The sequence below is a fragment of the Demequina sp. genome (assembly GCF_016278765.1).
Taxonomy (GTDB): domain Bacteria; phylum Actinomycetota; class Actinomycetes; order Actinomycetales; family Demequinaceae; genus Demequina.
The window spans coordinates 1-56,792 of record NZ_JADQBE010000023.1; the positions used below are offsets into that span (position 1 = coordinate 1).

53 protein-coding genes and 1 pseudogene (1 of these 54 running past the window's edge) are annotated in these 56,792 nt (G+C 66.1%); 31 read left to right on the forward strand and 23 right to left on the reverse strand.

Annotation, left to right across the window (positions count from 1 at the left end):
• Window positions 1-49: 49 nt before the first annotated feature.
• From QZZ29_RS04595 to QZZ29_RS04610, 4 genes are all read right to left on the reverse strand, one after another.
• Window positions 50-1,438: a class II 3-deoxy-7-phosphoheptulonate synthase gene (locus QZZ29_RS04595; protein ID WP_291381746.1), complete on the reverse strand. Its 1,389-nt coding sequence runs from the start codon at window positions 1,436-1,438 to the stop codon at window positions 50-52.
• A complete protein-coding gene (locus QZZ29_RS04600) occupies window positions 1,435-2,634 on the reverse strand; it encodes a pyrophosphate--fructose-6-phosphate 1-phosphotransferase (RefSeq protein ID WP_291381748.1) in 1,200 nt (399 codons plus the stop codon). The genes QZZ29_RS04595 and QZZ29_RS04600 overlap by 4 nt, the downstream gene beginning before the upstream one ends.
• A gap of 99 nt (window positions 2,635-2,733) precedes the next feature.
• Window positions 2,734-3,444 carry a lysophospholipid acyltransferase family protein gene (locus QZZ29_RS04605; RefSeq protein ID WP_291381749.1) on the reverse strand — a complete coding sequence of 237 codons (711 nt, stop codon included), beginning with the start codon at window positions 3,442-3,444 and terminating at the stop codon, window positions 2,734-2,736.
• A 19-nt stretch (window positions 3,445-3,463) separates the two neighbouring features.
• Window positions 3,464-4,438, reverse strand: coding sequence for an ROK family glucokinase (locus QZZ29_RS04610; RefSeq protein ID WP_291381750.1), 975 nt, complete (start codon window positions 4,436-4,438; stop codon window positions 3,464-3,466).
• Between the two features lie 82 nt (window positions 4,439-4,520).
• Between QZZ29_RS04610 and QZZ29_RS04615 the strand changes: the two genes are divergently transcribed.
• Window positions 4,521-6,308, forward strand: a complete 1,788-nt coding sequence (locus QZZ29_RS04615) for an AMP-dependent synthetase/ligase (RefSeq protein ID WP_291381751.1) — start codon at window positions 4,521-4,523, stop codon at window positions 6,306-6,308.
• Here QZZ29_RS04615 and QZZ29_RS04620 read toward each other — a convergent pair.
• Window positions 6,305-6,496 carry a hypothetical protein gene (locus QZZ29_RS04620; protein WP_291381752.1) on the reverse strand — a complete coding sequence of 64 codons (192 nt, stop codon included), beginning with the start codon at window positions 6,494-6,496 and terminating at the stop codon, window positions 6,305-6,307. The genes QZZ29_RS04615 and QZZ29_RS04620 overlap by 4 nt on opposite strands.
• 85 nt (window positions 6,497-6,581) lie before the next feature.
• On the opposite strand from QZZ29_RS04620, the gene QZZ29_RS04625 reads away from it, so the two are divergent.
• Complete coding sequence (locus QZZ29_RS04625; RefSeq protein WP_291381753.1) at window positions 6,582-8,297, forward strand: DEDD exonuclease domain-containing protein; 1,716 nt, start codon at window positions 6,582-6,584, stop codon at window positions 8,295-8,297.
• Between the two features lie 15 nt (window positions 8,298-8,312).
• Here QZZ29_RS04625 and trpD read toward each other — a convergent pair whose 3' ends face one another.
• Both trpD and QZZ29_RS04635 read right to left on the reverse strand, forming a co-directional pair.
• Entirely contained in the window at window positions 8,313-9,353 is a 1,041-nt protein-coding gene (gene trpD / locus QZZ29_RS04630; RefSeq protein WP_291381754.1) for an anthranilate phosphoribosyltransferase, read from the reverse strand.
• 39 nt (window positions 9,354-9,392) lie between these two features.
• Window positions 9,393-9,824: a hypothetical protein gene (locus QZZ29_RS04635; protein WP_291381755.1), complete on the reverse strand. Its 432-nt coding sequence runs from the start codon at window positions 9,822-9,824 to the stop codon at window positions 9,393-9,395.
• A 111-nt stretch (window positions 9,825-9,935) separates the two neighbouring features.
• On the opposite strand from QZZ29_RS04635, the gene QZZ29_RS04640 reads away from it, so the two are divergent.
• The 7 genes from QZZ29_RS04640 (at window position 9,936) to QZZ29_RS04670 (ending at window position 17,361) form a co-directional block, all read left to right on the forward strand.
• Window positions 9,936-10,568 (forward strand): heme-copper oxidase subunit III, encoded by a 633-nt coding sequence (locus QZZ29_RS04640; protein WP_291381756.1) that lies wholly within the window; start codon window positions 9,936-9,938, stop codon window positions 10,566-10,568.
• 10 nt (window positions 10,569-10,578) lie between these two features.
• Window positions 10,579-11,361 (forward strand): c-type cytochrome, encoded by a 783-nt coding sequence (locus tag QZZ29_RS04645; protein ID WP_291381757.1) that lies wholly within the window; start codon window positions 10,579-10,581, stop codon window positions 11,359-11,361.
• The gene (locus tag QZZ29_RS04650) at window positions 11,358-12,383 is read left to right on the forward strand and encodes a Rieske 2Fe-2S domain-containing protein (protein ID WP_291381758.1); all 1,026 of its coding nucleotides are present in this window, start codon (window positions 11,358-11,360) and stop codon (window positions 12,381-12,383) included. The genes QZZ29_RS04645 and QZZ29_RS04650 overlap by 4 nt, the downstream gene beginning before the upstream one ends.
• Window positions 12,380-14,068: a cytochrome bc complex cytochrome b subunit gene (locus tag QZZ29_RS04655; RefSeq protein ID WP_291381759.1), complete on the forward strand. Its 1,689-nt coding sequence runs from the start codon at window positions 12,380-12,382 to the stop codon at window positions 14,066-14,068. The genes QZZ29_RS04650 and QZZ29_RS04655 overlap by 4 nt, the downstream gene beginning before the upstream one ends.
• A 212-nt stretch (window positions 14,069-14,280) precedes the next feature.
• Window positions 14,281-14,898, forward strand: a complete 618-nt coding sequence (locus QZZ29_RS04660) for a superoxide dismutase (protein WP_291381760.1) — start codon at window positions 14,281-14,283, stop codon at window positions 14,896-14,898.
• Window positions 14,899-15,423: 525 nt separating this feature from the next.
• Window positions 15,424-15,651 carry a hypothetical protein gene (locus tag QZZ29_RS04665; RefSeq protein ID WP_291381761.1) on the forward strand — a complete coding sequence of 76 codons (228 nt, stop codon included), beginning with the start codon at window positions 15,424-15,426 and terminating at the stop codon, window positions 15,649-15,651.
• Between the two features lie 468 nt (window positions 15,652-16,119).
• The gene (locus QZZ29_RS04670; RefSeq protein WP_291381762.1) at window positions 16,120-17,361 is read left to right on the forward strand and encodes an alkaline phosphatase PhoX; all 1,242 of its coding nucleotides are present in this window, start codon (window positions 16,120-16,122) and stop codon (window positions 17,359-17,361) included.
• A 70-nt stretch (window positions 17,362-17,431) separates the two neighbouring features.
• Here the strand turns inward: QZZ29_RS04670 and QZZ29_RS04675 are convergent, their stop codons facing one another.
• Entirely contained in the window at window positions 17,432-17,857 is a 426-nt protein-coding gene (locus QZZ29_RS04675; protein ID WP_291381763.1) for a pyridoxamine 5'-phosphate oxidase family protein, read from the reverse strand.
• A 295-nt stretch (window positions 17,858-18,152) separates the two neighbouring features.
• Here QZZ29_RS04675 and QZZ29_RS04680 point away from each other — a divergent pair.
• The 3 genes and pseudogenes from QZZ29_RS04680 to QZZ29_RS04690 all read left to right on the forward strand — a co-directional run bounded on the left by QZZ29_RS04680 (window position 18,153) and on the right by QZZ29_RS04690 (window position 21,406).
• Window positions 18,153-19,754 (forward strand): annotated as a pseudogene (locus QZZ29_RS04680) (hypothetical protein).
• Window positions 19,755-19,813: 59 nt separating this feature from the next.
• Window positions 19,814-20,797 carry a quinone oxidoreductase gene (locus QZZ29_RS04685; protein WP_291381764.1) on the forward strand — a complete coding sequence of 328 codons (984 nt, stop codon included), beginning with the start codon at window positions 19,814-19,816 and terminating at the stop codon, window positions 20,795-20,797.
• Window positions 20,798-20,947: 150 nt separating this feature from the next.
• Window positions 20,948-21,406: a hypothetical protein gene (locus QZZ29_RS04690; protein ID WP_291381765.1), complete on the forward strand. Its 459-nt coding sequence runs from the start codon at window positions 20,948-20,950 to the stop codon at window positions 21,404-21,406.
• Window positions 21,407-21,450: 44 nt separating this feature from the next.
• Here the strand turns inward: QZZ29_RS04690 and QZZ29_RS04695 are convergent, their stop codons facing one another.
• From QZZ29_RS04695 to coxB, 7 genes are all read right to left on the reverse strand, one after another.
• Complete coding sequence (locus QZZ29_RS04695) at window positions 21,451-22,665, reverse strand: MFS transporter (RefSeq protein ID WP_291381766.1); 1,215 nt, start codon at window positions 22,663-22,665, stop codon at window positions 21,451-21,453.
• Window positions 22,666-22,793: 128 nt separating this feature from the next.
• On the reverse strand, window positions 22,794-24,011 hold the full coding sequence (locus QZZ29_RS04700; RefSeq protein WP_291381767.1) for an ABC transporter permease: 1,218 nt from the start codon (window positions 24,009-24,011) through the stop codon (window positions 22,794-22,796).
• Window positions 24,008-24,145, reverse strand: coding sequence for a hypothetical protein (locus QZZ29_RS04705; RefSeq protein WP_291381768.1), 138 nt, complete (start codon window positions 24,143-24,145; stop codon window positions 24,008-24,010). Before QZZ29_RS04705 ends, QZZ29_RS04700 begins: the two co-directional genes overlap by 4 nt.
• A gap of 96 nt (window positions 24,146-24,241) precedes the next feature.
• A complete protein-coding gene (locus QZZ29_RS04710) occupies window positions 24,242-24,727 on the reverse strand; it encodes an ATP-binding cassette domain-containing protein (protein WP_291381769.1) in 486 nt (161 codons plus the stop codon).
• A 134-nt stretch (window positions 24,728-24,861) separates the two neighbouring features.
• The gene (locus tag QZZ29_RS04715) at window positions 24,862-25,263 is read right to left on the reverse strand and encodes a cytochrome c oxidase subunit 4 (protein WP_291381770.1); all 402 of its coding nucleotides are present in this window, start codon (window positions 25,261-25,263) and stop codon (window positions 24,862-24,864) included.
• A 10-nt stretch (window positions 25,264-25,273) separates the two neighbouring features.
• Window positions 25,274-26,983 carry a cytochrome c oxidase subunit I gene (ctaD, locus tag QZZ29_RS04720; RefSeq protein ID WP_291381771.1) on the reverse strand — a complete coding sequence of 570 codons (1,710 nt, stop codon included), beginning with the start codon at window positions 26,981-26,983 and terminating at the stop codon, window positions 25,274-25,276.
• Window positions 26,984-26,985: 2 nt separating this feature from the next.
• Window positions 26,986-27,849: a cytochrome c oxidase subunit II gene (gene coxB / locus QZZ29_RS04725; protein ID WP_291381772.1), complete on the reverse strand. Its 864-nt coding sequence runs from the start codon at window positions 27,847-27,849 to the stop codon at window positions 26,986-26,988.
• 32 nt (window positions 27,850-27,881) lie between these two features.
• Between coxB and QZZ29_RS04730 the strand changes: the two genes are divergently transcribed.
• Window positions 27,882-29,018, forward strand: a complete 1,137-nt coding sequence (locus QZZ29_RS04730; RefSeq protein WP_291381773.1) for an aminotransferase class V-fold PLP-dependent enzyme — start codon at window positions 27,882-27,884, stop codon at window positions 29,016-29,018.
• Window positions 29,015-29,263 (forward strand): sulfurtransferase TusA family protein, encoded by a 249-nt coding sequence (locus QZZ29_RS04735; protein WP_291381774.1) that lies wholly within the window; start codon window positions 29,015-29,017, stop codon window positions 29,261-29,263. The genes QZZ29_RS04730 and QZZ29_RS04735 overlap by 4 nt, the downstream gene beginning before the upstream one ends.
• 5 nt (window positions 29,264-29,268) lie before the next feature.
• On the opposite strand, the gene erpA is transcribed toward QZZ29_RS04735, so the two are convergent.
• Together erpA and QZZ29_RS04745 are read right to left on the reverse strand one after the other, a co-directional pair.
• Window positions 29,269-29,622 (reverse strand): iron-sulfur cluster insertion protein ErpA, encoded by a 354-nt coding sequence (gene erpA, locus QZZ29_RS04740; protein WP_291381776.1) that lies wholly within the window; start codon window positions 29,620-29,622, stop codon window positions 29,269-29,271.
• A gap of 94 nt (window positions 29,623-29,716) precedes the next feature.
• Window positions 29,717-30,766 (reverse strand): glycerate kinase, encoded by a 1,050-nt coding sequence (locus QZZ29_RS04745; protein ID WP_291381777.1) that lies wholly within the window; start codon window positions 30,764-30,766, stop codon window positions 29,717-29,719.
• A 73-nt stretch (window positions 30,767-30,839) separates the two neighbouring features.
• Here QZZ29_RS04745 and nadA point away from each other — a divergent pair, with 73 nt between their 5' ends.
• From nadA to amrS, 6 genes are all read left to right on the forward strand, one after another.
• Window positions 30,840-32,045: a quinolinate synthase NadA gene (nadA, locus tag QZZ29_RS04750; RefSeq protein ID WP_291381778.1), complete on the forward strand. Its 1,206-nt coding sequence runs from the start codon at window positions 30,840-30,842 to the stop codon at window positions 32,043-32,045.
• A 40-nt stretch (window positions 32,046-32,085) separates the two neighbouring features.
• Window positions 32,086-32,649 (forward strand): DUF3043 domain-containing protein, encoded by a 564-nt coding sequence (locus QZZ29_RS04755; protein ID WP_291381780.1) that lies wholly within the window; start codon window positions 32,086-32,088, stop codon window positions 32,647-32,649.
• An 85-nt stretch (window positions 32,650-32,734) separates the two neighbouring features.
• Window positions 32,735-33,751 (forward strand): aldo/keto reductase family protein, encoded by a 1,017-nt coding sequence (locus tag QZZ29_RS04760; RefSeq protein WP_291381782.1) that lies wholly within the window; start codon window positions 32,735-32,737, stop codon window positions 33,749-33,751.
• 209 nt (window positions 33,752-33,960) lie between these two features.
• Entirely contained in the window at window positions 33,961-34,758 is a 798-nt protein-coding gene (gene amrB / locus QZZ29_RS04765; protein ID WP_291381784.1) for an AmmeMemoRadiSam system protein B, read from the forward strand.
• Complete coding sequence (gene amrA, locus QZZ29_RS04770; protein ID WP_291381786.1) at window positions 34,751-35,374, forward strand: AmmeMemoRadiSam system protein A; 624 nt, start codon at window positions 34,751-34,753, stop codon at window positions 35,372-35,374. Before amrB ends, amrA begins: the two co-directional genes overlap by 8 nt.
• Window positions 35,371-36,495, forward strand: a complete 1,125-nt coding sequence (gene amrS / locus QZZ29_RS04775; RefSeq protein WP_291381788.1) for an AmmeMemoRadiSam system radical SAM enzyme — start codon at window positions 35,371-35,373, stop codon at window positions 36,493-36,495. The genes amrA and amrS overlap by 4 nt, the downstream gene beginning before the upstream one ends.
• A 26-nt stretch (window positions 36,496-36,521) precedes the next feature.
• On the opposite strand, the gene QZZ29_RS04780 is transcribed toward amrS, so the two are convergent.
• Window positions 36,522-37,538 (reverse strand): quinone-dependent dihydroorotate dehydrogenase, encoded by a 1,017-nt coding sequence (locus QZZ29_RS04780; RefSeq protein WP_291381790.1) that lies wholly within the window; start codon window positions 37,536-37,538, stop codon window positions 36,522-36,524.
• A gap of 31 nt (window positions 37,539-37,569) precedes the next feature.
• Here QZZ29_RS04780 and QZZ29_RS04785 point away from each other — a divergent pair, with 31 nt between their 5' ends.
• Entirely contained in the window at window positions 37,570-39,024 is a 1,455-nt protein-coding gene (locus tag QZZ29_RS04785; RefSeq protein ID WP_291381791.1) for a leucyl aminopeptidase, read from the forward strand.
• Between the two features lie 50 nt (window positions 39,025-39,074).
• Here the strand turns inward: QZZ29_RS04785 and QZZ29_RS04790 are convergent, their stop codons facing one another.
• Window positions 39,075-39,410, reverse strand: coding sequence for an oxidoreductase (locus QZZ29_RS04790; RefSeq protein ID WP_291381794.1), 336 nt, complete (start codon window positions 39,408-39,410; stop codon window positions 39,075-39,077).
• A gap of 94 nt (window positions 39,411-39,504) precedes the next feature.
• On the opposite strand from QZZ29_RS04790, the gene lpdA reads away from it, so the two are divergent.
• Genes lpdA through QZZ29_RS04805 form a run of 3 tightly spaced genes read left to right on the forward strand, consistent with a single transcriptional unit; the run spans window position 39,505 to window position 43,638 of the window.
• Window positions 39,505-40,890 carry a dihydrolipoyl dehydrogenase gene (gene lpdA / locus QZZ29_RS04795; RefSeq protein WP_291381796.1) on the forward strand — a complete coding sequence of 462 codons (1,386 nt, stop codon included), beginning with the start codon at window positions 39,505-39,507 and terminating at the stop codon, window positions 40,888-40,890.
• 18 nt (window positions 40,891-40,908) lie between these two features.
• Window positions 40,909-42,741 (forward strand): 2-oxoglutarate dehydrogenase, E2 component, dihydrolipoamide succinyltransferase, encoded by a 1,833-nt coding sequence (gene sucB / locus QZZ29_RS04800; RefSeq protein ID WP_291381797.1) that lies wholly within the window; start codon window positions 40,909-40,911, stop codon window positions 42,739-42,741.
• Window positions 42,742-42,744: 3 nt separating this feature from the next.
• The gene (locus QZZ29_RS04805) at window positions 42,745-43,638 is read left to right on the forward strand and encodes a TIGR01777 family oxidoreductase (protein WP_291381799.1); all 894 of its coding nucleotides are present in this window, start codon (window positions 42,745-42,747) and stop codon (window positions 43,636-43,638) included.
• Between the two features lie 21 nt (window positions 43,639-43,659).
• Here the strand turns inward: QZZ29_RS04805 and QZZ29_RS04810 are convergent, their stop codons facing one another.
• Window positions 43,660-44,862 (reverse strand): hypothetical protein, encoded by a 1,203-nt coding sequence (locus QZZ29_RS04810; RefSeq protein ID WP_291381801.1) that lies wholly within the window; start codon window positions 44,860-44,862, stop codon window positions 43,660-43,662.
• A gap of 69 nt (window positions 44,863-44,931) precedes the next feature.
• The gene (locus QZZ29_RS04815; protein WP_291381802.1) at window positions 44,932-47,106 is read right to left on the reverse strand and encodes an MMPL family transporter; all 2,175 of its coding nucleotides are present in this window, start codon (window positions 47,104-47,106) and stop codon (window positions 44,932-44,934) included.
• Window positions 47,107-47,158: 52 nt separating this feature from the next.
• On the opposite strand from QZZ29_RS04815, the gene lipB reads away from it, so the two are divergent.
• The 4 genes from lipB (at window position 47,159) to glnA (ending at window position 51,277) form a co-directional block, all read left to right on the forward strand.
• Window positions 47,159-47,860 carry a lipoyl(octanoyl) transferase LipB gene (gene lipB / locus QZZ29_RS04820; protein ID WP_291381803.1) on the forward strand — a complete coding sequence of 234 codons (702 nt, stop codon included), beginning with the start codon at window positions 47,159-47,161 and terminating at the stop codon, window positions 47,858-47,860.
• Window positions 47,857-48,858, forward strand: a complete 1,002-nt coding sequence (gene lipA, locus QZZ29_RS04825) for a lipoyl synthase (RefSeq protein WP_291381804.1) — start codon at window positions 47,857-47,859, stop codon at window positions 48,856-48,858. The genes lipB and lipA overlap by 4 nt, the downstream gene beginning before the upstream one ends.
• Window positions 48,859-48,936: 78 nt before the next feature.
• Entirely contained in the window at window positions 48,937-49,665 is a 729-nt protein-coding gene (locus QZZ29_RS04830) for a DUF4191 family protein (protein ID WP_291381806.1), read from the forward strand.
• Between the two features lie 178 nt (window positions 49,666-49,843).
• A complete protein-coding gene (glnA, locus tag QZZ29_RS04835; RefSeq protein ID WP_291381807.1) occupies window positions 49,844-51,277 on the forward strand; it encodes a type I glutamate--ammonia ligase in 1,434 nt (477 codons plus the stop codon).
• 154 nt (window positions 51,278-51,431) lie between these two features.
• Here glnA and QZZ29_RS04840 read toward each other — a convergent pair whose 3' ends face one another.
• Window positions 51,432-52,220 (reverse strand): SDR family NAD(P)-dependent oxidoreductase, encoded by a 789-nt coding sequence (locus tag QZZ29_RS04840; protein WP_291381809.1) that lies wholly within the window; start codon window positions 52,218-52,220, stop codon window positions 51,432-51,434.
• A 119-nt stretch (window positions 52,221-52,339) separates the two neighbouring features.
• Here QZZ29_RS04840 and QZZ29_RS04845 point away from each other — a divergent pair, with 119 nt between their 5' ends.
• Window positions 52,340-53,674, forward strand: a complete 1,335-nt coding sequence (locus tag QZZ29_RS04845) for an NAD(P)/FAD-dependent oxidoreductase (protein WP_291381811.1) — start codon at window positions 52,340-52,342, stop codon at window positions 53,672-53,674.
• Window positions 53,675-53,721: 47 nt separating this feature from the next.
• Here QZZ29_RS04845 and ribA read toward each other — a convergent pair whose 3' ends face one another.
• On the reverse strand, window positions 53,722-54,426 hold the full coding sequence (ribA, locus tag QZZ29_RS04850; RefSeq protein ID WP_291381813.1) for a GTP cyclohydrolase II: 705 nt from the start codon (window positions 54,424-54,426) through the stop codon (window positions 53,722-53,724).
• 186 nt (window positions 54,427-54,612) lie between these two features.
• Between ribA and QZZ29_RS04855 the strand changes: the two genes are divergently transcribed.
• Complete coding sequence (locus tag QZZ29_RS04855; protein WP_366479057.1) at window positions 54,613-55,647, forward strand: LacI family DNA-binding transcriptional regulator; 1,035 nt, start codon at window positions 54,613-54,615, stop codon at window positions 55,645-55,647.
• A gap of 384 nt (window positions 55,648-56,031) precedes the next feature.
• Window positions 56,032-56,792, forward strand: the 5' portion of a protein-coding gene (locus QZZ29_RS04860; RefSeq protein WP_366479059.1) for an extracellular solute-binding protein. The gene runs 481 nt beyond the window's last position; the window shows 761 of its 1,242 coding nt (coding positions 1-761); its start codon is at window positions 56,032-56,034; its stop codon lies off the right edge, out of view.

Here is a 56,792-nt window from a genome sequence, read left to right on the forward strand (position 1 = left end):
CATGTGCCCAGCATCAAGCCAAAACCCCGCTCAACATTGGAGACACGCCCTAGTCGTCGACCGGAAACTGCTCGAGCGGCGGCTGATTGCGCTCCGACAACAACTCGGACACCAGGAACGCCATCTCGAGTGACTGCTCGTGATTGAGCCGAGGGTCCACCTTGGTCTCGTAGCGTCGGGCCAGCCCCTCGTCGTCGATCTCGGCGGTTCCGCCCATGACCTCGGTGACGTCGTCGCCCGTGAGTTCCACGTGCAGCCCGCCGGGAACGGTGTCGAGCGCGCGATGCACCTCGAAGAAGCCCTTGACCTCGTCGAGGATCGTCTCGAACCGGCGGGTCTTGAAGCCTGACTCCGAGGTGAAAGTGTTGCCGTGCATCGGGTCGGTGAGCCACGTGACGCTCGCACCCGCATCACGCACCCCCGCCACAATTCCCGGCAGCACGTCGCGCACCCGGTCCGCCCCCATGCGCGCCACAAACGTGATGCGACCTGGGATGTTGTCGGGGTTGAGCCGCTCGGCAAGCGCCACGGCATCGGCCGCCGTGCTCCTGGGGCCCAGCTTGACGCCGATGGGGTTGTGAATCTTGGACATGAACTCGACGTGCGCTCCACCCAACTCGCGCGTACGTTCGCCGATCCACAGGAAGTGGGCCGAGCAGTCGTACGCCAGTCCGGAGCGTGAGTCGATGCGCGTGAGAGCCCGCTCATAGTCCAGCAGCAATGCCTCGTGACTGGAGAAGAACTCCACCGTCTTGAGTGCCTCAAAGTCGCCGCCGGCGGCCTCCATGAAGCGCACGGCCCGGTCGATCTCCCCCGCCACCTTGTCGTACGCGGCGTAGGCACGATTTCCCGCGAAGCCGCGGTTCCACTGATGGACGCGGCGCAGGTCCGCGAAGCCACCCGTGGTGAAGGCCCGGATCAGATTCAGGGTGGATGCGGACACGTGGTACGCGTCCACGAGCCGCTCCGGGTTGGGAATTCGGGAGTCCCGCTCAAACGACGAGTGGTTGACGATGTCACCCCGGTAGGCCGGCAGCGTCACGCCATCCCTGGTCTCGGAGTCGGACGAGCGCGGCTTGGCATACTGGCCCGCCATTCGGCCAATTTTCACGACGGGCGTCGACGCTCCGTAGGTGAGGATGACGGCCATCTGCAGGATCGTCTTGATCTTGTTGCGAATCCGGTCTGCGGTCGCCTCGGCGAACGTCTCGGCGCAGTCCCCGCCCTGCAACACAAACGCGTCGCCCCGGCCTGCCGCCGCGAGGTGGCCGCGCAACACGTCGGCCTCGCCGGCGAAGACGAGGGGCGGCACCTTCTTGAGACGATCTACTGCGCGCTGCAGCGCCTCGGCATCGGGCCAGTGGGGTTGCTGCCTGGCCTCGCACGTCAGGTAGCTGTCGACCCCCGCCGCGACGAGCTTCTCGTCGGCGGTCGTCATGACTGCCCGATATCGGCCAACAGATCGATGTACCAAGGCGTGGACGTGTCGAAAGGCTTGTGACCGGCGATACGCGGGAACTCAATGCACTTGAGGCGACCGCCGTCCTCCTCGTCGTGTCCCACCACGCCGGGCTCACCGCGAAGGGCGCACTCCACCGCAAAATCGGTCATCGACTTGATGAGCCGGAGGTCTTCGACGTTGGCACGGGCGGACCGAGAGAAATAGCCGGACTTCTGCACCATGACCTTTTCGGCGCCGATGCGGTCGGCGAATTGCTGAGCGAACCAGTTTCCCGGGTTGATGGTGTCCAGCTTGACGTGACCGAAGGGGTCCCTCTCAACCGTGCCGTCCACCTCCTCGATCTCCTTGATGATCTCGGGCACGCCTGCGCCCTCCGACAGGAAGATGTTGACGTTGCCCACCGAGTCCATGACGGTCTTGAGGCGCGCGGCTTCCGCGTCGAGATCGATCGACCGCTCGGGAACGTACACGGCGTGAATGTCCCAACGCTCGCGCGACAGGCCGATGTCGGGCACCCACTCGAGGGTGTCGAGCCACTCGCGGTACTTCAGCGACGCGGCCGCCGTCAGCCAGCCGCACGCACGGCCCATGACCTCGTGCACAATCAGCATGCGGGGGGACGAACGGTGCTCGCCAATCACGTTCTGCGCAAAGATGGACGCTTGATCGGCCGCGCTCCATGCACCAAGGCTCTGGCGGATCGGGACGATGTCGTTGTCGATCGTCTTGGGCAGGCCCACCACCGTGAGCGGGTAGTCGTGCTCCTCCAAGTACTTGGCGAGGTCGGCCGCGGCCGTGTTGGTGTCGTCGCCACCAATGGTGTGGAGCACGTCGACGCCGTCCTTGCGCAACTGTTCCGCGGCGACCGCGAGCGGGTTCTCGCCTTCCTTGACCAGCCCGCGCCTGACGCAGTCCTCGACGTTGGTGAACTTGACGCGCGAGTTTCCAATGGGCGAGCCACCGAATCCGTGCAACACGCCAGCCTTCTCGCGTACCGCGTCCGTGACAACGACCGACGTCCCCGTGAGCAGACCCCAGTACCCGTGCTGATAGGCGATGATCTCGACCTCGGGTGCTACCTCGGTGTAACGACCAATAAGGCCGCCAACGGCTGAGGACAAGCAGGGGGCGAAGCCTCCGGCGGTGAGCAACGCGACACGGCGAACGGACATGCGACAGGCCTTTCAGATGAGGTTTTCCCGCTCATTCTAGGGGTGGGGTGATTGCTCCGGCGAGACGCAGGTCCCGTGGGGCGCGTTCGACGCGAGCGGTCAGGATTGGCGGCCTTCCGCCTCTCTTTCGGCGATGGCCAGTTCACGCTTGTACTGAGCGGAGTCTCGGTCTGCGTATTCCTGGCCGGACATGTCGCGGATCGCTTCCATGACGGTGTCGGTGAGTTCGCGTAGCGCTTCCCGGTCTTCTTGGCGGCCGCGATACGCATTGATGTGAATGGGGGTGCCGATGCGGACGCCGATGTCTTCTCTGGACGGCACCTTTTGGCCGATCGGCTGCGCCACATCGGTGCCGATCATGGCCACGGGAATGATCGGAACGCCCGCCTCGATCGCGAGGCGTGCCACTCCCGTCTTGCCGCGGTAGAGGCGCCCGTCGAGGCTGCGCGTGCCCTCGGGATAGATCCCCAGCAGTTCCCCACTGTCCAGCACCTGCATGCCGGTGCGCAACGCCGCCTCCGAGGCCTTGCCTCCACCACGATGGACGGGAATCGTGCCGACGCCCTGCATGAACGCCCGGGTTGCCGCTCCCTTCACTCCCTTGCCGGTGAAGTAGTCGGACTTCCCCAGGAAGACCACCTTGCGCTTGAGTACGAGCGGCAGGAAGACGGAATCGGAAAACGACAGGTGGTTCGACGCCAGGATGGCGCCTCCGTGCTCCGGAACGTTCTCAGCACCCTCGACCCAGGGGTGGTAGTACACCTTCAGCCCGGGGCCGAGCAGCACGTGCTTGAACAATGTGTAATACATGGGTCTCCTCGAGTTCAGGCTACCGGGGCGTCATGCCGAGCGGAACCGCTTCCCGAGCAAGCGCCGCAGCTCCCACGATTCCGGCGTCGTTTGCCATGTCGGCAGCAAGGATCGCCGGCACTGGACGATGACCGCGGGCGGTCAAGTGCTCGGCGAAGGCTTCCCGAGCGGGTTCGAGCATCAGGTCGCCAGCCGCGATGACTCCGCCGCCGATGACAAACACCTCGGGGTCAACAACCGCTGCAACTTGTGCGCAGCCTTCGCCGATCCATCGGCCAAGGTCCGCCAGCAGTTCGATCCCCAGCTCGTCCCCGTCCATTGCCGCGGCCGTCACGTCAGGTCCGGTGATGGCGTTGGGTTTCCCTCCAGCACGCTCGATGAGTCCGGCGGCGCGCACGGAGCGATCATTGGCCGCCCTGCGCGCCTCGCGGGTGAGTGCAGAGCCGGACGCGTACTGCTCCCAGCAACCCTTCTGCCCACATCCGCAGGGCTGACCGTCGGGAACCATGCGCAAGTGGCCCAGTTCCGCGGCAAAGCCGTAGGCGCCGCGCACGAGTTCACCCTCGACCACGAGCGCAGAACCGAGCCCCGTGCCGATCGTGATCATCACCATCGTGCCCGTTCCCCGGCCCGCGCCGTGCACGAACTCCGCCCAACCCGCGGCGTTCGCGTCGTTCTCCACGACAACGGTGACGTCATCGCGTCCCAACAGCGCCCGCACGTTGTCACCCAACGGGTAGTCACGCCACGCGATATTGGGTGCGAAATTCATGTGGTTGCGGTCCGAGCTGGCGAACCCTGCGGCCGCGAGGCCTACCGCGCGCACGTCGTACTCCGCCGACAATTCCGTCACGGCGTCCGCAATGGCCGCATCGATGCTTGAGGGATCTTGAGGTCTCGTAGGGCGGCGCACCTTGGTCAGGATGGTGCCTGTGCTGTCGACCACGCCGACAGCGATCTTCGTTCCGCCAATGTCGACACCCACAGCGTCCACGTCAGTCCCCTTCAGATGTATGTCATGCGACCTCACCGAGGGTATCGTGAGCGCAACCGATCACCTTGCCAACGGAGTCAAAATGATTGATGCACCGACGCCCGCACCCAACATCATGGCGCTCGTCACCGAATCGTGGTCTGTCCGCGCAGACAAAGTAGTCATGCGCTACACCGACCCCGAAGACCAGTGGATTGACGTCACCGGTGGGCAGGCGCGCGCCCACGTCGACGCGGTCGCCAAGGGTCTCATCGCACGGGGTATCGGCCTGGGCGACACGGTGGGAATCATGTGTCGCACGCGCTTCGAATGGACGGTCCTCGATTTCGCCATATGGTCCGCCGGCGCCATTCCCGTGCCGGTGTACGACACGTCGTCCGCTTCCCAGATCGACTGGATTACGTCCGACGCCAACATCACCACACTGTTTGTCGAGACCGACGCCCACGCCGAACTGGCGCGGACGGTCGCGTCCGACCCCGAATCGCCGCTGACCGCGATTGAGGTCATTGATCGGGGCGCGATCGACTCGCTCATGGCAGAAGGAGCGGGAGTTTCGGACGCCGAACTGGAGTCGCGTCGCAGCGCGGCCACATCCGACGATCTTGCGACCATCATTTACACGTCGGGAACCACGGGTCGACCGAAAGGCGTCCGCCTGACGCATGGCAACTACACCGTTCACATCGCTGGAATCCACGAGGAGTTGAGGGACGTCCTGTTCGAGGACGGCGCCTCGACGGTGATGTTCCTGACCTTGGCTCACTCGCTCGCCCGGCTCGTGGAGGTCGCGCTCGTGGCGGCGGGCACCGTGATGGGCTTCTGCCCGGACTCGTCCAAGTTGGTGGCCTATATGGGCACGTTCAAGCCCACCCTGATCGTGGCTGTGCCGCGCGTGTTCGAGAAGGTGTACACCTCGGCGGAGCAGAAGGCTGCCGCAGGTGGCAAGGTCAAGATCTTCCGGTGGGCCGCCAGGCAGGCGATCGACTACTCCAAGGCCCTCGACTCGCCGCAAGGGCCCTCCACCATGCTCACACTTCGGCACCGCCTGGCACACGCCTTGGTGCTCAAGAAGATCATGGCCGTGCTTGGCGGCAACAGCCACTGGGCCATTTCCGGCTCTGCTCCGCTCGGTGAACGGCTCGGTCATTTCTATCGCGGACTTGGGTTGGTGGTGCTCGAGGGCTATGGACTCACCGAGAACAACGCGGCGTCCCACGTCAATCGTCCCGAGCGGTCGAAGATCGGCACGGTCGGACGGCCCCTGCCCGGGATCGAGGTCAAGATCGCCGATGATGGCGAGATTCTGCTGCGTGGCCCTTCGCTGTTCTCGCAATATCACCGCAACCCCGAGGCAACGGCCGCGTCTTTCCACGACGGCTGGTTCATGACCGGCGACATCGGAATCGAGGACGAAGACGGCTACCTCACCATCACCGGTCGCAAGAAGGAGATCATCGTCACTGCGGGCGGCAAGAACGTCGCTCCCGCCATGCTTGAAGACCGCCTGAGGGCGTACCCCCTGATCTCCCAGTGCGTTGTGGTGGGCGACGGCAAGCCGTTCATCGCCGCGCTCGTCACGCTCGACACCGAGGCCCTCCCTCGATGGCTCAAGGCCAAGGGCCTGCCCGAACTGACGACTGCCGAGGCGGCCGCAGACCCGACGGTGCGCGAGCACATCGACAAGGCGGTCGAGCGGGCCAACAGAGCCGTCTCACGCGCCGAGTCAATCCGCAAGTACGAGGTGGTGCTTGAGGACTTCACGATCGCGAACGGCTACCTGACGCCGTCCCTCAAGGTAGTGCGCTCCCGGGTGCTCGCGGACTACCAGGAGCGCATCGAAAACCTCTACGCCACCACAAAGCCCTAGCTGGCGCGTTCATCCCGCACAAGGCGCAGTGGCGGCAGCAGCCCGCCCTGCGACATGGCGGTGATGGCCGCCGCTTGGTCGTCATCCACCTCGATGGTGTGGGGACGGCGCGTGATCGTGAGAAAGGACACCACGCAGTCGCCGCACGCCGGGCCGCGTGCCGTGCACTCATCACATTCGATCAACATGACTCCCACGCTAGGCGCGACCTCTGACATCTGGGCGTCCGGGGACAACGTCCACATGTCTCACCCCTGACGTAGCGTCACCCACATGACCGCCGACGCGCCCGACATCAGCCGCCATCTTGACGGCGTGCAAGTGGGGCTCGACCAGATCGGTGAGCCCCTGCACTCCACCACGTTTGTGGTGGTGGACCTCGAGACCACGGGCGGCTCCCCTGCCTCGAGCGCCATCACCGAGATCGGTGCGGTGAAGACGCGCGGAGGCGAGGTCATTGGCGAGTTCCAGACCCTCGTGGATCCTGGTATGCCCATTCCTCCCATGATCGTGGCGCTCACGGGAATCACCGATGCCATGCTCGTCGCCGCTCCCACCATCGGACAGGTCCTTCCCAGCTTTCTCGAGTTCTTGGGCGACGCCGTGCTGGTTGCACACAACGCTCCCTTCGACGTCGGCTTCCTGAAGGCCGCATGTCGGCAACAGGACTACCCGTGGCCGGGCAATGAGGTGGTGGACACCGTCACCCTGGCCCGCCGGGCCACCACCAAAGAGGAGGCCCCTAACAAGAAACTCTCCACGCTTGCTCGCGCGTTCGGAACCGTCGTGACGCCGAACCACCGGGCGCTCGACGACGCCCGTGCGACGTCGGAAATCCTGCACCACATGCTGGAGCGGTTGGCCCGGTTTGGGATCACGCACCGCGAAGACCTGGATGCCCTGCGCAACCCAGTGCCGGAGAAGTTGCGCAAGAAGGCAACGATGGCCGACAAGGTGCCCGCGCAACCGGGCGTCTATATCTTCAGGGGGCCTCAGGGTGAACGCCTGTACGTGGGGACCTCAAAGAACTTGCGGTCTCGGGTCAAGACCTACTTTACTCGTGGCGAGAAGCGCCGTCAGATTCGCGAGATGCTCGAGCTCGCCGTGGGCGTAGACGCGTACGTATGCGCGACGGAACTCGAAGCCAGGGTGGTCGAGGTGAGAATGATCGATCGCTACCGGCCGCGCTACAACCGGCGTTCTGCACGTCCCGAACGGACGGCCTGGATCGGTTTGACCGATGAGCGCTACCCGCGCCTGCGCGTCACCCGGTCCGCATCCGGCGGCGGCGCGCTCGTGGGGCCGATGCGCGGCGCTGGCGAGTCTCAGACTGCGATCGAAGCTCTTCAGCTCGCCTTGGGAGTGCGCACGTGCACGACTCGTCTCACGATCGTGCCCCGGGCGGGCGCCCGCGCGTGCCTGCTGAAAGACCTCGGCCAGTGTGCCGCGCCCTGCGTGGGGGGCGCGGACTCGGGGTACGACGCCACGGTCCGCGCGGCGACGCGGGCGTTGCAGGGTGACCCGTCGCCGGTGGTCGACGTGCTCGCAGCTGCCATTGAAGAACACGTGGTCACGCTCGATTTCGAGCGCGCCGCCGAGCTGAGAGATGGAATCTCCGCTCTCGTCGACGGGTCGATGAGGTCTCAGCGCCTGCAGGCGTTACGCGGCGTCCGCTTGGTGGCCGTCCGGCGCGCGGGGAACGGATTCGACGTGATCTCCGTGGTGGACGGCGTGCTTGCAGGGTCGGCCCATGTTTCACAGGGCGTGTGGGCGGCGTGCGCTCGGCTGCGCGACAACTGGGACGAGGCGCCGGCCGATGCTCTGGTCGAGGAGCGCGAGATGCTTGCTCGCTGGCTCGAGTCGGACGGCGCGCGACTCGTGTTTATCGAGGGCGAGTGGAGCAGTCCCGCCATGGGTGCCGCCAGGCATGCCCACTGGGTCAGCGCACGCAACCTCGACCGCCTCAGTGTCGGGCAACTTCCGCGCTAGCAGCAGGCCCGCGCGTCACGATTGCGTGGCTTTGGCCCATCTCTGGAGCGTCGCGTCCGCAGCGCCGGAATCGATGGCATGAGCCGCAGCGACCATTGCCGAGCGCATCCGCGTGATCAGGTCGCCACCGCCGGTTCCGGGCAGGGTACCGTCCGCTGCGATCGCCAGCGCGGCATTGGCAATCACGGTCTCGCGCACCGGCCCACTCGCCCCCGACAACACAGAACGCACCACCGCGGCGTTCTCGTCGGCCTCGCCGCCCCGCAACGCCGACACCGGGATCGGATGCAGGCCCAGGTCTTTCGCAGCGTCGATCACCGATTCGGTCACCACGCCGTCATGCACTTCCCACACCCGGGTAGCAGCCGTCGCCGCCAACTCGTCCAAGCCGTCCTCGTTGCGGAACACCATGCCGTGACGGCCGCGCATGGCAAGGACGTTCGCCATCACGGGGGCAAGGGCCGCGGAGGACGCCCCGATCGCGCTCACCATGGGCTGTGCCGGGTTGGTGAGAGGGCCAAGCACGTTGAAGATCGTGGGGATACCCAACTCCTTACGCACCGGGCCGGCGAACCGCATGGCCGGGTGGAACTTGATAGCGAAGCAGAAGGTGATGCCCACCTCTTCGACCACCTCGGCCACGCGCTGCGGCTCAAGGTCGAGGTTGACGCCCAATGCGGCGAGAACATCGGAGGCCCCGGTTGTGGAGGACGCGGCGCGGCTGCCGTGCTTGACCACCCGCAACCCTGCGCCTGCGATCACCAGCGACGCCATCGTCGAGATATTGACGGTGTTTGCCTTGTCTCCGCCGGTACCCACGATGTCGACGCAGCGACCGGGGATGTACAGTGGGGCCGCATGGGCGAGCATCGCCCCGACCATGCCGTTCACCTCTGGGGCCGTGGCTCCCTTCGTCTGCATGCCCATGAGGAACGCGCCCAACTGCGCATCGGTGGCTCGCCCGTTGAACACCTCGTCGAGCATCCAGGCCGTGTCCGCCGCGGCGAGGTCCTCGTCACAGGACAAACGCATCAGGATGTCGGGCCACGTTGCCATGAAGATTCCTTCGGTGGAGCGTCGATGGGGTGGTGAGACTCAAGAACTAGCGGGTGCGGGCGCGAAGAACGCGTCCACCGCATCCTTCACCACGAACGGGTCCAACGGGTGCGCCACGGCCGCGTCGGCTTCCGACCAGGTGGCGAGCCAGGCATCGCCGATGCGGCCCACCAGCAGCAGGATGGGCGGGCAGACAAACAGCTCGTGCTTCAACTGTCGCGCGATGCCCATGCCGCCAGACTTGGCGGCCTCGCCGTCGAGGATCACCAGGTCGAAGTCGTTCGCGTCCGCCTGCATCACGGTTCCCTCGTGAGTGGCGGTCTCAGTCCATGCGACGGGCCTGCCCCACGACGTCGGGCCCACCGCGAGTTTCACCTTGTCACGCACCGTGACGTCGTCGCTGTAGAGCAAGATGCTGAGGGGCTTTACTGCCGGGGTTTCGCCGTCGTGGCGAACAGTGATGTCATTCATGCGGTCCATTCTGGCATGACGCGCGGCGGTGATGTCCGCTCTGCGCTGTGGTGCCACGCCGAACCCGGGACCTTTGCTCGCGCAAACGCCGAAGACAGGCATAATGAACGCATGTCCCACGCACCAGCGGCGATGCCCTCCCCGATCCACGCTACGCGCCCTAATCGAGTAGCTGTAGGGACCATAGTCTGGCTTAGTTCCGAACTCATGTTCTTTGCAGGCCTTTTTGCGATGTACTTCACGTTGCGAGGAGAGGCCCCTGGCGAGTGGGCCGCCCACACGCCTCAGTTGAACGTGCCGTTCGCTTTGCTCAATACTTCGGTCCTGGTGGCTTCATCCTTCACCGCCCAAGCGGGCGTCTGGGCCGCGGAACGCTACCAACGACGACGCACGGGCCCGCTGTGGAATTTCCGTGCGTGGGGCACGCACGAGTGGTTTGTCACCACGTACATCATGGGCTCGTTCTTCATCGCCGGTCAGGTGTTTGAGTACTCGGAGCTCGTGCACGAGGGCCTCACCATTTCGTCATCGCCCTATGGTTCGGCCTTCTATCTGGCCACCGGCTTCCACGGCCTCCACGTGCTGGGCGGTTTGATCGCCATGCTGTTCGTGTTGGGCAGGTCGTTTGTGGCCAAGAAGTTCGGCACGCTCGAAGCGACCACCACCATCGTCGTGTCGTACTACTGGCACTTTGTTGACGTGGTGTGGGTCGCGCTGTTCCTTGTCATCTACGGTCTGAAATAGGGGGAACGCGATGCGAGCTGTTGCCGTGAAGCGCCACCACCGCGCGGCGCCCTTCATCTTGATGTTCGTCCTGCTTGCGGGACTCACCATGGCTGCCTCATTCGCGCAGCCCAGCCCCGCCGAAGCCGCGACCGCCACGGCGGACGATATCGGCGAGGGGCAGAAGCTTTTCGCCGCCAACTGTGCGACGTGCCACGGCCTCGGCGCGCAAGGCCAAGATGGCGTCGCCCCCTCGCTCATCGGTGTGGGCGCTGCCGCCGTCGACTTCCAGGTGGGCACCGGCCGCATGCCGATGCAGGCCTCGGGGCCGCAGGCCATCGCCAAGGACGTCCAATTCAACGATCAGCAGATCTCCCAACTGGCGGCCTACGTCGCCTCACTCGGCCCGGGCCCGTCGGTCCCCGACGCGGAGGCGGTCGACCCGGCGCGTGGAGATCCCGCTCAGGGCATGGCTCTCTTCCGCACCAACTGCGCCATGTGTCACGGGTCTGTAGGCGGCGGAGGCGCACTCTCGCAGGGAAAGTACGCCCCCCCGCTGTGGCAGACCACACCCACCCACATCTACGAGGCCATGCTTGTAGGCCCGCAATCGATGCCCGTGTTCAACGAGTCGAACATCACGCCCGAAGACAAGCGCGACATGATCGCGTTCCTCGCAGAACAGCGCGATGGGGCAGCTGGCGGCCTTGCGCTTGGGACCATCGGCCCAGTGGCTGAGGGGCTGTGGGCGTGGCTCTTGGGAATGGGGCTCATCGTGGGCTTTACCGTCTGGATTGGAGTGCGTTCCTCATGAGCACCGACAACGTGACGCAAGAAGACGGCGCTGTCGAGGGAACGTTTGCCGATCCGGGCGTTCCCGAGGACCACCGACCGCGCCGAGCCGACGTGGCCCCCAAGGCAGCGAAGCGTGCCGAGCGTCAGGTTGCCGCGATGTTCGGCATCTCTGTGCTCGGCACCGCGATCGCGATCTGGGCCTACGTCACCGCGGACGGCGGCGGCGGCGACATCGGTTCGGTGCGATACACCACGATGTTCATGGGCCTCGGCATATTCCTGGCCATGATTGGCATCGGCACCGGCGCCATTCACTGGGCCAAGACGCTCATGCGCGACCACGACATGGTCGAGGAGCGCCACGCCACACGTTCGTCCGACGAGGCGCGAGCCGGAGCCGTTGACAACCTCAAGGAGGGCGCGAAGGACTCCGGAATTGGCGTCGGCCGTCGCGGCCTGCTCAAGGGCTCCCTGGTGACGGCTCTGGCGATCGCCCCCCTCTCCGTGCTGGTGCCTGCCGTGGGGAACCTCGGCGGCGACTGGAATGTCTCGAAGTTTCGCCACACCATGTGGGCCAAGGGCGTGCGGTTGGCGAAGGACCCCGACGGCACGCTCATCAAGGCGTCCGACGTCACCATCGGCTCCGTCTTCCACGTCATCCCCGACGGCCTCAACGAGCTTGAGGAACACAAGCTCGAAGAGAAGGCCAAAGCGGTGGTTTTGCTCATCAGGATGGACCCCAAGAACCTCAAGTTGCGGCCCGGCCGCGAGGACTGGTCCTTTGACGGCATCGTCGCGTACTCGAAGATCTGTACTCACGTGGGCTGCCCCGTCGCGCTGTACGAGCAGCAGACCCATCACCTCCTGTGCCCGTGCCACCAGTCGACGTTCGACGTGGCCGACGGCGCCAAGGTGATCTTTGGGCCCGCGAAGCGGCCGCTGCCGCAGTTACCCATCGCCGTGGACGATGAGGGCTACATCGTCGCCAAGGATGACTTCAACGAGCCGATCGGCCCGAGCTACTGGGAGCGCCTCAAGTGACCGACGTGAACACCGCACCCTCAGACAGCCGTCTCAACCGCGCCGCGGGAGCCACCGCCAACTACGTCGATGAGCGCACCTCAATTGGCGCCTTCGTCAAGTTCATGGCGCGCAAACTCTTCCCCGACCACTGGTCGTTCATGCTGGGCGAGATCGCCCTGTATTCCTTTGTGGTGCTCCTCCTCTCAGGCGTGATCCTGACGGCCTTCTTTGTGCCGTCGATGGACCTCGTGCACTATGAGGGCGACTTCCCGCAGCTGCAGGGCACGGAGATGTCCCGGGCCTTCGAGTCGACGGTCCACATGTCGTTCGAGGTGCCTGGGGGCCTGCTGATGCGGCAGATCCACCACTGGGCCGCGCTGATCTTCACGGCGTCGATTGTGACGCACATGGCGCGCATCTTCTTCACCGGAGCCTTCCGTAAGCCCCGCGAACTCAACTGGCTGGTGGGCTTCACGCTCATGATCCTGTCGCTGGCGGCGGGCTTCACCGGTTACTCGCTTCCCGACGACGTTCTTTCCGGCAACGGCTTGCGCATCATCGACGGCGTCATCAAGTCGATCCCAGTCCTGGGCACCTACATTTCGTACGGGCTGTTCGGTGGCGAATTCCCAGGCGAAGTGCTCATTCCACGAATGTTCACGGCGCACATTCTGTTGATCCCTGGCCTGATTCTCGGCCTGATCGCACTACACCTCTTCCTGATCTTCCTGCACAAGCACACCCAGTACCCCGGAGGCGGCCGCACCGACAAGAACGTGGTGGGTCTGCCGCTCTTCCCCGTGTACACGGCCAAGGCCGGCGGGTTCTTCTTTGTGGTGTTCGGTGTGATCACCCTGTTGTCGGCCACCATCCAGATCAACCCGGTGTGGAACTACGGGCCGTACGACCCCTCCCCCGTCTCCGCGGGCACCCAGCCGGACTGGTACATGCTGTTCATCGACGGCGGCCTGCGCATCATGCCCGGCATGTTCGAGGTGGTCATCGGCGGCTACACGCTGGCGCTCAACGTCCTCATTCCGGCCGTGATCCTGCCCGGAGTGTTCTTTGGCGTGCTGGCCCTGTACCCATGGATCGAGGGCTGGGCCACCGGTGACCGTGGCGAAAAGCACGTGCTGGACCGCCCGCGCAACGCCCCGACACGCACCGCTCTCGGTGTCGCGATCATCACGTTCTACGTAGTGCTGGTGCTCGAAGGATCCAACGACATCGTGGCCACCCTGTTCAGACTGTCCATCAACGACCTCACCATCATGTTCCGCATCGTCGTGATGGTGTTGCCCATCCTGGCGTTTATCGTCACCAAGCGAATTGCGATCGGACTGCAGCGCAAGGACCGTGAACTGGTCCTGCACGGCCACGAGACCGGGCGCATCGTCCGGTTCGACAACGGCGAGTACATCGAGGTGCACGAGCCCCTCACGGAGCAGGAACGCTGGGTGCGCGTCTCGTACCACAACCTCAAGCCCCGCGAACTTGCGCCCGAGCTCAACGACCGCGGTGTCCGACGCAAGGGCTACCGGTGGGACCGTTTCAAGGCGGCCTGGTCGCGCTTCTACTTCGAGGACCGCGTCGAGCCGGTCACGCCCGCCGAGTTCAAGGCGGCTCAAGACCACCATGCTCACCAAGTGGAGCGCATGGCCGCCTCGGCAAAGACGGACGAACCGACGGCTGCCGAGCACTGATCCCCACGATGTCGAAGTGACGCGTGCACCCATCCGGTGCGCGCGTCACTTTTCTTTCCAGGGACGATGCCTTCCGGCTTGCTCGGTACGCTGGAACGTGGGCGTCAGGAATGGTGTCCCGGTCACACACGTTGACCTCATAGGTGGGCCCAGTCCCGGGGCCCCGACCCACACGTCTGCCCGGACCGACCGGGCACCGAAATGGAGGAAGAATGGCTGACTACACGCTGCCGGACCTCGACTACGACTACGGAGCACTCGCCCCGTCCATCGCGGGCGAAATCATGGAGCTTCACCACTCCAAGCACCACGCCGCATACGTGGCTGGCGCCAACACTGCCCTCGAGAAGATGGCCGAGGCGCGCGACGCCGACAACTTTGGCGCCATCGCTGGCCTTGAGAAGGCTCTCGCGTTCAATCTCGGCGGTCACACCAACCACTCGATCTTCTGGACCAACATGTCGCCAGACGGTGGCGACAAGCCCGTGGGAGCCCTCGCCACCGCGATCGACGAGAACTTCGGTTCGTTCGACAAGTTCGCGGCGCACTTCACCAACAACGCCATGACCATCATGGGCTCCGGCTGGTCGATCCTCGCTTGGGACACGATCGGCAAGAAGCTCATCATCGTGCAGTTGTACGACCAGCAGGGCAACGTCCCCATGGGACTCATCCCGCTACTCATGCTCGACATGTGGGAGCACGCGTTCTACCTTCAGTACAAGAACGTCAAGGCCGACTACGTCAAGGCGTGGTGGAATGTCGTGGACTGGGCGAACGTGGCCGACCGCTTCGCCAAGGCCTCGTCGACCACTGGTCTGCTCGTCTAGGCTTTCTGCATCGCAGAGACGGCCTCCCCCTTTCCGGGTTCGCCCGGTACGGCGTCTCCGCCGCCGAGGGCGGGTCTGCCAGATTCGGTGGGCCCGCCCTTGGTGCTTCTGTGGGCGGGTGGACACGGCCGACGCTGGGGTTGGTTGGGTGCGTGAACTCGCCTTGGTGGCACGCAATGAGGCCCGCCGCGGCGGCGGTCAGGCTTGATCCCCCGCGACGGGCCTCTTCGCGTGCTGTGGGGTGGGCCAAGGCACTCGTGCGCTGGCACCGGGTGCACTCAGACTGGCTTGGGCGTAGTGGTGATCCCTATGGGGCAACGCCTAGACACCGCCACTATCGAGGGAGCAACTCGTCAATACACCCCCGGGGGTGAGTGGTCGCGCGCCGTGGCGGTCCAGCGTCCTGTGTACTCTTCCGCAATCGCGCGCACGTCGCGCTCATGTTCCTCTCTCTTGCGCCTTCAGTTCGGTGGTGTCACGATGCGAGTGGCGGAACTGCGCAGAAACCGAAACTGAGGGGGGGACATGCGCATCTTCAGGAAAGCAAAACGCAACCGGGAAGAGACGGTCACGCTTCCCGATGGGCGTCAGATCACGCTAGAGCGAGACTGGTCCGAGTACACCATCGAGGAACTCGCGGCATGGGGCATCACTCCTGGGATAGGTGGGGGTGCAGCCGATGTCGTCAGGGTGATCCCGCGAGACCCGCGTTGGACTCGACGGGTCAGGCCGCTGAGGCTCAAGCGGCGCTAGCGGGCCCGCGGCTCTTTGAATTGTGTCGTGACACGCTCCGTCGGCGGCGCAGAGCCTCCGGCAGGCGCGCGCTTCAGACAAGCGACGCAACGGGACTCGCCTTCGCACCGCGTCGTGGGGTCACACGCAGGACTCCAAAGGGTGTGCCACTGTGCACCTGACGGGGTGCATTGACGGTAGGCCGGGTTGCCAACCTGGGTGAATCCCCCATGTCGTCAGGGGCTCCACCTCTGACGCACCTGCCTCGAACGAGCGATCACGAGCGCCACGAACGCCGCGCAGCACCCGGTGCCTGACGGCGGCAAAGGTGCGCCTCTGCATTCACGGCGTGTCGCGCGTCGGCATTTTGGCGTGTCACCTGGACGTTTCCCAAACTGCCCCGAACCGGACATCTTGCGTTTACCGGATCGGTGGGTGCCCCTCGCTATTTTCTAGTTGTCCCCTCCCGCACAACCTAAGGAAAGACACATGCACCAATCATTCTCCGCAGTAGGCATCGGCGTGGTGGCCCTTGGTGGCATCGCGTTCGCCAACCCCTACAACGGCCCCTGGGAGTACCAGCCCATTGAGGGTTCCGCGTACGGCCAGGCCTCGACCACGTGGGATGTTCCCTACATCGTTCCCGAGGGCTACCACCAGTGGATGGTCAAGGACGAAACCGTGCTGGACGTCTACCCAGGCGTGGACGACTTGCACGACATGAACACGCAGAATGAGGGCGGCCACCAGGCCGGCCGCTACATGTACAACACGTACGAGGTGAACTCCGGCGGCGCGATCGCGGTCACGAACCTCAAGACGGGCGAGGCCCAGATCCTGGCTCAGGACAGCGACTGGGGCTTCGACTGGAACCGCCTCGACGGCATCCGCTGGACGCCGTGGAACACACTGCTGATCACCGAGGAGACCGCCGGCGGCAAGGTGTACGAGGTGTTCCTCGAGAAGCACGACCCGACCAAGGTCACCGACATCGTCGAGCGTGGCGCCCTTGGAAGCCTGCGTCACGAGGGCATCGACGTGGGCCAGGACGGTTCCGTCTACGTGATCGATGAGTACAACGGCGGCTCGATCTTCCGCTTCGTACCCTCCGAGAAGGAAGACCTCTCGGCTGGCACGCTGTACGCGCTTAAGTTCACGGGCCTGACCGACGAGGAGCAGAAGTGGAGCTCCTCGACGTTCGACGACAAGGTGGGCGCATTCGAGTGGGTCACCCTTGACCAGGAGCTGGCGCAGGCCGACGGTGACGCCGCAGCCAACGCCGTCAACGCGACCGAGTTTGGTCGTCCCGAGGACCTGGAAATCATCGACAACACGCTCTACGTGGCCAACACGAGCGAGGACCGCGTCATCGCCGTGGACCTCGGCGCGCAGACCGTGTCGACGTTCGTCGAGGCCGGACTCAACGTCCCCGTTGAGGTTGCTGGCTCAGTGACGGGCTTCAACTCCCCCGACAACCTCGCGGAGGGCCCCGACGGCACCCTGTGGATCGTCGAGGACAACGACTACTCCGACATCTACCAGGCGACGATGGACGAGAACGGCGACGGCGCCGCCGACTCCGTCTCCCTGTTCGCGTCGCTCAAGGACGAGGGCGCCGAGACCACCGGCATCTACTTTGGCAAGGACCGCAAGGTCATGTACGTGACCGTGCAGCACCCTGACAAGGACCTGGCCGACGGCATCTGGGCGATATCCAAGAAGAACAAGTAGTCACGACGAACGGGGCGGGTCTTCCGGAAGCGGGAGGCCCGCCCTTGTCACGCCTGAGCTCAGCGTCGTCCTACCAGCGGGCCTCGACCACGAGCGGCGGCTTGTGGGAGACGTCGTACACGCGCAACCAGTCCGGGCGAACCACCACGACCTCGTAGCCCTCATAGCGCGACTTGGAACCAGGCACGAGACGCTCGAACTCATCGGCATAGCGCTCGGCCGATTCGCCGTCGGTGGCCACTGCTCGGCCTTCGAACTGAACCGAGACGGGACCCGCCGTGCCCGCGACCACTGCGACACGTCCGTTCGCCTTCAGGTTGGCTAGCTTGCGCGCCCAGGGGAGCACATTGAAGATGAGCGTGCCGTCGTCGAGCGCGGTGACGCCCACGAGCGCCGCCTCGGGCTCACCGTCTGGAGTCGCCGTCGCGACGATGGCGCGGCCCTCCTGGCGGACGAAATCGGCAATGCTGGCACAGTCTTGAGGATCGAGGCTCATGGGCTGAGGCTAGCGGCCCCGGGAGCGGGCGCCACGGGACGTGGGCCCACTCCGCGGGGCAGAAACCCGCGGCGGACCGGGACGGAGGCGCCTTGCACCCGGGAGCGTCGGGTGAGCACCGCCAATCGACATTCTCCTGAGCGTCCCCCGTTCACGCCGCGCAACGAATGTAGAACTGGCGGTGCCTACGCGACGCAGTGTCACGCCAACCCTGCCCACGCACCCGTGTCTGGCCCTCGAAATCGACTGGCCCCACGCAGAATCCCCGCATCGCAACACACCGCAGCCGCCCGGAATGCTTGGCGTGCCGCCCGTGACCGAAAACACCCACCGCACCCACCGTGCGGATGCGCACGACTTCATCGAGATGCACGGCGCACGCGACCACAACCTGCAGGACATCTCGCTGTCGATCCCCAGGCGCAGGATGACGGTGTTCACCGGCGTCTCAGGATCCGCTCAGTCGTCCCTCGTGTTCGGTGCGATCGTGGCAGAGTCGCAGCGCCTCATCAACGACACGTACAGCGCGTTCGTGCAGGGATTCACGCCGTCGCTGAGCCGTCCGGATGTGCACTCGCTCAGCGGGGTGAGCGCCGCCATCCTCGTCGATCAGGAGCGTATGGGCGCCAACTCGCGCTCCACCGTCGGCGACGGGGTCGGCGCGGTGAAGGCCCGGAAAGGCGCCTCGCCCAAGGCGCCCCCACGATTCCCGGATACACCGCGGACGCGTGTTATGTGCGCATCTTCACCGAATGCCCCGACTGCGGCGGCACCCGTTCAGCCGCGGCCGCGCGGTCGTCGCGCAGCGGCGGAGTCAACATCGCCGACGCATGTGCGAGGCAAATCTCCGACCTCGCCGAATGGGTGCGGGGCCTCTACCAGCCGACGATCGCTCACCTCCACACCGGGCTCCAGGAAAACCTTGATGCCTTGGTGCAGATTGGGGTCGGCCACCTGGGCCTCGACCACCGGGCGCAACTTCGGGCGTCGGCCAGGCCGGGCAAGGGCTTGCTGAAGATCCGCAGCGCCCGCCGGCACAACCTGCGCGGCATGGATGTAGACGTTCCGACGGGCATCCTCACCGTCGTGACGGGGGTGGCGGGCCCGGGAAGACTTCGCTGATCCACGAAGACTTGGGCGGCCGCGAAGGCGTCGTGATGGTGGACCAGGGGGCGATCAAGGGCTCCCGCCGCTCCAATCCCGCCACCTACACAGGCCTGCTCGACATCATCCGCAAGAACTTCGCCAAGGCCAACGGCGTCACACCTGCCCTCTTCAGTGCCAACTCGGAGGGTGCGTGCCCCGTGTGCAAGGGTGCTGGCCTCATCTTCACCGACCTCGGCCCCAAGGCCGCGGTGAGCACCGTGTGCGAAGCGTGCGAGGGCAAGCGCTTCACCGACGAGGCGCTCGCGTTCCGCTTGCGAGGTCAAGACATCCACGAGGTGCTGCAGATGCCGGTGACACAGGCCTTCGCGTTCTTCGCGGGAGGACCCGCCGCCCCAGTCTTGCGGCGCCTGAACGACATTGTCCCGCACCACATCGGCCTGGGGCAGGCGCTCAACACGCTCTCCGGCGGTGAGCGCCGGCGCCTCAAGCTCGCGACCCAGATGGCCACGCAGGGCACCACCGACCTCCTCGACGAGCCGACCACGGGCCTGCACCTGGCCGACGTCGACCACCACTTCGGGCTCCTCGACCGCCTGGTGGACGATGGCAACACGGTCATCGTGATCGAACATCACCAGGCGGTCGTGGTGCACACAGACTGGATCATCGACACTTCGGACCCGGTGCTGGCCACGACGGCGGAACGGCGGTGTTCGAGGGCACGGCGGCGGACATGGTGGCCAGCGCAGAGACCCTGACCGCTCAGCATCTCAAGGAGTATGTGGCGTAGGTTCCGCACCTCGCACGCAGGCACAACGAGCCATCTGCGGGCGTGCCATCATGGAAATCATGAAGGCAATCACCGCGTCCCACGCCGGCGGCCCCGAGGTCATGAGCCTGACCGACGTCCCAGAACCCCCTTGCCCCGCCGACAAGATCCGCGTGCGCGTCGAGGCCGCAGGGGTGAACTTCATCGACACTTATCGCCGCTCAGGCGTCTACAAGGTCGACTTCCCCATGATCCCCGGTAGCGAGGGCGCGGGCACAGTACTCGACGCGGGCGCCGACGTCACGTGGGCGAGGGAGGGCGACCGCGTCTCGTGGACCTCCACCTCGGCGTCGTACGCCGAGCAGGTCATTGTTGGCCAGAGCGACTGCTATTCCGTGCCCGAGGCCATCGCGTCGGATGTCGCAGCCGCGTCCATGCTGCAGGGCCTCACGGCCCATTACCTCGCCAACTCGTCGTTTGCCTTAACCGAGGGCCATACGGCACTTGTGCACGCGGGAGCGGGCGGGGTCGGCCTGCTGCTCACCCAGATGGCGGCGGCGCGCGGTGCTCGCGTCATCACGACCGTGTCGACGGCGGAGAAGGCCGAGCTCTCACGCCGCGCGGGAGCCGACGCCGTGATCCGCTATGACCAGTTCGCCGACCTCACCGCGGACCTCCCCCGGGTCGTGCGGGACCTCACCGAAGGTCGCGGCGTCAACGTCGTCTACGACGGCGTGGGCAAGACCACGTTCGACGCCTCGCTCGCCTCATTGGCCACTCGCGGCACGCTGGTGCTCTTTGGCGGCGCCTCAGGCCCGGTGCCCCCGTTCGACTTGCAACGACTCAACGCGGGCGGCTCGCTCAGCATCACGAGGCCCTCGCTGGGGCACTTCCTCCACACCACCGACGAACGGGCATGGCGTAGCGGGGAATTGTTCGAAGCCATCGTTGCCGGGACTCTGCGCGTGCGCATCGGCGCGAAGTTCCCGCTGGAAGACGCCGCCGACGCGCACCGCGCCCTTGAGGGACGCCGCACCACCGGCAAGGTCCTTCTCATCCCCTAGGCCGGACGCTCGCTCAGAACACCAATCCCCGCCTCATATGGCCCAAGGTCCCGGACTGTGTGCGGCGCTCCTTGAGACTATGGACCCAACTGCGGTCATTGCAGACCGTGACAGGCGCGTGCGCTCAACGACGAGCATCAAGGAGATACTGTGCCTCCGGCAAAACGGTGGAGCACCCACCCGCGGCGCTACGCCTTGGCGACTGCCGGGCCGATTCCCCCCGACCGTCGCTCGGATGCCCCACACCCCGTCGCCATCACCGCCGAATGCGATCTCGTCCGCAGCGCGTCTACGTCGGCCGACTGTCAAAGCTTTGCCGTGCGCGAGTTCCTGCTCCTTGAGGACGGCAATCGCGTCCCGTTGCGTGAGGGTCTGGAGTTCACAATCGGAGCGCCCTGCAGCGACGTCCACGAGGCCCTCAGCGCCGACGAGCTGCTCCGCGCCATGCGTGGCGTCGTGCTTCCGGAACTCTCCGCCATCGATCCCGAACACCCGTGGGACTGTCTGGTGCGACTCGCCCGACGCCGCAGGGTTCAGACCTGCGCCGAAGAGATCGCGCAATTGCCATACGAGCTAGTGCTCAGCGAGGCCGTGAAGAACTGGCTCTAGCCAGCCGATTGTGAGGCGAGAACTGAGGTTCACGCCCTGGTGCTCTACTCCGACGGGGCCTTGGGGGTCTCAAGCCTGCGTCGGCGCCGGATCACGGTGATGAGTAGCACCAAGGAGCACAGCTGTGCCGCGGCAATGATGCCGGTGAGAAGTGCCCGGTCGTGGTAAAGCGCTCCAGCGAGCGTGGCGCTCGCAAAAGTGGTCGCCCCTTGCAGGACTGCGAAGACTCCGTAGGCGGTCCCGCGCCGACCCGACGGGGCGAGGTCTGCGACCAATGCCTTGACCGTCGAGTCCTGGATGCCCACCGCAGCCCCCCACACGACCACTCCGGCCACTGCGGCAGGTACCACCGTGGACAGGGCCAAAGCCGGGATGCAGGCCACGAGCACGGGAACCACGAGCATGACCGACGCACCGATGCGGTCGTAGGCCCAACCGTTGACGAGTGCGGAGACAGCCGCGGCGAGCATGCCAAGCGCGAAGATGAGCGGGATCACGGACAATTCGACGATTCCAGAGTCGGCGAGGTGGAAGGAAATCACGCCGAAGCCGACCATGCCAAACGTGGACAGAGCGAAAGAGACTGCAAAGAGCATGAAGGTCACGTGGAGTCCACCGCGTGTGTTCGCGGTCACTGTGGAGCGCGCCTCGACCTGGTTCGAGCGCGCGGCTTCGGGCGCGCGAGCGTATGCGCTCGGATCTGGGACGCGCCGCCGTAGCCGCACCAAGAGAAGCATCGCGATAGCGGCAGGGATAATCAGGACAAGAAAGGCTGGCCACATCACGCCCGTCAAGGCAATGACGCCAGCCACCACCAGCGGACCGAGGAATGCCCCCACCTGGTCCAACGTCTTATGAACCCCGAACCCGCGACCCCGGCCGACGGCACCAGCGGCATCGGCCAACAGTACGGTCTTCGCCGGGCTCCGTATCGCCTTTCCCACACGTTCGGTGAACAGCAGTGCAGCGGCGACCGAGAGCCCCGCGACCCCCAGCGTCGGCGTGATGGCCAGTAGCGGCACGCTCAACGCCGTGAGCGCATAACCGATGAAGGTGAAGTCCCAATAGCGTCGCGTACGGTCGGCCAAGGGACCGCTCACCAGTCTGAGGGTGAACCCCGCCGCCTCCGTTGCCCCGGTGATCGCGCCGACTGCAAGTGCCGAGGCGCCCAATTGGGCAAGCAACGGGCCGCTGATGGACCGCGCGCCGTCGGCCACCATGTCGACCGTCAGGCTCACCAGCCCCAAACCAACGACCATGCGCCATGGCGACATTCTTGGCTGGTCTGTCTGGGCGTCTGCCACGTTGTCCCCGTCTACTGGACATGAACGGATATGTCAGATTTTCATATCGCGTTGGCCGAGCGCAAGAGTGGCAGAGTGCGTGCCTAGTTTCCCCAGATAGCGTCGAGGATGCGCATCTGCGCGGTCCGTACTGCCGGGATGAGGGCCGAGACCGCCGCGACCGTCAGAAGGATGACGACAGTTTGCAGCGCGGAGCCTGGGGACGTCTCGAGCACCGAGGGCCCGGTGGGGAACTGGAATGGGTGGCGCTCGACGAGCGGCATGATCAAGAACCGAAACAGCGCCCACCCGCCCGCAGTGCCCACCGTCGCGGTCAGTAGCGACTTGAGCACGTAGCCGGTGACGATGGCGGACGACCGGATGCCGATGGCGCGTTCGATACCGATCTGACGACGCCTGCCCACCAGATCGACGTACGTGATGATGAAGACGGTGATCGCGGCGACGAGGAGGGAGATGGAGCGCATGATCGAGTCGATCAGGTCGAAGGTGTCGAGTTGGTCTTGGATGGCGCCTGCCAGCTGGTCCGGTGTGTGAAGTTCCACATCCGAGCGGATCGGCCCTATCCTGTGGACGAGTTCGGCGGACGTCACCCCTGGTTCCGCAGCCACCACGATGCGCTCGACGCTGCCCGCGAAGTCACTCCGTGCGAGCTGTTCCGTAGCGGCGCCGGGGATGAATGCACCGCTGTCGCTGAGCACGAAGTTGTTTCTGTAGATTCCGCGCACTTGGAACGCTGAGACGCCGCCTCCCATGAGCGTCACGTCCACCGTGTCGCCCACGTGCACGGTCTTGAGGGAGCCCGCATACCCGCGCAGATCGTTCAAGTCCGTCCCTGCGATATCGACGCCCAGCACGATGCCTCGCGCGTCGTCGGCGGAAAGCCACTCGCCTTCGATGAGGCGGGCAGGGGTGGTGAATACCTCGGCGAAGGAGTCAGGGTCGATGGCCTCGACCCCCCATACGCCCGATTCGCCCGCGTGAGCAATCTTGGTTCCAACGCGCGTGATCCCGGTGGCAGCAGCGACCCCTTCGGTGGCCCGGATCTGGCCCAGATACGTGTCGGCATCGCTGATCGCGGGTGCGCCAGCAGCGGTGATAGTCAGGTCTCCCGTCAGCGTGCCGGTGACCTGCTTCGTGATCGCGGTCGCCTCGCCACGAATCAGCGACGGCAGAAACATGACGCTGACGAACACGGCGGTAATCATCGCGACAGACATCATCGTGACGCCCAGGTTTCCGCGAGCCAGAGATCGGCCCGCCAGGAAGGCCGCCACCCTCAGCGTGCGTGTGGCGGTCACGAGCCCTCCTCTGACTCGACGATGCCATCGGCTAGCGTGATCGTCTTGCTCGCATAGGCACGGTCTTCAGCAGCGTGCGAGACGAAGACCACCGTCACGCCCATCTGCGCATTCAGGCGGGCCAGCGTCTCCATCACTGTGCGGCCTGCGGCCGAGTCCAGGTTGGCGGTCGGTTCGTCCGCATAGACGATGCTGGGCTCGTTGACGAGTGCGCGCGCGATCGCGACGCGCTACTGCTCGCCGCCTGACAGTTCCTTTGGCCGGTGGTTCACACGGTCACCGAAGCCCACGGTCTCGAGCAACTCGCAAGACCTTTGCCTACACTGAGCTCTCGATGCGCCGCGCATCATTGCTGGTAGATAGACATTTTCGCAAGCAGTCAGTTCGGGGATCAGCGCATACTCCTGAAATACGTAGCCCAGATGCGTCAGCCGCAACTGCGACCGCCGAGACTCGCTCATCCCGGTGACATCCTCGCCTTCAAGTAGCACTCGCCCCGTCGTCGGCCGATCGAGGAGCCCTAGCTGGCGCAGCAAGGTGCTCTTGCCCGAACCGCTCCGGCCAGTGATATCGATCATCTCCCCGGCCATGATCTCGACCGACACCGACTTCAGGGCTGGCACCTCCACCTGTCCGAGCCGATAAATCTTGGACACGTCCACCGTGCGGACCGATACTCCCCTGCCGCGATCGTTGGAGCGAAATCCTTCCCTCATGACTCTCAGTCATCACACGAATCGACCGGCGACGATGGGGTCGTCATGTCCCCCGTTCCGGGCCAACGGAAGTACCAGGGTCGGGGAGCCAACTTGGACCTCGGCGGTAGCGGAGAGGGGCCTGCGTCCTGGAACTAGTGTGCGAAACGCCCGGTGGAGTACTCGAAGACCCAGCCCACCAGGCCGATGACGGACACCATGGTGGCAGGCACCATCACCCACCAACCCACTGCCAAGGCAACAAAGCCGAGCGCGCACCCCACGGCGACCACGAGCGGCCACCAGGACCACGGGGCGTACAGGCCCTGGTCGCCGGGCTCTTCGGAGATCGCGGCGTCCTCACGGTCCTCGGCACGGTCGCCATGACGCTTGGTGAGCATCCGAAAGTAGACGCCGATCATGACCGCGAGGCCCGCGGACAGCAGGATCGCCGGGAAGCCCACCAGCTCCTGGAAGTCGGTCAGGAATCCGTAGACGATCGCGACGAGCAGGAAGAACGCGCCAGGAATGAGGAAGACGTTGGCTTCAAGTTTCATGTCTTGGCTCCTAGCTCACTGCCGACTTGTCGAGATTGCTGTCCCCCGCCGTGTGGTGGTCGATCGCGGCCACCTGCGGGTAGTGCAGGTCAAACGCGGGACGCTCCGAGCGGATACGCGGGATCGACACGAAGTTGTGGCGCGGCGGCGGGCAGCTGGTGGCCCACTCGAGAGAGTTGGCGTAGCCCCACGGATCGTCCTCGGTGACCCTGGGTGCGTGTTTGGCCGTCTTGTACACGTTCCAGAAGAACGGCAGCGTGGATGATGCCAACAGGAACGCGCCGACCGTCGAGATCTGGTTGAGGACCGTGAAGCCGTCCTCGGGCAGGTAGTCGGCGTAGCGGCGGGGCATTCCGCCTGCACCCAGCATGTGCTGCACAAAGAACGTGAGGTGGAAGCCGATGAACAGCATCCAGAAATGCACCTTGCCGAGGCGCTCGTCGAGCATCTTTCCGGTGAACTTGGGCCACCAGAAGTAGAAGCCAGCGAACATGGCGAACACCACGGTGCCGAACACCACATAGTGGAAGTGAGCTACCACAAAGTAGGTGTCTGACACGGGGAAGTCGAGCACCGGAGAACTCAGAATGATGCCCGTAAGCCCGCCAAACAGGAACGTGACGAGGAATCCAATAGTCCACAGCATCGGCGTGGCCATGACGATCTTGCCGCCCCACATGGTGCCGATCCAGTTGAAGAACTTCACTCCCGTGGGCACCGCGATCAGCATCGTCATGAACGCGAAGAACGGCAGCAACACGGCGCCGGTGACGTACATGTGGTGTGCCCACACAGACACGGAAAGCGCCGCAATGGCCACCGTCGCGTACACCAGGCCGTGGTAGCCGAACAGCGGCTTACGGCTGAATACCGGCAAGATCTCCGTGATGATCCCGAAGAACGGCAAGGCGATGATGTACACCTCTGGATGCCCAAAGAACCAGAACAGGTGCTGCCACAGGATGGCGCCGCCGAAGTCCGGGTTGAAGATCTGCGCGCCCAGCACGCGGTCGGCTCCCAGCGCGAACAGCGCGGCGGCCAACGGCGGGAAGGCGACCAGCACGAGCATCGACGTCACCAGGGTGTTCCACGTGAAGATCGGCATCCGGAACATCGTCATGCCGGGGGCGCGCATCGTCACGATCGTGGTGATGAAGTTGACGGCACCAAGAATGGTGCCGAAGCCTGTGAGCGCCAAGCCAAACACCCACAGGTTTCCGCCGACGCCGGGCGAGTACGCCGTGTTGGACAGTGGCGCGTACGCGGTCCAGCCGAAGGCCGCCGCGCCCGAAGGCGTGAAGAACCCGGAGATCGCGATGAGCCCGCCAAAGACGAAGAACCAGAACGCCAGCATGTTCAGGCGCGGGAACGCCACATCTGGCGCACCGATCTGCAACGGCATGATGACGTTGGCGAACCCGGCAAACAGCGGCGTCGCGAACAGTAGCAGCATGATCGTGCCGTGCATCGTGAACAACTGGTTGTACTGCTCCGACGACTGCGCCACCTGAATGCCCGGCTCGAACAGCTCGGCACGGATGAACAGCGCCAGGATGCCGCCGATGATGAACCACGCGAACGACACGCCCAAGTACATGTAGCCGATGACCTTGTGGTCCGTGGAGGTGATCCACCGCACCACAACCGAGCCCGTGGCGCGACGCGCGATCGCGGGCGCGTGCTCGAAGGAGCCCTCTGACTCAAAGGCGACGGTTGCCATGTCTAACCCTCCTCGCGTGCTGGCTGGACTTCAGGATCCTGGAGGCGGCTGTACTCAAGACCAATCGACCCGCTTTGGCCGGCGTCGCGCAACGACTGCATGTAGGCCTCGTACTCCTCGCGAGGAACAACCTTCACATTGAACAGCATGGAAGAGTGGTACTCCCCGCACAGTTCGGCGCATTTCCCCTGGTAAGTGCCCAGTTGCTGCGGAACGAACTGGATGTGCGTGGTGCGTCCAGGAATCATGTCCTGCTTGAACAGGAACGCGGGAATCCAGAAGGAGTGGATCACATCGCGCGAGTTGAGCTGGATGTCGACCAGCTCATTGACCGGCAGATACAGGGTGGGCAGCGTCTTCTCCACGCCAGCTTCACCCGTGAGCTTGGCCTGCACGCCAGCGGAGTACGCGTCGTCGTCAAGGTAGTTGAAGTCCCACGCCCACTGCTTGCCGATCGCCTGGATGTGCACGTCGGGGTTGTCCGATACCTCCTTGACGGCGGCGATATCCGTGGCCGTCCACCGGAACAGCACCGCGATCATCAGCAGCGGCACCACCACGTACATCAGCTCGAGCGGCACATTGGCACGAGTCTGCACCGGCAGCTTCTCGTCACCCTTTCGCTTGCGATAGACCGTGATCGCCCACAGGATCAGCGCCAGCGTGATGAGGCCGACGACGATGGCGGCGAGCCACGAGTAGTTCCACAGGTCGATGATGCGACCGGTGTGGTTGGTGACGCCGGGTTGGCTCGGAAGACCGTTGGCTTCGGCCTGGCCCGCACAGCCCGCAAGCAGGGACGATGCCCCCACGACGAGGACGGCGGGGCGTAGGCGACGAAGCGCTACTGGGGACAAGGTAGCCACGGGTGCATACTATCGCGCGATACCGTGGTGGCATGCAAAGGTCCCGGGTTTACCTCGATTCTGGTGGCGCGGCGCCCCTTTCGGATCGAGTAGCTGACGCGTTGCGCGCCGGATTTGCCGACGGATGGGCGGATCCGGCCCGTTTAGGCTCCGAATCGCGGCGTGCGCGCGCCCTCCTCGATGGCTCGCGCGATGCCGTCGCGGACGCGCTGGGCGCCCGTCCGGAACTGGTGCACTTCACGGCGAGCCCGCACGCCGCTTTTAACCGCGCCATCGCCGGAATTCATGCCGCCCGTCGTGGCCGACACCGCATCCTCGTCTCCGCAATCGAGCGTGACGCCCTGCTGAACGCGGCGGCATTCGTGGCGCCGCACGCCGTCGACACCGTGGACGGGGACCGTGAAGGACACGTCAGCATCGAACACCTGACCGCCGCCCTCCGGTCGAACGACGTGGCACTCGCCGCAGTGCAGCACGCGAATCAAGAACTCGGCACCGTGCAGCGACTCGAAGACGTTGCCCGCGCCACCCAGGCCGCGGGCGTGCCGCTGCTGGTTGACGCGACATCAAGCATCGGACACATCGATCCCCCCACGTACTGGGACGCGCTCGTGGCGCACCCGGCGGACTGGGGCGGACCCGCAGGCATCGGCGTGCTGGCCCTCGAGCCTCACACCCGCTGGCTGCCGGCCTGGCCTGAGGGGGATGACTGGGCCCCGGGCGGCATCAGCGTGCCCCTGGCACTCGCGTCGGCCGTGGCGTTGCAGGAACGCAACGAGCACCGCCAGCGCGAGGGCGCCAGGCTGTCCGCGTTGGTCGACCGCATCCGGGCCAGGGCCGCGGAACTGACGGGTGTCGACGTGCTCGGGGACCCCGATGAACGGGTGCCACACATTGTCACGTTCAGCTGCCTGTATGTGGATGGCGAGGTCCTGCTGAGCGAACTTGATCGGCGCGGATTCGCCGTCGGCTCGGGCTCGGCGTGTGTGTCAGGAACCCTTGAACCTTCGCGAGTGCTCGCTGCCGTGGGCGCACTCACTCACGGCAACGTCCGGGTTGCGCTCCACCCGGGAGTAACTGAGCAGGACGTGGATCGTTTCTTGGCGGAGCTCCCCGACGCGCTCGCCGCTGTGCGATCCCGCATCGGCGCACCGCACATCGCCTCATGAACGACCAGCCGGAGGCAGCGCCCACCGTGGTGGACGCGCGCGGCACCGCGTGTCCCATGCCGATCATCATGTTGGCCAAGGCCGCTGCGGGCCTCTCCCCCGGATCCGACGTCACGGTGCTCGCCACGGACGTTGCCGCCCGGTACGACGTGCCGGCGTGGGCACGCATGACGGGCCATGAGTTTGTGGGGGAAAGCGAAACGGACGGTGGGGCGCTAGCCCTCACCGTCCGTCTGCGAAGCTGAAATGATCAGCTGAAGGAGTCACCACACGCGCACGAACTCTGTGCGTTGGGGTTGTCGATCGTGAAGCCCTGCTTCTCGATCGTGTCCGCGAAGTCGATCCTCGCACCGTCAAGGTACGGGACGGACATCTTGTCCACGATCACCTGAACGCCGTCAAAGTCCTTGACCGCGTCGCCGTCGAGCGCGCGCTCGTCGAAGTAGAGCTGGTAGATCAGGCCGGAGCAGCCGCCAGGCTGTACGGCCAGGCGCAAGCGAAGGTCGTCGCGACCCTCCTGCGCAAGGAGGCTCTTGACCTTCGCCGCAGCCGCGTCGGTGATGACCACGCCGTGCGCCGAAGTCTCAGTTAAAGTGTCTGTCATGTGGCGACTCCTTCCAATACGAGTTGTCTCTAGGGTACGACGCCGAACGCCGCCCTGTGAACAGCAACACCGCAGCGCCGCAATTTGTGCCCCGTCAACGGGGAACCCACGTCTGTGCCACCCGCCGCACGCCGTCCACCAGGCCGGCGGGCCCGGGTGCGGCCTCGTGGGCTGACGACAGTCCCGCGGCCATCAGGTCGCGACGTCCCACATTGACGGAGGTGCTCAGCATCGTGGCGGGGACCCCCGCGCGCGCGGCCACGGCGGCCACACTGGCTGCCACTCCGGTATCGAGAGCCGAGGGCGTGAGGTCTGCGCCCACGCCCATGACCAGGTCCGCAGTCGCGGCCGCGGCTGCGAGGCCCGATGCCTCGGCCAAGTACGCGGACGCGGGAACGATGCGTGCGCCAAGCGCGGCCAGCGCGTACGCGAGTCCCCCGGCCGCTCCCGTTCCGGGTCGATCCGAGAGCCGGGAAGGTCCGATGAGCGACTCCCTGCTGGCGACGACGTCCCCCTCACGTGCGATATCCGTCCAGCGTCGCTCCTGCTCTTGCGCGGCCTTGGCAAGAGCGACGTCACCCTCGCGGCCGTCGATCAGTGAGGCGCTCATGCCGTGAAAGCCCAAGAGCGGACGGCTCGACGTGGCCACCGCCACCAGGTCCAGGCTTCTGAGCGCCTGCCGCAACGCGGGGAGCGAACCGCCCCAGAGGCTGGCGGCGTCGCCTGCCGGTGCGTCGTCGCCTACCGGGATGACGACCGTCGGAGGCTCGTCGACCCCACGAACCGATGCCCACGGCGCGGTCGCTGCGGGTGAGAACTTGTCCGCGGCCCGAGTCACCCGGCCCGTCGCAGCGGCGAGTCCCAGCAGCGCTGCCGAGAGGTCGAAGGGATTCCACCGGCTCGCGCCGTGTGGTGGGGCGAGCCACGCGGCGCCGCCATAGGTGACTACCTCCGCGCCGCCCACGAGCGAGCGTTCGCCTGGCCACGCATCGGCCGTCCGCGGCCCGCCGTCGCCCACCGGCAACGCTTCGATCGACGAGCCCGGCGCCGCCTCAAGCCAGGCGTCCCCGACCGCCAACGCGGCGGCGCGCGGGTCAAGAGCGTCGTCCGCTGGCCACCCATTGACAGCCGCCACCACTCGCATGCGGACAAGTCTGCACGCTCACGGCGTAACGGCAGTACACGGTGGTCGGTCGCACGCGTGGAACAATGGCCAGATGACACAGACATTCCACGAACCTCAAGCATCGCCTGCGCTGCTCCTGTTGGGACAGCGCACTGATCCGATGTCGGAGCGAGGAGTCGACTGTCCGGGCGATCTGCCCGAACCCTCCGACCCGAATCTGGTGGAGCGCGCGCGCAAGGCGAAGGAGACGCTCGGCGACCGGGTGTTCATCCTGGGCCACCACTACCAGCGCGATGAGGTCATCCAGTTCGCGGACGTGACTGGCGACTCCTTCAAGCTGGCCAGGGACGCGGCGAACCGCCCCGCCGCTGAGTTCATCGTGTTTTGCGGGGTGCACTTCATGGCGGAAAGCGCCGACATCCTCACGTCCGACGAACAGGCCGTGATCCTTCCCGACATGGCCGCCGGTTGCTCGATGGCCGACATGGCCGGCATCAGCCAGGTCGAAGACGCATGGGCCCAACTCGATGAGGCTGGAGTGTCCGAGCGCACGGTGCCCCTGACGTACATGAATTCGACCGCAGCCATCAAGGCGTTCTGCGGGCGTCACGGCGGCGCCGTGTGCACGTCCTCCAACGCGGAGGTGGCGATGCGCTGGGCCTTCGATCACGTGGGCGGGGTCGACGGCGACGGCAAAGTCCTGTTCATGCCTGACCAGCACTTGGGCCGCAACACTGCGGTGTTGCAGCTGGGTCTCAGCCTGGACGATTGCGTGGTGTGGGACCCTCGCAAGCCCCTGGGCGGAAACACCCCTGAACAGCTCAATGCGGCCCGCGTGATCCTCTGGAAGGGCCACTGCTCCGTACACGGTCGGTTCCGCAAGGACAACGTGGACTCGCTGCGCGAGGACGTGCCGGGAATTAACATCCTTGTTCACCCCGAATGCACCCACGAGGTGGTGACGAGCGCCGACTACGTGGGCTCCACCGAGTACATCATCAAGGCGCTTGACGCCGCCGAACCTGGCAGTGCCTGGGGCATTGGGACCGAACTGAACTTGGTGCGCCGCTTGGCGCGCGCACACCCGGACAAGCAGGTGCACTTTCTTGAGGACACCGTCTGCTTCTGTTCGACGATGAACCGGATCGACCTTCCGCACCTGGTGTGGGCGCTCGAATCGCTGGTGGCAGGCGACGTCCCGAACCGCATCGTCGTAGACAAGACCACCCAGGAGCAGGCGCGCGTCGCACTCGACCGCATGCTCGCGCTGCCTGCCGCGCAGCCCGAGAAGGACTGACAGCCGACGCCACCACTGGCGCGGCATACGGAAGGACGTCATGGCACGCAAGGACGATCACGAGGAGCTCGCCGCGGAGGCGGCCGCAGGCAAGGGGCACCCCACTCCCAAGCGCAAGGAACGAGAATCGGCACAGCGGCGCGCGCTCATCGCGGACCCCAAGGCCGGGGCCAAGGAGCGTCGGCAACGCCTGAAGGAGCAGCGCGCCAAGGAGCAGCAGGCCATGTTGAGCGGCGACGAACGCCACATGCCAGCCGAGCATAAGGGGCCTGTACGCCGCTACTTGCGTGACTCCATTGACGCCCGGACCAGCCTGGGCGAGTTCGCACTGCCGGGCTCCATCCTGTTTGTGATCGCGTCGCTGTTCTTCAACACGAACCCCAACGTGGGCAGCCTCATCATCTTCGGGTTCTACGCGCTCGTGTTCGCCGCTATCGGTGACACCCTGTGGGCGATGCGCTCGATCAAGAAGCGCGTCACGGAGAAGTTCGGCGCGGAAAACCTCGGTCGCGGTTGGCGTCTTTACTCGGCCGCCCGCATCATGAATCTGCGCCGACTCCGCGTGCCGCGGCCCGTGGTCAAACGCGGCGAGTACCCGGTCTAGTCCGTCGGCGGTGCCGCTCGGTCTCGGCAGGGGCACTGGATCGAAACGTTACGACGAGGGTGGTTCGCGGCGTTAGTGTGGACACATGATCACCTATCGCTATCTCGGCAACTCCGGACTCAAGATCACCGAACTCACCTACGGCAACTGGCTCACGCACGGTTCGCAGGTCGAAAATGAAGCCGCTGCGGCGTGCGTCAAGGCCGCACTCGACGTCGGCATCTCCTCCTTCGACACGGCCGACGTCTATGCCAACACCAAGGCCGAGACGGTCCTCGGCGACATTCTGAGGGGCGAACGTCGCGAGAGCCTCGAGATCTTCACCAAGGTGTACTGGCCCACGGGCCCGCGTGGAGCCAACGACTCGGGCCTGAGCCGCAAGCACATCATGGAGTCCATCAACGGCTCCTTGAAGCGCCTCCAAACCGACTACGTCGACCTTTACCAGGCGCACCGATACGACGTCGAGACGCCCCTGGAAGAGACGATGCAGGCTTTCGCCGACGTGGTTCGGCAAGGCAAGGCGCACTACATCGGTGTCAGCGAATGGACGGCCGATCAGATCCGTGCAGGAGCCGCGCTCGCCAAGGACTTGGGATTCCAGCTGATCTCCTCGCAGCCCCAGTACTCCATGCTGTGGCGCGTCATCGAGGACGAGGTGGTGCCCGCGTCAAAGGAATCGGGCATCAGCCAGATCGTGTGGTCGCCCGTCGCACAGGGAGTCCTCACCGGCAAGTACAAGCCGGGCCACGCGCCGCCCGCCGGATCGCGAGCCACGGATGAAAAGGGCGGCAAGAACATGATCGGCCGCTTCGTCGACAACCAGGATCTCCTCGAGCGGGTGCAGAAGCTTCAGCCGATTGCCGATGAACTCGATCTGACCATGGCACAGCTCGCCGTGGCGTGGGTCCTGCAGAACGACAACGTGGCCGCCGCCATCATCGGCGCCTCCCGACCTGAGCAGGTCCACGAGAACGCGAAGGCGTCCGGCGTGGCGATTCCGGCGGAACTCATGGCCTGCATCGACGACGCTCTGGGCGACGTCGTCAAGCGCGATCCCGGCCTCACCGCCGCGGGGGCTCCCGCCGGTCGCCCGGCCTGACCCTACTCTCGACGACAACACAAGAAGGCCCCGGAACCGAGGTTCCGGGGCCTTCTTGCTTCAAAGGAGAAAACAATGCAGTGCGTACGCCTGGCAGGTGCGTACACCTTTTACAACGGCAACGTCCGGCGTTTGGTTCCCGCCTCTTTGAGTGTCGCGCCGCGCCCGGCGTTACGATGGTATGGAGGTGATGCACCGTGCCTTCGCCTATGGTTCGACAGGCTGCGGTCGCCGGGAGTTTCTACCCCCGGGATGCTGACGTGTTGCGCGCCACTGTCGACGCGCTCCTGGCCAACGCGGTCTCCTCTTCCGCCCCGATGCCGAAGGCCCTGGTGGTCCCCCACGCTGGCTACCAGTACTCGGGTCCCGTAGCCGCATCTGCCTATGCGCGTGCCGCGCACGGGCGGGGCCTCGTCCAAAGGGTGATCGTCATCGGCCCCAGCCATCGAGTGCCGCTGCACGGGATCGCCCTTGCCGGCGTGCAGGGATTCGCCACGCCGCTCGGAGTGGTCAGGGTCGCCGCCGACTGGGCCATGGACCAGCTCTCCACGCTCCCTGCAGTGTGCGTGGCGCCCGAGGCGCATCGGTGGGAACACTCCGTGGAGGTGCAATTGCCCTTCATCCAACGCGCCTTGGGAGATGTGGCCGTGGTCCCGCTGGTCGCGGGCGAGGCGACGGGGGACCAGGTCGCCGATGTACTCGAGGCGCTGTGGGGTGGGCCGGAGACGCTCCTTGTGGTGAGCACGGACCTGTCCCACTACCTGCCGGACTATGAGGCCAGGTCGATCGACGCCGCCACCGTTGCCAGGATCGCCGCACTCGACGGGCCGATCGGCCACGAGTTCGCCTGCGGCGCCACCCCGCTGAATGGGCTACTCGTCGCGGCGCGCCGTCGCGTCCTGCGTCCCACCTTGCTCGATCTTCGCAACTCGTCAGACACCGCGGGAGATCCCGACCGCGTGGTCGGTTATTGCGCGTTCGCCTTCGAGGAGATGGACCATGCGTGACCCCGATGCTTCCGCCGGCGCCCCCGACATCGGCCTACCGCCCGACGCCGGCGAGATCCTCATCCCCCTCGCGAGGGCGGCGATCAGCTCCGCACTGGGCGAAGACCCGCACTACCCGAGCGGCCAGCCGCCGTGGCTCCTGGCGCCCGGCGCGAGTTTTGTGACCCTCACCAAGGACCGGGCGCTACGAGGATGCATCGGGTCGCTTGAGGCCAGACTGCCACTGGGTGACGACGTGCAAACCAACGCCGTGGCCGCCGCAGTCCACGACCCCCGCTTCCCGCCCCTGGCGCCCGCGGAGTTTGACCAGGTCGCGATCGAGGTCTCGGTCCTGTCCCCGCGCTCGCCGCTGGACGTCACGGGCCTGTCCCAGGCCTACGAGAAGCTCAGACCTGGGATCGACGGGGTGATCCTTGAGGTGGGATCGCAACATCGGGCGACGTTCCTGCCCCAGGTATGGGACGAGTTGCCGAACCCCGCGGACTTCCTGCGCCACCTATGGCTCAAGGCCGGGGTAGAGGCGGGAGTTTGGCACGCTGGAACCCGCCTGTACACCTACGCCGTCGACGCGTGGCACGAGCGCCCGTCCGAACCTGACAGAGGGTTACGGACGTGACCGCGTCACCCACCCCTCGTGTCGGCGGGATCGTTCCCGAGGTTGAGTCGTGGCCCCAGTCACCCACCGCGCGCTGGTGGACCCCGCTCGACGACGGCCGCATTCAGTGCGACCTGTGTCCCCGTCGCTGCCGCCTGCACGCGGGACAACGCGGATTCTGCTTTGTGCGTGCGAGGGACGGCGACCGCATGGTGCTCACCACCTACGGACGCAGTTCCGGCTTCGCGATTGACCCGGTCGAGAAGAAGCCGCTGGCCCACTTCTACCCGGGCACCGCCGTGCTGTCGTTCGGGACGGCAGGATGCAACCTCAACTGCCGCTTCTGCCAGAACTGGGACATCTCGAAGTCGCGCGAATGGGACCGGCTCGCCGCGGTGGCCAGTCCGGACGCGATCGCGGAGACTGCGTTCACCGCGCACTGCGACTCCATCGCCTTCACCTACAACGACCCCGTGATCTTCGCCGAGTACGCAATCGACACCGCCCGCGCCTGCCACGAGCGCGGCATCCATACGATCGCGGTCACCGCCGGCTACATCAGCCCCGAGGCCAGGGCCGAATTCTTCGCGCCTCTGGACGCCGCCAACATCGACCTCAAAGGGTTCACCGAGGACTTCTACCGGAAGGTGACCGGCAGCCACCTGCGCGACGTGCTCGACACCATCGTCTGGGTGCGCAACCACACCGACACCTGGATCGAGTTGACGACACTCCTCATTCCCGGTCACAACGACTCGGACGAGGAGATCTCGCGCATGTCACGGTGGATCCTCGCGGAACTGGGGCCCGACGTGCCCCTGCACTTCTCGGCGTTCCACCCCGACTTCAAAATGCTGGACGTTGCTCCCACGCCTCGCGCGACCCTGCGCGCGGCGCGGGCCGCGGCACTCGATGCCGGGCTCCACTTTGTCTACACCGGAAACGTGCACGACCCAGAATGCGAGACGACTACCTGCTCGGCGTGCGGGCACCCGCTCATCGAACGCGACTGGTACACCATCCTTGCCTACCGCCTCACGGAGGACGGCCGCTGCCCGGCGTGCGGAATTGCGGTTCCGGGACGCTTCGGTGATGCGGCCGGCCACTGGGGTCGACGCTCGCTCCCGATCCGCATGGCCTAAGTCTTGGGGCGACTCTCGCGAGATGGTCAGCGCATCGCCAGGCGCCGGTTGATACGTGACGGCCACAATGGGCCCTCGTAGACGAGCGCGGTGTAGCCCTGCACCAAGGTCGCACCGGCGTCGAGCAGCGCCCTGGCATCGTCCGCCGTGGTGACCCCGCCGACGCCGATGAGACACATGTCCGCGCCCAGTCGCACCCGCAGGCGCGCGATGACGTCGACCGACCGGCTCAGGAGCGGCGGACCGGAAAGCCCGCCGGGCCCACGCTCGTGCCCGATGGTCGTGTTGGTCGCGACGATGCCGTCGAGACCGAGTTCGAGCGCCAAATCCGCCACCGCATCAATATCGTCGTCCGCGAGATCGGGCGCAATCTTCACCAACAGCGGCACCTTGCGGCCCTCGACCGCCTCCACGGCGCCTGCACGCGCGTGCTCAAGAATGGGACGCAGCGCGGCCACCGATTGCAGGTCGCGTAGCCCCGGAGTGTTCGGCGAGGAGACATTGACCACCAGGTAGTCGGCGTAGGGCGCAAGCACCCGCGCGCAGTACCCGTAGTCGAGCGGCGCATCCTCGGCCGAGGTCGACTTGTTCTTGCCAATGTTGACGCCGACGAGCGCCGATCGACCCACCGCGGAGGCCCGCAACTTCGCCAACCGGCGTGCGGCGGCATCGGCGCCCTCGTTGTTGAAGCCCATGCGATTGCGCAATCCGCGCACGTCCAACTCGCGCCAGGCTCGCGGCTGCTCGTTGCCGGGTTGTGGCTTGGGTGTGACGGTGCCCACCTCCACATGCGAGAAGCCAGCAAGCCACAGGCCCTTGACCGCCACGGCGTTCTTGTCGAGTCCGGCCGCGAGGCCCAACGGGCCGGGAAACACCGTGCCCAACGCCTCCACGGCCGCCGATGCGGGCGCCGGAGGCATGACTCTCAGCCACCGCGCCACGGCCACCAGCGGCCACCCCCACCGGAACGCGGCAACGGCCACATGGTGCGCTCGCTCGGTGTTCATCCTCAGGATGACCCAGCGAAAGAACAGGGCGTACATGCGAATAACTTAGCGGGATAGGCTCGGGACCATGACCACGATTTCCACGACCCAAGATTCCCTTTCCACCTTGGCCTGCGACGCCCTCATCCTCGGTGTGGACGCAGACGGCAGGGTTACCCCACACCCGCAGCTGCCCGGCGACGTCCAGGAGTCCCTTTCCACCACCGCGGCCGCCCTTGAGGCCACGGGCAAGCTCGGCGCAGTCACCGTGCTTCCCGGCGGCGCCACCGCGGCCCGCCGCGTGGTGCTCGTCGGCCTCGGCGAGGCTACGGACGGCGACCTGCGCTTCGCAGCGGGATCTGCAGCCCGCTCGTGTGGGAAGCGGCCGGGAACAGTCGCCCTCGGCCTCCCGATCGCCAGCGATCGTGCGGCGTCTGCCGTGGCCGAGGGAGCCCTGCTGGGCTCCTATGTGTTCACGGACTACAAGTCCGATGCGCAGGGCGAGGACGAGGAATACTTCACCGACTGGCTGGTCGCTGGCGCGTCGGACAGCGCCCTCGAGCGTGCCAAGGTGATTGCGGGAGCCGTCGCCGCCACGCGAGACCTCATCAACACTCCCCCGCTCGATCTGTTCCCTGGCTCCTTCGCAGAGATCGCCCAGGGCTTTGGCGCGCAGCTGGGCTGCGACGTCAAGGTCTGGGAACCACAACAGCTTGCCGACGAAGGCTTCGGCGGCCTCCTCGCGGTCGGGATGGGCTCCGCGCGCCTGCCCCGCCTGGTTCGCGTCGCGTGGGCGCCTGACGGCGCTAGCCAGACGGTCGCGCTCGTGGGCAAGGGAATCACGTTCGACACGGGCGGCATCTCGTTGAAGCCGCCGAAGTCGATGGAGACGATGAAGTCCGACATGTCGGGCGCCGCGGCCGTCCTGCACACCGTGCTGGCCGCCGCGCGCGCCAAACTGCCGATAGCGGTGACCGGCTGGCTGTGCCTTGCGGAGAATATGCCCTCCGGTACCGCCCAGCGGCCGTCCGACGTCATCCGGATGTACGGAGGCAAGACGGTCGAAGTGCTCAACACCGACGCCGAGGGTCGGCTGGTGCTGGCCGACGGCCTCGCCCGCGCGCTCGAGGAGAACCCTGACGTGGTCATCGACGTCGCGACTCTCACCGGCGCTCAGGGCGTCGCGCTCGGAAAGCGGACGTCCGGCGTGATGGGTTCGGCCGACCTCCAGGCCGAGATCGTCTCCGCGGCAGATGCCGTGGACGAGGACATGTGGCCCATGCCGCTACGCGACTACCTGCTCGAGATGGTGGAGTCCAAGGTGGCAGACCTCAAGAACGTCGGCGACTCGGGCGGAGCTGCAGGCATGCTCACGGCGGGGATGTTCCTCAAGCAGTTTGTTGGCGACGCCACGTGGGTGCACCTCGACATCGCGCGACCCGCTTTCAATGAGGACGGCGCCTACGGGTACACCGTGCCCGGGGCCACCGGGTCCGCAGTGCGCACGCTCTTCGAATTCCTTGAGCGCCGCGCAGGCTCGTAACGACGGCGGAATCACGTGACAGACGGCGGGCGCCGGGAAACCGGCGCGCGCTAGATCTGGCGGTGCGTCTGGTTCCACTCCCTCATGCGGGAGGGGTAGCCGGAAAGGTTTACGTCGAACACAGGGACCGACAGGTCCTTGCAGACCTTGCGGGCCGCGGCCGCGTCGGGAACCTTGCGGCGAGTCCACTCCCCCGTTCCCGCAACGACCACCAGCGTCGTCTGCGTGACGCGGGTAGCGGGCTCGATGAAAGCCTCACAACCCTCCCGCGCGGAGACAAACTCACGGAAATGCTGCATCGTCTTGGCCTGCGCCTCGCGCGACCCCGAGCCGGTGGGCATCACGGTCGACCTGCCGCGGCCAAAGAGGCGTCCGAAAAAACTCATGCTGACAGCGTAGTCGCGGATGTCGAGTTCGCGCGGCGCGCCACGAGTGGCAAGATGGGACCTACCCGCGTCCTTACAAGGAGAATTGAGTACCGTGACCGAGTCCACAGCCCACTCGTTTGACGTTCTCGTCCTCGGCGGCGGCTCCGGCGGCTACGCCGCAGCCCTGCGCGCCTCCCAGCTCGGATTGAGCGTGGGCATGGTCGAAGAAGCAAAAGTAGGCGGCACCTGCCTGCACTGGGGGTGCATCCCCACCAAGGCGCTCTTGCACGCCGCCGAAGTTGCCGACCACGCCCGCCACGGCGAGGCGATTGGCGTCAACACCGAGTTTCATTCGATTGACATGCCCAAGGTCAACGCCTACAAGCAGGGCGTGATCGACCGGCTCTACAAGGGCCTGCAGGGCCTCGTGAAGTCCCGCAACGTGACCGTCATCGACGGTCACGGCACTCTGGTTGGCCCCGACGCCATCGAGGTGCGCGGAGAGCGCTACACCGGCAAGAACGTCATTTTGGCGAGCGGCTCCTACGCTCGCAGCCTTCCCGGTCTCGAGATCGGCGGTCGCATCATGACGTCCGACCAGGCACTCGCGCTGGAGTGGGTGCCGCGCTCGGCGATCGTGCTCGGCGGAGGCGTGATCGGAGTCGAATTCGCATCCGTCTGGAAGTCGTTCGGCGCAGACGTCACGGTCATCGAGGCGTTGCCCCACCTCGTGCCCAACGAGGACGAGTCGCTGTCAAAGGGCCTCGAACGCGCGTTCCGCAAGCGCGGCATCGACTTCAAACTGGGCACCCGGTTCCAGGGCGTCACTCAGGATGACAGCGGCGTGACCGTGACCCTGGAGGATGGCTCCACGATCCAGGCCGACGTGCTACTGGTCGCCGTGGGCCGCGGCCCGCGCACCGCGGGGCTTGGCTTCGAAGAGCAGGGCGTACGAGTGGACCGCGGCTTCGTCCTCACCGACGAGAAGCTTCACACCGGCATCGCAAACATCTACGCGGTGGGCGACATCGTCCCGGGGCTACAGCTCGCACACCGCGGTTTCCAGCAAGGCATCTTTGTCGCGGAGCAGATCGCCGGACTCAACCCCACCCCCATCGTGGAATCGAACATCCCGCGCGTCACCTACTGCGAGCCAGAGGTCGCGTCGGTCGGCCTCACCGAGGCCCAGGCGAAAGAACAGTATGGCGAAGACACGGTGAAGTCCCTCGAGTACAACCTTGGCGGAAACGGCAAGAGCCAGATCCTGGGAACCGCAGGGTTCATCAAGCTGGTGCGCGTGGTCGACGGTCCGGTCGTTGGCGTCCACATGCTCGGCTCCCGCGTGGGCGAGCAGATCGGCGAGGCGCAACTGATTGTCAGTTGGGAAGCCCACCCTGAAGACGTTGCACCCCTGATCCACGCCCACCCCACCCAGAATGAGTCGCTCGGGGAGGCGCACCTCGCACTCGCCGGCAAGCCACTTCACGCGCACGACTAGGCCTCAAGGAGACCCGCAATGAGCACCGACGTCACCCTCCCCGCGCTCGGAGAGTCCGTCACCGAAGGCACCGTCACCCGCTGGCTGAAGTCAGTGGGCGACACGGTCGCGGTGGACGAGCCTCTTCTCGAGGTGTCCACGGACAAGGTCGATACCGAGATTCCCTCCCCTGTGGCAGGCACCCTGCTCGAGATCCTCGTGGACGAAGACGAGACCGTCGAGGTCGGCGCCGTGCTGGCGCGCCTTGGAGATGCCGCTGAACGCAGTTCCGCGCCCGCCGCTCCCGAATCGCCCGCCGCTCCCGAACCGGCCGCCGCGCCCGCTCCGCCCGCAACACCACCCACGCCTCCTGCTGCACCGCCCGCCGCACCGTCGGCACCTGCTGGAGCAGCATCGTCGGCCACTCCCGCGCCCAGCGCGGAGGCGCCGAGCGCGCCGGCGGAAAGCGCGCCCACGCCGTCGGGCGACGCGACCGACATCACGCTGCCCGCGCTTGGTGAGTCCGTGACCGAGGGCACCGTGACGCGCTGGCTCAAGGCTGTCGGCGACCAAGTCGCCGTCGACGAGCCGATCCTTGAGGTCTCGACCGACAAGGTTGACACCGAGATCCCCTCGGCCGTAGCTGGCACCGTGCTGGAGATTCTGGTGGGTGAAGACGAGACCGTCGAGGTCGGCACCGTCTTGGCGAGGGTCGGTTCGGGAGCTCCTGCTGAGGCAGCGCCCGCCACCCCTGCAGCACCGGAGCCCGCCCCTGCAGCACCTGCGCCTGCTCCCGCTGCTGAGCCTGCGCCTCCAGCACCGGAGCCCGCTCCCGCTGCTGAGCCTGCGCCTGCCGCGCCCGCAGCTGCTCCGACCGCCGCGCCCGCGCAGGCGCCCACCCCGCAGCAGGCGCCCGTAGGCGATTCCGGCGCTACCGCTGGCGGCACGTCCGGCTACGTCACGCCGATTGTACGCAAGCTCGCAGCCGAGCGTGGCGTGGATCTTGCCCACCTCGAAGGCACCGGCGTGGGAGGTCGCATCCGCAAGGAAGACGTTCTTGCGGCGACCCCTCCCGCACCCGAGCCCCCGGCTCCTGCGGAGCACACGGCGCTGGCCGCTTCCGCTCCGGCTGCTGCGGGCAACGACAAGTCCTCATTGCGCGGCACCACCGTCAAGATGACGCGCATCCGTAAGATCACGGCGGAGAAAATGCTCGAGTCGTTGCACGGTATGGCGCAGCTCACCACCGTGGTGGAGGTCGATTGCTCGGCCATCTGGGCCCTGCGAGCCAAGAGCAAGTCTGCATTCGAGGCCAAGCACGGCGCGAAACTGACGTTCCTGCCCTTCTTCACCAAGGCGGTCGCCGACGCTTTGGTGGTGCACCCGAACCTCAACGCGTCCGTGGATGGTGACTCGATCGTCTATCACGGAGAGGTCAACCTGTCTCTTGCCGTGGACACGGAGAAGGGCCTCATGTTGCCCACTCTGCGCAACGCGGACGACAAGTCGATTGCCCTGCACGCCCAGCAAATCGCAGACCTGGCCAGCCGCGCCCGGTCGGGCGGCCTCAAAGCCGACGAGATCAGCGGCGGCACCTTCTCCGTGACCAATACGGGCTCGGGCGGCACGCTTCTGGACACGCCCATCGTGCCCTCACCGCAAGTCGGGATCCTCGCCACCACGATCATCGAGAAGCGCGTGGTGGTGAGCAAGGGCGTCAATGGTGAAGACGTGCTCTCAGTCAAGCCCATGTGCTATCTCCCACTCAGTTACGACCACCGGATTGTGGACGGCGCGGACGCCGCGCGCTTCCTGCAGACCGTGAAGGGCCTCATCGAGGGCGGCGACTTCGAATCGTCGCTCGACCTCTAGCACGTGCGAGTCGTCATATCGGGCGCGTCAGGGCTGATCGGATCAGCCCTGACAGAGTCGTTGCGCACGGACGGCCACACGGTGATCGCGCTCGTGAGGCGCGAGGCACGGTCCGGCAACGAATCGTCGTGGGATCCTGCCGATCACAGGATCGAACACGATGTCGTCGCGTCGGCCGACGTGGTGGTCAATCTTTCCGGAGCCTCGATCGGCAGCAAGCGCCTGTCGGGAAGCTACAAGCAGGTGGTCACACAGTCGCGCACCGACTCGACCGCCACCATTGCCAACGCCATCGCCGCGGCGAATCCGTCCGTGGTGCTGCTTCAAGGCTCGTCCATGGGGTTCTACGGCGACCAAGGCCACCGCGAACTGACGGAGCACGTGGGCCCCGGCGAGGGCTTTCTCGCCGATGTAGCGCAAGCATGGGAGTCCTCCGCGCAGCCCGCGGTCGACGCCGGCGCGACGGTCGCGTACCTGCGCACCGGGCTCGTGCTGGCGGGGCATGGCGGCTTCGCTCAAAGGCTCCTCCCGCTCATCGAGTTCAATCTGCTGCGATCACTGGGAAGCCGCGACGCGCTTCAATCGTGGGTCACACTCGAAGATCAGGTGCGTGCGCTGCGGTTCCTCATGGAACAGCCCCACCACGGCCCGGTGAATGTGGTGGCGCCGCACCCCGCGACGATGGCGGAGATCATTGCCGCCCTTGCAAGGGCCTTCGGAAAGCGGCGCGGTTTCCCTGTACCAGGCTGGGTGCTACGCACCGTCATCGGGGAGGCCGCAGACGACCTCTTGGCTTCGCAGGCCGGTGTGCCCGGAGTCCTGACTGGCCTTGGCTTCACCTGGTCACACCCGACGTTGGCGGACGCTGCTCGCTACGTGGCGGACAACGCGCGCTAACGGACCCGTGCGCGGTGAGCCCTAGGCGCCGGGCTCCGCCACCTCACCCGCGGAGCTCACCAGCCAACCAGCCGTTCCCCTCACCAAGTGAAGGTCTACCGTCTGGGAGTAGCCCTCAAACCGCGTTGTCTCGCCGTCCCAGGTCACGGCGTGGTCGCTCAGGGAATACGACACTCGCACCAGCGCGGCGTCAGGAGCCAGGGACTGAGCCGATACCACGGTGACCTGATCAATCGTTGCCGTCAGCCCGTCAACCACCATTCGCCCTTCCTTTAGGGCCTCGGCGGCCGCCTCCGCCTCCGTGCGGGCCGGAGAGCCATCAGCAGTCCACCGCACCCATGGCGGCGCGTCCTCGCCCCGAAGAGCGTCAAACCGCGCCAACGTGGCTTCTTCAGCCGCCCGGGCCGGATCCTGCTCCGCCGGCACCGCAGCGAGAACGCGCGTGGTCGAGTCGGAACCTCCGGCTAGCGCCGACGCCGCCACCCACCCGCCGAGCGCCACCACCAGGACACCGGCCGCCCCTATCGCGGCCTTGAGGAACCATCTGCGGGCGACCTGGCGCCATCTCCACCAGCGCGCTTGCGGCAGCCTGCGCACCTTCCCGGGCGGCACCACCGATGCCCGCATCGAGGAAGCGATACCGCGGGGGGCGTGTTGCAATGGCTCGGGCGGCGCACACGATCCCAGTGCCCGGGCGACCATGGCGGCAGTGGGGCGAGAGCCTGGATCGGCGTGCGTCATGGGTTCGGTCCACGCGTGTACCCGCTCAGCCTCCGGACCGCTCACACATGACGCCAGCAGCCGGCCCAGCGCCGCGATGTCATCGGGCGCCGTCGTCTCTGCAGGACCGTGGGTGAGGTTTCCCAGCAGCACCCCGCCTGAAGGAATTCGGACAGCATCGGCGGTGATCGCGCCGTGGGCCAGGCCCGCACGATGCAAAGCGGACAGCGCCTCGGCGACCGCCATGCCCACCCAGACGCACTCCCCTGCGCTCAGCGAACCGCGGGTATCGAGCACGACCTGCAACGTCGGAGCATCCTGGCCCGGCTCCGCCACGGCGACGGCCTCCCCCGGCAACATCGTGACGCGGGACGGCACGTCAAGAGCGGGGTGCGCGACGCTCGCGACCTTGGCAACCCTCGCGCGCACCGCCTCAAACGCTTCGTGGCCGTATCCGACCACTCGCTCACCCGCGGCTGTTGCGGGCGTCTCCTGAGAACTCATGCCTCTACGGTGCCGCCTTGGCGACCCCTGTAGGCGATATCCACAGGCCGAAATGTGCCCGGGCGCGGCTCAGTCGTGGAAGGATCCCGCCCACGGCCACCACGAGGCCCTGCCGATGTCTGAGATGAGGCCCGGTACCAGCAGTGAGCGCACCACGAACGTGTCGATCAAGACCCCAGAGCCGACGATGAACGCGATCTGCGCCAAGAAGATCAACGGAAGCACCCCGAGCGCCGCGAACGTCGCCGCGAGCACGATTCCCGCGGAGGTAATCACTCCACCGGTCACAGCGAGGGCACGCCGCACGCCCTGACTGGTGCCGTGCACCAGCGACTCCTCTCGCGCGCGCGACATCAGGAAGATCGAATAGTCGACGCCCCATGCCACGAGGAACACGAAACCGAGCAGTGGCGTGCCAGGGTCCATGCCTGGGAAACCGAAGATGTCATCAAAGACCAGGGCGGACACCCCGAGCGCGGCGCCGAAGGAAAGAATGTTTGCCAGCACGATGATCGCGGGGGCGACCAGGGCGCGCAGCAACAATGCCAACACCACAAAGATGACCACAAGAATCACCGGGACGATGATCTTGATGTCGCGGTCGGTCGTCAGTCGAGTGTCCAAGGACTCCGCCGCGGACCCGCCGACGAGCGCACCTTCCGACTGCGGGTGGACCGTAGCGCGAATCTGAGCCACCACGTCTTGCGCGGCCCGCGCCGTAGAGGATGCCTGAGTTACGGCATTGATCTCGACCCGCCCGTCGACCACGATGGGGTCACCCGGGACGGTGCCGCCCGGGGCGCCCTGGGCCACGGCTGGCGTGAGCAGGTAGGCATCCTCGACCCCCGCAACGCCCTTCACGGCCGCCAACACGGCGTCGGCGTCCTGTTGGTTCACGATGAGCCTCACGGGCGCCGTGGCCCCCGCGGCGAAGTGATCCTCGAGCACCGTGAAGCCCTCGACGGATTCGGTCTTGGTGAGGAACACATCGCGGTCCCCGATGCCGTTGGCCTCGAGCTGGGTCAGGCCCGCGGCCATGACCACCAGCAGGGCGCCCGCGCCGATCCATACCCGCCGAGGGCGCGCGTCGACGGCGCGCGAGACGCGGCCCCACACACCGGAACGCGCCTCGACCGCCTCGATCGTGGTCGCGTCGTCGTCATCGTCGCCCAGGTATCGCGGGCGAGCGGGCCAGAACACACCTCTGGCGTGCTTGCCGCCGATCAGCAGCAACGCGGGCAGCAGGGTCAGCGCGGCGAGGAACGCCGCCGCGATGCCGATGGCGCCTGCCGGGCCGAGCGAGGCGTTCGACTTCAGGTCGGATAGCAGCAGCACCAAGAGTCCGGCGATGACGGTGCCGGCCGATGCGGCGATCGCGGATATCGAGCGACGCCACGCCTCGCGCATGGCGTCGTAGGGGCTGCGGCGATGGAGCAGCTCCTCGCGGTAGCGCGCCACCAGCAGCAGCGCGTAGTCAGTGGTCGCGCCCACCACCAGGATGAACATGATGCCTTGAGATTGGCCGTTGAGCGTGATGACGTCGGCCTTGGCCATCGCATACACGAGCACGATGGCGCCAGACAAGGCGATCATCGACGTGACGAGCACCAAGAAGGGGAGCACGGGGCTGCGGTAGACGATCAGCAGGATGACCAGCACCACGAGCAGCGCTACCAACAGCAAGATGCCATCGACACCCGAGAACGCCTCCACCAGGTCGGCCACGAGTCCGACGGCACCGGTCAGGTAGCCATCGGCATTGATGTCCTGTCGAGCCCACGTGGTGCGCACGCTCTGGGCGAAGAGCTCTCCTAGCGTGGCCTCGCCCGAAGCCTGGCCAACCAGCGAAGCCGTCACGTCAAAGACGACGAGAGTCGCCTGGCCGTCTTGCGAGGGCACCACGTGAGGGTCGCTCGCAAGGATGTCGCCCACGGTGCGTCCTTGCTCGTCGCCTTCAAGAGGAGCCGCCACGGCCGCATCGACAAACGACTGGACGGCAGCCATCTGGTCCGGGCCGGCTCCGTCGATGACGAACAGTCCGGGCACCGCATCGGAGGGGACGAACTGCGCGTGAGCCTCAGCAGCCTTTGTCGACTCGGCCGACGACGGCAGGAACGCCGAGTTCTCGTTCTCCTGAACGGAGCTGAGCACGCCGAAGGTCTGCCCTCCCGCGCCCCCAATGCCCATCCACACGACGATCATGACAAGGACAAGAACGGGTCTCCACCAGGCGCGACTCTTCATGAGACTGCCCAACGCACCCGACGCCGGCGCATTCCCGGGTTAGCCTTGGCGCATGCAGATCATCAACCTGCTGAACGGCGCGCACCGCGATTACCGCGAAATGTGGGCGCTGCAGCGAGAGATCCATGGTGAGGTGGTGGCGGGCCACCGGCCCGACACCACGATCCTGGTGGAGCACTCCAGCGTCTATACCGCCGGAAAGCGGACTGCGCCTTGGGACCGTCCGGTCGATGGCAGCGAGGTCATCGACGTGGACCGGGGTGGGCGCATCACGTGGCATGGGCCCGGGCAGCTCGTGGGATACCCCATCGTTCGACTGCGGGAACCCCTCGACGTGGTGGAATACGTGCGCCGGCTCGAGCGAGCCATCATGGAGGTGTGCGCCGCTTACGACCTGAATACGATTCGGGTCGAGGGCCGTTCCGGCGTGTGGCTGCCCGCGACGCAGAACCGCAGGGAACGCAAGATCTGCGCGATCGGCGTGCGCGTCGCCAAGGGCGTGTCGATGCACGGCTTCGCCCTGAATTGCACCCCTGACCTCAGCGCCTTTCAGAAGATTGTGCCCTGCGGCATCGCCGACGCGGATGTCACATCGCTCAGCGCCGAACTCGGCCGCACCGTGGAACTCGCCGAGGTAGTGCCCGCTACGTTGGCCGCACTGGAGGGCGCCTTGATCGACATACGATGGGAGTCACACGGCGCGGACCCCTCCCGCCAAGCCGACGAAACCCCGCAACCCCAGGAGATCGCGTGACGCTCGCCCCCGAAGGTCGAAAGATGCTACGCGTCGAGGCCCGCAATGCCGAGACGCCCATCGAGCGCAAGCCCGAGTGGATCCGCACCACCGCCACCATGGGCCCCGAGTACAAGGAGCTCAAGTCCCTGGTCCACAGCGGTGGGCTGCACACGGTGTGCGAGGAGGCCGGCTGTCCCAACATCTTCGAATGTTGGGAAGACCGCGAGGCGACGTTCCTCATCGGCGGCTCCCAATGCACCAGGCGCTGCGACTTCTGCCAAATCGACACGGGAAAGCCAGAAGACCTCGATCGCGACGAGCCGCGACGCGTCGCGGAATCCGTGCTCCAGATGGGTCTCAAGTACTCGACCGTGACGGGCGTGGCGCGCGACGACCTTCCCGACGGCGGCGCCTGGCTGTATGCGGAGACCGTCCGCCAGATTCACGCCGTCAACGAAGGCACTGGCGTCGAATTGCTCATCCCCGACTTCAACGCCAAGCCCGACCAGCTCGCGGAGGTGTTCTCCTCTCGACCCGAGGTGCTCGCGCACAATGTGGAGACCGTGCCGCGCGTGTTCAAGCGCATCCGTCCGGCCTTCACCTACGAGCGCTCGCTGTCCGTGTTGACGTCGGCCCAGGCGGACGGCTTTGTGACCAAATCCAACCTGATCTTGGGGATGGGCGAAACGTTTGACGAGGCCGTCCAGGCGCTTCACGACTTGCACGATGCGGGTTGCGACCTGTTGACCATCACCCAGTACTTGCGCCCGAGCCCCCGTCACCACCCCGTGGACCGGTGGGTCAAGCCTGAGGAGTTCGTGGAACTGTCCACCGCCGCCGAGGAGATCGGGTTCCTGGGGGTCATGTCCGGACCGCTCGTGCGCTCCTCGTACCGGGCCGGGCGGCTGTGGGCCCAAGCCATGACACGCAAGGGACGCGAGATTCCGTCGCAGTTGACCCACCTCGCCAAGCCGATGGCCGCGCGGCAAGAGGCTTCCTCACTGCTCGCGCGGTAATCGCTCAACGCTGCCGACGGGCGGTGGAGGGTGTGCGCGCGGGGCGAGCCAGCGTCAGGCGTCTAGACTGGGCGCATTATGGCGAAGCAAGCATCCCCCGCACCCAAGCAACGTTGGTACAAGACACTCTGGCAGGCCTACACGGTCACTGCGAAGACCGACAAGGCGCTCCCGTGGATTCTCGGCAGCATCCTCGTGGTCCCGCTCGCGGTGGGCATCATCGCGGGCGTCGTCACAGACGGTCTGGCGGCCACGATCTACGGCCCCCTCATCGGCCTCATGGTTGGCGCCGTCGCCTCGCTGTATGTGCTGACCAAGCGCTTTGAGAAGCAGATGTTCCAGCAGATGGACGGCGTCATGGGTGGATCGCTTGCGGTCGCCCAATCGATCACCAAGGGCTGGCAGTTTGCCGAGGAGCCCATCGCGGTTGACCAGAAGACCCGCTCCGTGATCTTCCAAGGCGTCGGCAACGGCGGCGTGGTTCTGCTGGCCGAAGGCGGCAACTCCGCACGTCGACAGGTCGCCCAGACGGTGTCACGGCTCGGCAAACTCGTTCCCGGCGTTCCGGTCACCCCGATCTACGTGGGCCACGGCAAGGACGAAGTGGAGCTCAAGCACCTCACCAAGCAGATCAAGGCCACCAAGACCAAGCAGTTTGGCCGGGGCCTGCGCAAGGGCCTTTCGTCGGCCGATGCCGAGACCGTGCGTGCGCGACTTCGCGCCATGGGCGGCCCGCAGATGGCCGTGCCGAAGGGCATTGACCCCACCAAGGCGCGCGCCGACCGCAAGGCGATGAGGGGCCGCTAGGCGCACCGCGTTGTCGAGCACGCTTCTGCGGGACCTTGGGCCCGTGTGCGTCGGCATTCGCCTCCCAGTGGCGGCACCTCTTAACCTGCCCGTAACACTCGGAATACGCCCGGGTAATGACGTGCCACTAAGTTGGGTGGAGCCACTGTTGGCTTGACCTATCTCAAGGAGCAATCCGATGTTCAAGAACGCCGAAGAGGCGCTCGCCTATGTCAAGGACGAGGGCGTCGAGTATGTCGACATCCGCTTCTGTGACCTTCCTGGCGTGATGCAGCACTTCAACATTCCGGCCGCGCAGTTCACCGAGGACGTCTTCTCGGATGGCGCCATGTTCGATGGATCCTCGATCCGTGGATTCCAGGCCATCAACGAGTCCGACATGAAGCTGCTGCCCGACGTGGCCACGGCCTACATTGACCCGTTCCGCGTTGCCAAGACGCTGATCATCAACTTCTCGATCGTGGACCCGTTCACGAACGAGCCCTACTCGCGCGACCCCCGCAACGTGGCCGCCAAGGCCGAGGCCTACCTCAAGACGACGGGCATCGGCGACACCGCCTTCTTTGCACCCGAGGCCGAATTCTTCATCTTCGACTCCGTGCGCTTCGCGACCAACCAGCACGAGGGTTATTACCACATCGACTCCTCGGAGGCGGCGTGGAACACCGGCGTCGAGTACGAAGAGGACGGCACCCCCAACCGCGGTTACAAGACCCGCTACAAGGGCGGCTACTTCCCCGTCAGCCCCGCAGACCAGTTCGCTGACCTGCGCGACGAGATGTGCACCATCCTCGGCCAGGTGGGCCTCGAGCTCGAGCGTGCACACCACGAGGTGGGCACCGCGGGCCAGCAGGAGATCAACTACCGCTTCAACACGCTGTTGCACGCGGCCGACGACCTGATGAAGTTCAAGTACGTCATCAAGAACGTGGCTTGGAACGCCGGCAAGACGGTGACGTTCATGCCCAAGCCGCTCTTTGGAGACAACGGCTCCGGTATGCACGTCCACCAGTCGGTGTGGCAGGACGGCGAGCCCCTGTTCTTCGACGAGAAGGGATACGGAGGCCTGTCCGACGTCGCCCGCTGGTACATCGGCGGGATCCTGAAGCATGCGCCGTCACTGCTCGCGTTCACCAACCCGACCGTCAACTCGTACCACCGCCTTGTGCCTGGCTACGAGGCTCCGGTCAACCTGGTGTACTCGGCCCGCAACCGCTCGGCCGCGGTCCGCATCCCGATCACGGGTTCGAACCCCAAGGCCAAGCGCATCGAGTTCCGCGCGCCTGACTCGTCGGGTAACCCGTACCTTGCGTTCTCGGCACTGCTGATGGCAGGCCTCGATGGCATCAAGAACCGCATCGAGCCCCCCGCCCCCGTGGACAAGGACCTGTACGAGCTGCCCCCCGAGGAGCACGCCAAGATTCCTCAGGTGCCGTCCTCGCTCGAGGGTGTGCTCAACAGCCTTGAGGCGGACCACGCGTTCCTCCTGGAGGGCGGCGTGTTCACGTCCGACCTCATCGAGACGTGGATCGACCTCAAGCGCACCGCCGAGATCGACGCGCTGCGGTTCCGCCCGCACCCGCACGAGTTCGAGCTGTACTACGACTGCTAGCAGTCACAGAGCGCCTTACCTGGGGTGATGTCATTTCGACACCGCCCTAGTACGCAGAGGGTCCGCACGGGCCATATCCCGCTGGCGACAGCGGTCCGTGTGGACTCTTCTGCATCTGGACACGGGTGAGCGGGGCCGACGTCGCCCCGACCCGTTATTGCACCCGCTCCTCGGCGACTGAGTTGCCGCCGTCCACGACGAGGCACTGGCCAGTCACGTAGGCCGCGCCGGGGGTGCACAGCCACGCAACCGGCCAGGCGATCTCCTCGGGCGTGCCGCTGCGTCGCATCGGGATCATCTCCCCCTCCTGAGCCTCGGCGGCGGTCTGCGAGCCCGTCGCGATCCACCCCGGCGCGACGGCGTTCGCGGTAATGCCGTCGAAGGCCAGGTCGACGGCCAGGGAGCGCACCAGGCCGACGAGCGCCGCCTTCGCCGCGGCATAGGCCGAGTCGCCGCGGGCCGCCATCACGGGTCCGGTGACACTGGAGACCATCACGATCCGCCCCCACCCGTGATCCCGCATGACCGGCACCGTCGCGCGAGTCATCAGGAAGGCTGTATCGAGATTGCGGCGCAGGCTACGTTGCCAGACGTCATACGGAAGCCCGTCGATACCGCCCGAGAGGGCGTCGTTATCGCTCACCGACGCCATCCCGGCGTTGTTCACCAGGATGTCCACGGTGCCCCATTGCCGCGTGACGGTGGCGACCACATCGTCCGCCGCGGCCGGGTCGGTGAGGTCTGCGACCAACCCCATGGCCCGCACGCCCGCTTTTTGCAGGTCCCGCACCCTATCGCTCACGCGGTCCGTGGTGGCGGTGAGGGCCACGGCCGCGCCCAGTTCGCCGAGCCGCCGGCATACCGCGAAGCCGATGCCGGTGGGACTGCCTGCCCCGGTCACCAGTGCGACGCGCCCCGTGAGGTCAAGTCCCGTTGTCGCCACACTACGGATGCTGTCAGACGTCGATGAGCCCGTCAACGAGTCACGTGTCGCGCGGCGGCGCTGGGTTCGATAGCGTCAAGGCGCGTCGCGTGGCGCACCGCTGCGGAGGAGAGTCAGGGATGGCCCATATCGACACCGTCGTGATCGGCGCGGGTGTGGCGGGTCTAACCGCCGCACGGCTGCTCGCCCACGCTGGCCGTCGCGTCGCCGTACTCGAGGCTCGCGATCGCGTGGGTGGCCGGGTGTGGACGGACCGCAGCGACGGATTCATCACCGACCTCGGCGCGTCCTGGATCCACGGCGTCGCCGACTCCCCCGTGGCGGCGGCCGCTCGGGCCTTCGGCATGCGGGCAGTGGAGTTCACGGTAGGCAGCTACCAGCCGGACGGTCGACCGATCGCGTACTACGGGCCGGACGGGGAGCGTCTCTCAGAGGCCGCCGCACAGGACTTCACGAAGGACATCCACGCCGTGGATGCCACCCTCGTCGAGGTGATCGCCGCGTCGGCAGCGGAGGCCTCGTATCGGGACGTCACAGAGACGGCGCTGGACCTCCGGGGCTGGGACAACGCTCGCGCCCAGCGCGTCCGTGAGTTCCTGGAACACCGATCAGAGGAACAATACGGTGCGTGGATAGAGGATCTCGCCGCTCACGGTCTCGATGACGACGTCGTCGACGGCGACGAGGTGGTGTTCCCCGACGGCTACGATCGCCTTCCCGCGCGCCTCGCGCAGGGCCTCGACGTTCGCTTCCAACACGTCGTCTCTCGAGTGCGATGGTCCGCCGAGGGTGTCACCGTCACCACCGATCACGGCGACTTCGCGGCAGACACGGCTGTTGTGACGGTGCCGGTTGGTGTGCTCCAGTCGGGCGACTTCACGTTTGAACCTTCACTGCCCGAACCCAACGCAGGCGCTCTCAGCCGGCTCAGAATGAATGCTTTTGAGAAGGTGATCCTGCGCTTCCGGACCAAGTTCTGGGATGACGATGTCTATGCGATCCGGCAGCAGGGACCCGAGAGCCGATGGTGGCACTCCTGGTACGACCTCACGGCCCTGCATGGCACACCGACGCTCCTGACCTTTGCCGCGGGACCCGCTGCGACTGCCACACGGAACTGGGACGAAGAACGCATCGTCGAGTCAATTCTCGCGCAGCTGGAACGCCTCTACGGCGACCGCGTTGAGCGGCCGAGCCACGTGGGCCTGACCCACTGGCTGGACGATCCCTTCTCCCACGGTGCGTACGCGTACATGATGGTGGGCTCCACGACGGCCGACCACGACAACCTTGCCACGCCTGTCGGCGGCGTTCTCCACATCGCGGGCGAAGCCACCTGGACTGACGACCCCGCAACCGTCCCCGCCGCCATGTCCTCCGGACACCGCGCCGCGTCACGCATCCTGCGACGGGAGATCCCGATGGAGGGGTTGTGGCGGGAGCCGCGGCAATAGCGGGACCACCGGGCCTTCGCCGCCGTGCCCCGGCGAGCACCATCCGGTCAGGCGAACCTGGGTAGCGCCAGCGTGTGGCCAGTGTGGTCGACCTTGGCGGCGAGATAGCGGGCATTCGCATCCGTGAGGTGCACTCCCGTGGTGACGCGTTCTTCCACCCGGACTCCGAGCCGCTTAAGTTGCGCAGCCTTGTCGGGGTTGTTGCTCAGTAGCCGGATTCGGTCGGCGCCCACGACGTGCAGCATCTGGGCGGCGGGCGCGTAGTCACGCTCGTCCTCGCCGTGGCCCAGGGCAGTATTCGCCTCGTAGGTGTCGAGGCCAACATCCTGCAAGGCGTAGGCGTCGAGCTTGGCGTAGAGGCCGATGCCGCGACCTTCCTGGCGCAGGTACAGCAGGAATCCTCCCACCTCAGCGATACGCTCCACCGCTTCGCGTAACTGCGGGCCGCAGTCGCATCGCTCTGATCCCAGCACGTCGCCTGTGAGGCACTCAGAGTGAGGGCGCACGAGCGGTGGCTCTCCGCCATGCGCCGTCCGCGCCACAGCACCCTCCCAGTCTCCGAGCCCGATCGCGAGGTGCTCTTTGCCATCGACTAGACCCTGGAACGTCATCACACGGCCGGCGGTGCCGTACCCGTCGCCGAACCTGAGGGGCACGGTGACCGCAGTACGGACGGTCGCGGGCGCGATCTCGAGGCGCTTCCCAGCGACGTGCAGCCCGGCGCGGTTCGCGATCCGGCGTGTGACTGTCATGAGTGCTCCTCGATTGTTCGCTCCACCGCGGGGTTCAGTAGTTGACGCAACACCTATTCGTTGGCGGATATTTCCCAGGGCGAAGGCTAACGTCCCATCCGCGCCTGGAGTCCCTTGCGACGGGACTCACGTGGCACACGACGTGCGCGCATGTGGATAAGGTTCGTCCGTGAGGACTGTGGACTTGTGACGATTCAGCGCGTTGCCGAACTAGCCGGGGTGTCGACGGCTACGGTCTCGCGCGCGCTGGCGGGGAAGACGACCGTGTCCGCTGCGACCAAGAGCAAGGTCGAGGCCGCCGCGAAGGAATTGGGTTACGTCGTGTCTTCCGCGGCGTCGAGCCTCGCCTCGGGGCGAACGCGAAACATCGGCGTGGTGGTTCCGTTCCTCGACGGGTGGTTCTACATGCGCGTCCTGAAGGGTGCCCACCAGGCGCTCTCCGACGCGGGATACGACCTCACGCTATATCACCTGGACCAATCCGTGACCGTTCCTGGAGGACCCACGAACCCCCGCAGGGCACGCCTGTTTGACGAGTTCCTGCGGCGCCAAAGGGTAGACGCCTTCATCGCGGTCTCGCTCGAGCTGAGCGACACCGAGCTTGAAGGACTCAAGGCGATCGGCAAGCCCGCGGTGGGAATCGGCGGGCCCTTGCCGGGCGCCTTGACGCTGAGCATCGACGACGCGGCCATCGCCCGCCTTGCCACGGAACACCTGCTCTCGCTGGGCCACCGCCGCATCGCACACATTGGTGGCGACCCCCTCTTGGACCTGGACTTCCACCTGTCGGTCAACCGCCGCGCAGGATACGAAGCGGCGCTGCGGTCTCACGGAATCGAACCGGATCCCCCGCTGGTGAGGGGCGCCGACTTCACCATCACCGGCGGCTATACAGCCACGCTTCAGATTCTGGGCGATCCCCGAGTTGCGCCGACCGCGGTCTTTGCGGCGTCGGATGAGATGGCGATGGGGGCCATCATGGCCGCCCGCGATCTGGGCAAGAGAGTGCCCGAGGATCTCTCGATCATCGGCATCGATGGCCACGAACTCGGCGACTTCTTTGGACTGACGACGGTGTCCCAGTTCCCCGAGACGCAGGGACGTTTGGCGGCCGAGGCAGTGCTGAACGCGCTCGACAGCGAACCGACGCCGGCTCACAACGTGGCACTGCCCTACGAGCTGGTCGTGCGGCGCTCCACGAGCGTCCCGACAGACAGCTAGCGACTGGCGCTCAGCGGTCCACCTCGCGGCCCATCCCGTGCGCTGTTGACGTGAGGTTTCGCCACCCCCAAGCCACTGGCCGCGTGCCACACCGTATGCAAGCGCTGGACATTTTTGCCTCACCGACAACAAATGGGAAGGCGCCCTGCACTTTCTCGACTCGGCACCGAAGTACACATCGTGCCTCATATTTGAGGTCTCGCGAGAGCGTAATCAAACCGCAACCGACACCGCTTGCGCGATCGGTGGCCGCTCGCTACCGTGTAAGCGCTTGCACCCACGGTGTTGGCCGAGAGAATGGTCTCTGGGCGAAGGCGCGGATCGATCCCGCCGAGTCGGTGACGGTTCCTCGTCATCTTCGCGCAAAGGACACACCTGATGCTCATGACCAGAAAGTCGATTGCTGCGGGCGCTTTGCTCGCGGTGGGACTCCTCACCACTGGCTGCTCGACATCCTCCGATACCCCGACGGCGTCGGCCACGACCGCCGCACCCGACACCACCGCAACGAGCACGCTTACCGTCTGGGTGGACGCGGAACGGGCCGACGCGTTGGCTCAGGCCGCCACCGACTATGAGGCTCAGACGGGAATCTCCGTCGACATTGTCGCCCGCGACAACTCCACGTTGAAGGACGACTTCATTCAGCAGGCAAGCTCCGGCTCAGGGCCCGACGTGGTGATGGGTGCACACGACTGGCTGGGCGAGCTCACCACCAACGGCGTGGTCGCCCCGCTTGAGTTGGGCGACAAGGCTACGGACTTCCTTCCGGTGGCCCTCGATGCGTCCACATACGACGGCACCGTGTACGAACTGCCTTACGCGGTCGAGAACCTCGCGATGCTCCGCAACGCGGACCTCGTTCCCGAGCCCGCGGCCAACTTCGACGACATGATCGCCAAGGGCACGGCGGCTGGCGTGGAGTTCCCGTTCGTCGTTGAGCAGGGTGAGAACGGCAACCCCTACCACCTCTACCCGTTCCAAACCGCGTTTGGCGCACCCGTCTTCGGCCGCGACGCCGCAGGCTCGTACGACTCCACACAGCTCACGCTGGGCGACGGCACCGGTTTCGCTGAGTGGCTCGCCACGCAGGGCAGTGCGGGCGCAAACACCATGTCGACCGAGATCACCGGCGACATTGCCAA

Excerpts from the sequence above, each read along its gene's own strand:
- QZZ29_RS04595 (WP_291381746.1), bottom strand. The coding sequence starts at position 1,438 with ATGACGACCGCCGACGAGAAGCTCGTCGCGGCGGGGGTCGACAGCTAC.
- QZZ29_RS04600 (WP_291381748.1), bottom strand. The coding sequence starts at position 2,634 with ATGTCCGTTCGCCGTGTCGCGTTGCTCACCGCCGGAGGCTTCGCCCCC.
- QZZ29_RS04605 (WP_291381749.1), bottom strand. The coding sequence starts at position 3,444 with ATGTATTACACATTGTTCAAGCACGTGCTGCTCGGCCCCGGGCTGAAG.
- QZZ29_RS04615 (WP_291381751.1), top strand. The coding sequence starts at position 4,521 with ATGATTGATGCACCGACGCCCGCACCCAACATCATGGCGCTCGTCACC.
- QZZ29_RS04620 (WP_291381752.1), bottom strand. The coding sequence starts at position 6,496 with ATGTTGATCGAATGTGATGAGTGCACGGCACGCGGCCCGGCGTGCGGC.
- QZZ29_RS04625 (WP_291381753.1), top strand. The coding sequence starts at position 6,582 with ATGACCGCCGACGCGCCCGACATCAGCCGCCATCTTGACGGCGTGCAA.
- trpD (WP_291381754.1), bottom strand. The coding sequence starts at position 9,353 with ATGGCAACGTGGCCCGACATCCTGATGCGTTTGTCCTGTGACGAGGAC.
- QZZ29_RS04635 (WP_291381755.1), bottom strand. The coding sequence starts at position 9,824 with ATGAATGACATCACTGTTCGCCACGACGGCGAAACCCCGGCAGTAAAG.
- QZZ29_RS04640 (WP_291381756.1), top strand. The coding sequence starts at position 9,936 with ATGTCCCACGCACCAGCGGCGATGCCCTCCCCGATCCACGCTACGCGC.
- QZZ29_RS04645 (WP_291381757.1), top strand. The coding sequence starts at position 10,579 with ATGCGAGCTGTTGCCGTGAAGCGCCACCACCGCGCGGCGCCCTTCATC.
- QZZ29_RS04650 (WP_291381758.1), top strand. The coding sequence starts at position 11,358 with ATGAGCACCGACAACGTGACGCAAGAAGACGGCGCTGTCGAGGGAACG.
- QZZ29_RS04660 (WP_291381760.1), top strand. The coding sequence starts at position 14,281 with ATGGCTGACTACACGCTGCCGGACCTCGACTACGACTACGGAGCACTC.
- QZZ29_RS04665 (WP_291381761.1), top strand. The coding sequence starts at position 15,424 with ATGCGCATCTTCAGGAAAGCAAAACGCAACCGGGAAGAGACGGTCACG.
- QZZ29_RS04670 (WP_291381762.1), top strand. The coding sequence starts at position 16,120 with ATGCACCAATCATTCTCCGCAGTAGGCATCGGCGTGGTGGCCCTTGGT.
- QZZ29_RS04675 (WP_291381763.1), bottom strand. The coding sequence starts at position 17,857 with ATGAGCCTCGATCCTCAAGACTGTGCCAGCATTGCCGATTTCGTCCGC.
- QZZ29_RS04685 (WP_291381764.1), top strand. The coding sequence starts at position 19,814 with ATGAAGGCAATCACCGCGTCCCACGCCGGCGGCCCCGAGGTCATGAGC.
- QZZ29_RS04695 (WP_291381766.1), bottom strand. The coding sequence starts at position 22,665 with ATGGTCGTTGGTTTGGGGCTGGTGAGCCTGACGGTCGACATGGTGGCC.
- QZZ29_RS04705 (WP_291381768.1), bottom strand. The coding sequence starts at position 24,145 with ATGGAGACGCTGGCCCGCCTGAATGCGCAGATGGGCGTGACGGTGGTC.
- QZZ29_RS04710 (WP_291381769.1), bottom strand. The coding sequence starts at position 24,727 with ATGAGGGAAGGATTTCGCTCCAACGATCGCGGCAGGGGAGTATCGGTC.
- QZZ29_RS04715 (WP_291381770.1), bottom strand. The coding sequence starts at position 25,263 with ATGAAACTTGAAGCCAACGTCTTCCTCATTCCTGGCGCGTTCTTCCTG.
- ctaD (WP_291381771.1), bottom strand. The coding sequence starts at position 26,983 with ATGGCAACCGTCGCCTTTGAGTCAGAGGGCTCCTTCGAGCACGCGCCC.
- QZZ29_RS04730 (WP_291381773.1), top strand. The coding sequence starts at position 27,882 with ATGCAAAGGTCCCGGGTTTACCTCGATTCTGGTGGCGCGGCGCCCCTT.
- QZZ29_RS04735 (WP_291381774.1), top strand. The coding sequence starts at position 29,015 with ATGAACGACCAGCCGGAGGCAGCGCCCACCGTGGTGGACGCGCGCGGC.
- erpA (WP_291381776.1), bottom strand. The coding sequence starts at position 29,622 with ATGACAGACACTTTAACTGAGACTTCGGCGCACGGCGTGGTCATCACC.
- QZZ29_RS04745 (WP_291381777.1), bottom strand. The coding sequence starts at position 30,766 with ATGCGAGTGGTGGCGGCTGTCAATGGGTGGCCAGCGGACGACGCTCTT.
- nadA (WP_291381778.1), top strand. The coding sequence starts at position 30,840 with ATGACACAGACATTCCACGAACCTCAAGCATCGCCTGCGCTGCTCCTG.
- QZZ29_RS04755 (WP_291381780.1), top strand. The coding sequence starts at position 32,086 with ATGGCACGCAAGGACGATCACGAGGAGCTCGCCGCGGAGGCGGCCGCA.
- QZZ29_RS04760 (WP_291381782.1), top strand. The coding sequence starts at position 32,735 with ATGATCACCTATCGCTATCTCGGCAACTCCGGACTCAAGATCACCGAA.
- amrB (WP_291381784.1), top strand. The coding sequence starts at position 33,961 with ATGGTTCGACAGGCTGCGGTCGCCGGGAGTTTCTACCCCCGGGATGCT.
- amrA (WP_291381786.1), top strand. The coding sequence starts at position 34,751 with ATGCGTGACCCCGATGCTTCCGCCGGCGCCCCCGACATCGGCCTACCG.
- QZZ29_RS04780 (WP_291381790.1), bottom strand. The coding sequence starts at position 37,538 with ATGTACGCCCTGTTCTTTCGCTGGGTCATCCTGAGGATGAACACCGAG.
- QZZ29_RS04785 (WP_291381791.1), top strand. The coding sequence starts at position 37,570 with ATGACCACGATTTCCACGACCCAAGATTCCCTTTCCACCTTGGCCTGC.
- QZZ29_RS04790 (WP_291381794.1), bottom strand. The coding sequence starts at position 39,410 with ATGAGTTTTTTCGGACGCCTCTTTGGCCGCGGCAGGTCGACCGTGATG.
- sucB (WP_291381797.1), top strand. The coding sequence starts at position 40,909 with ATGAGCACCGACGTCACCCTCCCCGCGCTCGGAGAGTCCGTCACCGAA.
- QZZ29_RS04810 (WP_291381801.1), bottom strand. The coding sequence starts at position 44,862 with ATGAGTTCTCAGGAGACGCCCGCAACAGCCGCGGGTGAGCGAGTGGTC.
- QZZ29_RS04815 (WP_291381802.1), bottom strand. The coding sequence starts at position 47,106 with ATGAAGAGTCGCGCCTGGTGGAGACCCGTTCTTGTCCTTGTCATGATC.
- lipB (WP_291381803.1), top strand. The coding sequence starts at position 47,159 with ATGCAGATCATCAACCTGCTGAACGGCGCGCACCGCGATTACCGCGAA.
- QZZ29_RS04830 (WP_291381806.1), top strand. The coding sequence starts at position 48,937 with ATGGCGAAGCAAGCATCCCCCGCACCCAAGCAACGTTGGTACAAGACA.
- glnA (WP_291381807.1), top strand. The coding sequence starts at position 49,844 with ATGTTCAAGAACGCCGAAGAGGCGCTCGCCTATGTCAAGGACGAGGGC.
- QZZ29_RS04845 (WP_291381811.1), top strand. The coding sequence starts at position 52,340 with ATGGCCCATATCGACACCGTCGTGATCGGCGCGGGTGTGGCGGGTCTA.
- ribA (WP_291381813.1), bottom strand. The coding sequence starts at position 54,426 with ATGACAGTCACACGCCGGATCGCGAACCGCGCCGGGCTGCACGTCGCT.